The 56,113-nt window shown below is 56.1% G+C and carries 59 protein-coding genes and 1 pseudogene (2 of these 60 running past the window's edge); 24 read left to right on the forward strand and 36 right to left on the reverse strand.

What is annotated here, in order from left to right:
* The 11 genes and pseudogenes from lpdA to mdh all read right to left on the reverse strand — a co-directional run.
* Positions 1–622, reverse strand: partial view of a dihydrolipoyl dehydrogenase gene (gene lpdA, locus ACR0EO_RS17525; RefSeq protein WP_480691960.1) — the 5' portion only. Its footprint begins 767 nt before the window's first position; the window shows 622 of its 1,389 coding nt (coding positions 1–622); its start codon is at positions 620–622; its stop codon lies beyond the left edge, outside the window.
* A gap of 73 nt (positions 623–695) precedes the next feature.
* Positions 696–965, reverse strand: coding sequence for a hypothetical protein (locus ACR0EO_RS17530; RefSeq protein WP_480691961.1), 270 nt, complete (start codon positions 963–965; stop codon positions 696–698).
* Positions 966–967: 2 nt separating this feature from the next.
* The gene (gene odhB, locus ACR0EO_RS17535; RefSeq protein WP_480691963.1) at positions 968–2,479 is read right to left on the reverse strand and encodes a 2-oxoglutarate dehydrogenase complex dihydrolipoyllysine-residue succinyltransferase; all 1,512 of its coding nucleotides are present in this window, start codon (positions 2,477–2,479) and stop codon (positions 968–970) included.
* Between the two features lie 3 nt (positions 2,480–2,482).
* A complete protein-coding gene (locus ACR0EO_RS17540) occupies positions 2,483–5,440 on the reverse strand; it encodes a 2-oxoglutarate dehydrogenase E1 component (RefSeq protein WP_480691965.1) in 2,958 nt (985 codons plus the stop codon).
* The gene (locus tag ACR0EO_RS17545) at positions 5,437–5,979 is read right to left on the reverse strand and encodes a DUF805 domain-containing protein (RefSeq protein ID WP_480691967.1); all 543 of its coding nucleotides are present in this window, start codon (positions 5,977–5,979) and stop codon (positions 5,437–5,439) included. The genes ACR0EO_RS17540 and ACR0EO_RS17545 overlap by 4 nt, the downstream gene beginning before the upstream one ends.
* A gap of 10 nt (positions 5,980–5,989) precedes the next feature.
* Positions 5,990–6,382 carry a hypothetical protein gene (locus tag ACR0EO_RS17550; RefSeq protein ID WP_480691968.1) on the reverse strand — a complete coding sequence of 131 codons (393 nt, stop codon included), beginning with the start codon at positions 6,380–6,382 and terminating at the stop codon, positions 5,990–5,992.
* 48 nt (positions 6,383–6,430) lie between these two features.
* On the reverse strand, positions 6,431–7,312 hold the full coding sequence (sucD, locus tag ACR0EO_RS17555; protein ID WP_475207346.1) for a succinate--CoA ligase subunit alpha: 882 nt from the start codon (positions 7,310–7,312) through the stop codon (positions 6,431–6,433).
* A gap of 84 nt (positions 7,313–7,396) precedes the next feature.
* The gene (sucC, locus tag ACR0EO_RS17560) at positions 7,397–8,590 is read right to left on the reverse strand and encodes an ADP-forming succinate--CoA ligase subunit beta (protein WP_239338986.1); all 1,194 of its coding nucleotides are present in this window, start codon (positions 8,588–8,590) and stop codon (positions 7,397–7,399) included.
* 221 nt (positions 8,591–8,811) lie between these two features.
* Positions 8,812–9,783, reverse strand: coding sequence for a DUF1963 domain-containing protein (locus ACR0EO_RS17565; RefSeq protein ID WP_480691970.1), 972 nt, complete (start codon positions 9,781–9,783; stop codon positions 8,812–8,814).
* Between the two features lie 47 nt (positions 9,784–9,830).
* Positions 9,831–10,040, reverse strand: a pseudogene (locus ACR0EO_RS17570) (DUF1963 domain-containing protein); the annotation flags it as partial.
* 109 nt (positions 10,041–10,149) lie between these two features.
* Positions 10,150–11,112 (reverse strand): malate dehydrogenase, encoded by a 963-nt coding sequence (gene mdh / locus ACR0EO_RS17575; RefSeq protein WP_170327182.1) that lies wholly within the window; start codon positions 11,110–11,112, stop codon positions 10,150–10,152.
* Positions 11,113–11,273: 161 nt separating this feature from the next.
* On the opposite strand from mdh, the gene ACR0EO_RS17580 reads away from it, so the two are divergent.
* Positions 11,274–12,029, forward strand: coding sequence for a sulfite exporter TauE/SafE family protein (locus ACR0EO_RS17580; protein ID WP_480691972.1), 756 nt, complete (start codon positions 11,274–11,276; stop codon positions 12,027–12,029).
* Here the strand turns inward: ACR0EO_RS17580 and ACR0EO_RS17585 are convergent.
* Positions 12,026–12,325: a hypothetical protein gene (locus tag ACR0EO_RS17585; RefSeq protein WP_480691974.1), complete on the reverse strand. Its 300-nt coding sequence runs from the start codon at positions 12,323–12,325 to the stop codon at positions 12,026–12,028. The two genes, ACR0EO_RS17580 and ACR0EO_RS17585, sit on opposite strands and share 4 nt — an antisense overlap.
* A 168-nt stretch (positions 12,326–12,493) precedes the next feature.
* Here ACR0EO_RS17585 and ACR0EO_RS17590 point away from each other — a divergent pair, with 168 nt between their 5' ends.
* From ACR0EO_RS17590 to sdhA, 8 genes are all read left to right on the forward strand, one after another.
* On the forward strand, positions 12,494–13,351 hold the full coding sequence (locus ACR0EO_RS17590) for an HpcH/HpaI aldolase/citrate lyase family protein (protein ID WP_480691976.1): 858 nt from the start codon (positions 12,494–12,496) through the stop codon (positions 13,349–13,351).
* A gap of 6 nt (positions 13,352–13,357) precedes the next feature.
* Positions 13,358–13,912 (forward strand): NnrU family protein, encoded by a 555-nt coding sequence (locus tag ACR0EO_RS17595; RefSeq protein ID WP_480691978.1) that lies wholly within the window; start codon positions 13,358–13,360, stop codon positions 13,910–13,912.
* Positions 13,913–13,924: 12 nt separating this feature from the next.
* Entirely contained in the window at positions 13,925–14,131 is a 207-nt protein-coding gene (locus tag ACR0EO_RS17600) for a DUF1737 domain-containing protein (RefSeq protein ID WP_480691980.1), read from the forward strand.
* Positions 14,131–15,159, forward strand: a complete 1,029-nt coding sequence (locus ACR0EO_RS17605; RefSeq protein ID WP_480691982.1) for a MaoC family dehydratase — start codon at positions 14,131–14,133, stop codon at positions 15,157–15,159. Before ACR0EO_RS17600 ends, ACR0EO_RS17605 begins: the two co-directional genes overlap by 1 nt.
* A 57-nt stretch (positions 15,160–15,216) precedes the next feature.
* A complete protein-coding gene (locus ACR0EO_RS17610) occupies positions 15,217–15,879 on the forward strand; it encodes a DUF1194 domain-containing protein (RefSeq protein WP_480691984.1) in 663 nt (220 codons plus the stop codon).
* 198 nt (positions 15,880–16,077) lie between these two features.
* The gene (gene sdhC, locus ACR0EO_RS17615) at positions 16,078–16,464 is read left to right on the forward strand and encodes a succinate dehydrogenase, cytochrome b556 subunit (RefSeq protein ID WP_480691986.1); all 387 of its coding nucleotides are present in this window, start codon (positions 16,078–16,080) and stop codon (positions 16,462–16,464) included.
* Between the two features lie 12 nt (positions 16,465–16,476).
* Positions 16,477–16,848, forward strand: coding sequence for a succinate dehydrogenase, hydrophobic membrane anchor protein (sdhD, locus tag ACR0EO_RS17620; RefSeq protein WP_480691988.1), 372 nt, complete (start codon positions 16,477–16,479; stop codon positions 16,846–16,848).
* An 18-nt stretch (positions 16,849–16,866) separates the two neighbouring features.
* Entirely contained in the window at positions 16,867–18,672 is a 1,806-nt protein-coding gene (gene sdhA, locus ACR0EO_RS17625) for a succinate dehydrogenase flavoprotein subunit (protein ID WP_480691989.1), read from the forward strand.
* A gap of 93 nt (positions 18,673–18,765) precedes the next feature.
* On the opposite strand, the gene ACR0EO_RS17630 is transcribed toward sdhA, so the two are convergent.
* On the reverse strand, positions 18,766–19,644 hold the full coding sequence (locus tag ACR0EO_RS17630; RefSeq protein ID WP_480691991.1) for a hypothetical protein: 879 nt from the start codon (positions 19,642–19,644) through the stop codon (positions 18,766–18,768).
* Between the two features lie 99 nt (positions 19,645–19,743).
* Here ACR0EO_RS17630 and ACR0EO_RS17635 point away from each other — a divergent pair, with 99 nt between their 5' ends.
* From ACR0EO_RS17635 to ACR0EO_RS17645, 3 genes are all read left to right on the forward strand, one after another.
* Entirely contained in the window at positions 19,744–20,451 is a 708-nt protein-coding gene (locus tag ACR0EO_RS17635) for a class I SAM-dependent methyltransferase (RefSeq protein ID WP_480691993.1), read from the forward strand.
* Between the two features lie 88 nt (positions 20,452–20,539).
* A complete protein-coding gene (locus tag ACR0EO_RS17640; RefSeq protein ID WP_480691995.1) occupies positions 20,540–21,319 on the forward strand; it encodes a succinate dehydrogenase iron-sulfur subunit in 780 nt (259 codons plus the stop codon).
* 113 nt (positions 21,320–21,432) lie between these two features.
* Positions 21,433–21,603, forward strand: a complete 171-nt coding sequence (locus tag ACR0EO_RS17645) for a hypothetical protein (protein ID WP_480691997.1) — start codon at positions 21,433–21,435, stop codon at positions 21,601–21,603.
* Between the two features lie 275 nt (positions 21,604–21,878).
* Here the strand turns inward: ACR0EO_RS17645 and deoD are convergent, their stop codons facing one another.
* From deoD to ACR0EO_RS17660, 3 genes are all read right to left on the reverse strand, one after another.
* Positions 21,879–22,592: a purine-nucleoside phosphorylase gene (gene deoD / locus ACR0EO_RS17650; protein ID WP_480691999.1), complete on the reverse strand. Its 714-nt coding sequence runs from the start codon at positions 22,590–22,592 to the stop codon at positions 21,879–21,881.
* A 16-nt stretch (positions 22,593–22,608) separates the two neighbouring features.
* Complete coding sequence (locus ACR0EO_RS17655; RefSeq protein ID WP_480692226.1) at positions 22,609–22,926, reverse strand: H-NS histone family protein; 318 nt, start codon at positions 22,924–22,926, stop codon at positions 22,609–22,611.
* A 125-nt stretch (positions 22,927–23,051) separates the two neighbouring features.
* A complete protein-coding gene (locus ACR0EO_RS17660; RefSeq protein WP_480692001.1) occupies positions 23,052–25,019 on the reverse strand; it encodes a protein meaA in 1,968 nt (655 codons plus the stop codon).
* Between the two features lie 144 nt (positions 25,020–25,163).
* On the opposite strand from ACR0EO_RS17660, the gene ACR0EO_RS17665 reads away from it, so the two are divergent.
* From ACR0EO_RS17665 to ACR0EO_RS17695, 7 genes are all read left to right on the forward strand, one after another.
* The gene (locus ACR0EO_RS17665) at positions 25,164–26,552 is read left to right on the forward strand and encodes a 1-acyl-sn-glycerol-3-phosphate acyltransferase (RefSeq protein ID WP_480692003.1); all 1,389 of its coding nucleotides are present in this window, start codon (positions 25,164–25,166) and stop codon (positions 26,550–26,552) included.
* A 111-nt stretch (positions 26,553–26,663) separates the two neighbouring features.
* A complete protein-coding gene (ccrA, locus tag ACR0EO_RS17670; RefSeq protein WP_480692004.1) occupies positions 26,664–27,950 on the forward strand; it encodes a crotonyl-CoA carboxylase/reductase in 1,287 nt (428 codons plus the stop codon).
* A gap of 205 nt (positions 27,951–28,155) precedes the next feature.
* Positions 28,156–28,374 carry a hypothetical protein gene (locus ACR0EO_RS17675; RefSeq protein ID WP_480692006.1) on the forward strand — a complete coding sequence of 73 codons (219 nt, stop codon included), beginning with the start codon at positions 28,156–28,158 and terminating at the stop codon, positions 28,372–28,374.
* A complete protein-coding gene (locus tag ACR0EO_RS17680) occupies positions 28,313–29,032 on the forward strand; it encodes a helix-turn-helix transcriptional regulator (protein ID WP_480692008.1) in 720 nt (239 codons plus the stop codon). Before ACR0EO_RS17675 ends, ACR0EO_RS17680 begins: the two co-directional genes overlap by 62 nt.
* An 84-nt stretch (positions 29,033–29,116) precedes the next feature.
* A complete protein-coding gene (locus tag ACR0EO_RS17685) occupies positions 29,117–29,755 on the forward strand; it encodes an acyl-homoserine-lactone synthase (RefSeq protein WP_480692009.1) in 639 nt (212 codons plus the stop codon).
* Between the two features lie 60 nt (positions 29,756–29,815).
* Complete coding sequence (locus ACR0EO_RS17690; protein ID WP_480692011.1) at positions 29,816–31,348, forward strand: ATP-dependent DNA helicase; 1,533 nt, start codon at positions 29,816–29,818, stop codon at positions 31,346–31,348.
* Entirely contained in the window at positions 31,345–32,073 is a 729-nt protein-coding gene (locus tag ACR0EO_RS17695) for an SDR family oxidoreductase (protein ID WP_480692013.1), read from the forward strand. The genes ACR0EO_RS17690 and ACR0EO_RS17695 overlap by 4 nt, the downstream gene beginning before the upstream one ends.
* 3 nt (positions 32,074–32,076) lie before the next feature.
* Here ACR0EO_RS17695 and ACR0EO_RS17700 read toward each other — a convergent pair whose 3' ends face one another.
* The 13 genes from ACR0EO_RS17700 to trpS form a co-directional block, all read right to left on the reverse strand.
* Positions 32,077–32,844, reverse strand: a complete 768-nt coding sequence (locus ACR0EO_RS17700) for a TIGR02186 family protein (protein WP_480692015.1) — start codon at positions 32,842–32,844, stop codon at positions 32,077–32,079.
* Positions 32,845–32,846: 2 nt separating this feature from the next.
* A complete protein-coding gene (locus tag ACR0EO_RS17705) occupies positions 32,847–33,767 on the reverse strand; it encodes a sulfite exporter TauE/SafE family protein (RefSeq protein WP_480692017.1) in 921 nt (306 codons plus the stop codon).
* 347 nt (positions 33,768–34,114) lie between these two features.
* On the reverse strand, positions 34,115–35,083 hold the full coding sequence (locus ACR0EO_RS17710; protein WP_480692019.1) for an ABC transporter permease: 969 nt from the start codon (positions 35,081–35,083) through the stop codon (positions 34,115–34,117).
* A complete protein-coding gene (locus ACR0EO_RS17715; protein ID WP_480692021.1) occupies positions 35,083–36,177 on the reverse strand; it encodes an ABC transporter permease in 1,095 nt (364 codons plus the stop codon). The genes ACR0EO_RS17710 and ACR0EO_RS17715 overlap by 1 nt, the downstream gene beginning before the upstream one ends.
* A 1-nt stretch (position 36,178) precedes the next feature.
* Positions 36,179–37,708: an ABC transporter ATP-binding protein gene (locus ACR0EO_RS17720; RefSeq protein ID WP_480692023.1), complete on the reverse strand. Its 1,530-nt coding sequence runs from the start codon at positions 37,706–37,708 to the stop codon at positions 36,179–36,181.
* A gap of 85 nt (positions 37,709–37,793) precedes the next feature.
* Positions 37,794–38,792: a BMP family lipoprotein gene (locus tag ACR0EO_RS17725; protein WP_480692025.1), complete on the reverse strand. Its 999-nt coding sequence runs from the start codon at positions 38,790–38,792 to the stop codon at positions 37,794–37,796.
* A gap of 158 nt (positions 38,793–38,950) precedes the next feature.
* Positions 38,951–39,364: a GNAT family N-acetyltransferase gene (locus ACR0EO_RS17730; protein WP_480692027.1), complete on the reverse strand. Its 414-nt coding sequence runs from the start codon at positions 39,362–39,364 to the stop codon at positions 38,951–38,953.
* The gene (gene tsaB, locus ACR0EO_RS17735) at positions 39,361–39,945 is read right to left on the reverse strand and encodes a tRNA (adenosine(37)-N6)-threonylcarbamoyltransferase complex dimerization subunit type 1 TsaB (protein WP_480692029.1); all 585 of its coding nucleotides are present in this window, start codon (positions 39,943–39,945) and stop codon (positions 39,361–39,363) included. The genes ACR0EO_RS17730 and tsaB overlap by 4 nt, the downstream gene beginning before the upstream one ends.
* The gene (locus ACR0EO_RS17740; RefSeq protein WP_480692031.1) at positions 39,935–40,498 is read right to left on the reverse strand and encodes a NifU family protein; all 564 of its coding nucleotides are present in this window, start codon (positions 40,496–40,498) and stop codon (positions 39,935–39,937) included. Before ACR0EO_RS17740 ends, tsaB begins: the two co-directional genes overlap by 11 nt.
* Before the next feature lie 69 nt (positions 40,499–40,567).
* Positions 40,568–41,161, reverse strand: coding sequence for a DsbA family protein (locus ACR0EO_RS17745; protein WP_480692032.1), 594 nt, complete (start codon positions 41,159–41,161; stop codon positions 40,568–40,570).
* 8 nt (positions 41,162–41,169) lie between these two features.
* Positions 41,170–41,625 (reverse strand): universal stress protein, encoded by a 456-nt coding sequence (locus ACR0EO_RS17750; RefSeq protein ID WP_170387562.1) that lies wholly within the window; start codon positions 41,623–41,625, stop codon positions 41,170–41,172.
* Positions 41,626–41,690: 65 nt separating this feature from the next.
* On the reverse strand, positions 41,691–42,554 hold the full coding sequence (locus ACR0EO_RS17755) for a branched-chain amino acid aminotransferase (protein WP_480692034.1): 864 nt from the start codon (positions 42,552–42,554) through the stop codon (positions 41,691–41,693).
* A gap of 59 nt (positions 42,555–42,613) precedes the next feature.
* Entirely contained in the window at positions 42,614–43,642 is a 1,029-nt protein-coding gene (trpS, locus tag ACR0EO_RS17760; protein ID WP_480692036.1) for a tryptophan--tRNA ligase, read from the reverse strand.
* A gap of 86 nt (positions 43,643–43,728) precedes the next feature.
* On the opposite strand from trpS, the gene ACR0EO_RS17765 reads away from it, so the two are divergent.
* Positions 43,729–44,415, forward strand: a complete 687-nt coding sequence (locus ACR0EO_RS17765) for a rhomboid family intramembrane serine protease (protein WP_480692038.1) — start codon at positions 43,729–43,731, stop codon at positions 44,413–44,415.
* Here ACR0EO_RS17765 and murJ read toward each other — a convergent pair whose 3' ends face one another.
* Genes murJ through ACR0EO_RS17780 form a run of 3 tightly spaced genes read right to left on the reverse strand, consistent with a single transcriptional unit; the run spans position 44,416 to position 49,905 of the window.
* Positions 44,416–45,957: a murein biosynthesis integral membrane protein MurJ gene (gene murJ / locus ACR0EO_RS17770; protein WP_480692039.1), complete on the reverse strand. Its 1,542-nt coding sequence runs from the start codon at positions 45,955–45,957 to the stop codon at positions 44,416–44,418.
* Positions 45,954–48,773 (reverse strand): [protein-PII] uridylyltransferase, encoded by a 2,820-nt coding sequence (locus ACR0EO_RS17775; protein WP_480692042.1) that lies wholly within the window; start codon positions 48,771–48,773, stop codon positions 45,954–45,956. The genes murJ and ACR0EO_RS17775 overlap by 4 nt, the downstream gene beginning before the upstream one ends.
* Positions 48,733–49,905 carry a penicillin-binding protein activator gene (locus ACR0EO_RS17780; protein ID WP_480692044.1) on the reverse strand — a complete coding sequence of 391 codons (1,173 nt, stop codon included), beginning with the start codon at positions 49,903–49,905 and terminating at the stop codon, positions 48,733–48,735. The genes ACR0EO_RS17775 and ACR0EO_RS17780 overlap by 41 nt, the downstream gene beginning before the upstream one ends.
* Positions 49,906–49,993: 88 nt before the next feature.
* Here ACR0EO_RS17780 and rsmI point away from each other — a divergent pair, with 88 nt between their 5' ends.
* The 3 genes from rsmI to gshB all read left to right on the forward strand — a co-directional run bounded on the left by rsmI (position 49,994) and on the right by gshB (position 52,218).
* A complete protein-coding gene (gene rsmI / locus ACR0EO_RS17785) occupies positions 49,994–50,851 on the forward strand; it encodes a 16S rRNA (cytidine(1402)-2'-O)-methyltransferase (protein ID WP_480692046.1) in 858 nt (285 codons plus the stop codon).
* 1 nt (position 50,852) lies between these two features.
* Entirely contained in the window at positions 50,853–51,224 is a 372-nt protein-coding gene (locus ACR0EO_RS17790) for a YraN family protein (protein WP_480692048.1), read from the forward strand.
* Positions 51,225–51,285: 61 nt separating this feature from the next.
* A complete protein-coding gene (gene gshB / locus ACR0EO_RS17795) occupies positions 51,286–52,218 on the forward strand; it encodes a glutathione synthase (RefSeq protein ID WP_480692050.1) in 933 nt (310 codons plus the stop codon).
* Here gshB and ACR0EO_RS17800 read toward each other — a convergent pair.
* Genes ACR0EO_RS17800 through cobU form a run of 4 tightly spaced genes read right to left on the reverse strand, consistent with a single transcriptional unit; the run spans position 52,215 to position 55,813 of the window.
* Positions 52,215–53,729 (reverse strand): YifB family Mg chelatase-like AAA ATPase, encoded by a 1,515-nt coding sequence (locus ACR0EO_RS17800; protein WP_480692052.1) that lies wholly within the window; start codon positions 53,727–53,729, stop codon positions 52,215–52,217. The genes gshB and ACR0EO_RS17800 overlap by 4 nt on opposite strands.
* Before the next feature lie 45 nt (positions 53,730–53,774).
* Entirely contained in the window at positions 53,775–54,659 is an 885-nt protein-coding gene (locus ACR0EO_RS17805) for a glutathione S-transferase N-terminal domain-containing protein (RefSeq protein ID WP_480692054.1), read from the reverse strand.
* A 57-nt stretch (positions 54,660–54,716) separates the two neighbouring features.
* Entirely contained in the window at positions 54,717–55,295 is a 579-nt protein-coding gene (locus ACR0EO_RS17810; protein ID WP_480692056.1) for a histidine phosphatase family protein, read from the reverse strand.
* Positions 55,292–55,813 (reverse strand): bifunctional adenosylcobinamide kinase/adenosylcobinamide-phosphate guanylyltransferase, encoded by a 522-nt coding sequence (cobU, locus tag ACR0EO_RS17815; protein ID WP_480692058.1) that lies wholly within the window; start codon positions 55,811–55,813, stop codon positions 55,292–55,294. Before cobU ends, ACR0EO_RS17810 begins: the two co-directional genes overlap by 4 nt.
* A gap of 100 nt (positions 55,814–55,913) precedes the next feature.
* On the opposite strand from cobU, the gene ACR0EO_RS17820 reads away from it, so the two are divergent.
* Positions 55,914–56,113, forward strand: the 5' portion of a protein-coding gene (locus ACR0EO_RS17820; protein WP_480692060.1) for an RNA polymerase factor sigma-32. It continues 679 nt past the right edge of the window; only the first 200 of its 879 coding nucleotides appear in the window; its start codon is at positions 55,914–55,916; its stop codon lies beyond the right edge, outside the window.

A 56,113-nucleotide genomic window follows, 5' to 3' on the forward strand; every position in this document is an offset into this window, starting at 1 on the left:
TACCCGGCGTAATCACGTCCAGGAATTCAATAACCGTAACTTCTGCCCCAAGACGCTGATAAACCGAACCCAGTTCCAGGCCGATAACACCAGCGCCGATGACAACCATTTTCTTGGGGATCTTGCCGAGTTCCAGCGCCCCGGTCGAAGTGACGACGACCTTTTCATCGACTTCAACACCGGGCAGGGAGGATGGCTCGGACCCAGAAGCAATGATGATGTTCTTGGCGCTGTGGATCTCATCACCTACTTTGACCTGTCCGGCAGCAGGGATTGAACCCCAGCCTTTCAGCCAATCGATCTTGTTCTTTTTGAACAGGAACTCGATGCCCTTGGTGTTTCCTTCGATCACTTCGTCCTTGTAGGCCTGCATCTGTTTCCAATCGACCGAAGGCGATTTTCCCTTCAGGCCCATCTTGGCAAAGTTATGCTCGGCTTCATGGAGCTGATGAGAGGCGTGCAGCAAGGCTTTGGATGGGATGCAGCCCACGTTAAGGCAAGTGCCGCCCAGCGTCTCACGCCCTTCGACAACGGCGGTTTTCAGGCCCAGCTGGGCGCAGCGGATGGCGCAGACATAGCCGCCGGGGCCAGCTCCGATTACGATGACGTCATAGTTTGCCATTATACTCTCCTAAATCGACCGGTTGGCCCGGTGCAGGCGTGATCCACTCTGCGCGGATCATGCCGTGTGTGGTTCAAACAGGTTCCAGCAGCTTGATCGTGATATGCGCGATGCCGCCTCTTTCGTGGTGCATCGCCAACTCCTCTGAGCCGAAGAAAGCCCGGGCCTTGTCCAAATTCGTCACCTCAAACATAGCGATGGCATGGTCGGCTTGGTCGGGGTCGCGCCAGACATGCAGGTCGCGGATACCCGCGGCCTTGCGCATCGGTTGGTCTTCGCGAAACACTTTCAGCCAGGCATCGAAATCGGCCACATCGGCCTGCCACAATACATGAGTAGCCATGATTACAGATCCATCAGCAGGCGGCGCGGATCCTCCAGCGCCTCTTTTACGCGAACAAGGAACGTCACCGCGCCTTTGCCGTCAACGATCCGGTGATCGTAGGACAAAGCCAGGTACATCATCGGGCGGATCTTGATCTCACCATTGATGACCATCGGGCGGTCCTGAATCTTGTGCATACCCAGAATACCCGACTGCGGGGGGTTCAGGATCGGCGAAGACATCAGCGAGCCGTATACACCACCATTCGAGATGGTGAAGGTGCCGCCCTGCATTTCAGCCATCGACAGCTTGCCGTCGCGGGCGCGTTTGCCCTTTTCGGCAATGGCTTTCTCAATCGCTGCAAAAGACATGCTGTCGGCATCGCGGATGACCGGAACAACCAGACCCTGGGGCGTACCAGCGGCAACGCCCATATGGACGAAGTTCTTATAGACGATGTCGTTGCCGTCGATCTCGGCGTTCACTTCGGGCACTTCTTTCAGCGCGTGGCAGCAGGCTTTGGTAAAGAAGGACATAAAGCCCAGACGCACGCCGTGCTTCTTCTCGAACTGGTCTTTATATTGGTTACGCAGAGCCATCACCTCAGTCATGTCCACCTCGTTGAAGGTGGTCAGGATTGCAGCGGTGTTCTGCGCGTCCTTCAGGCGCTTGGCGATGGTCTGGCGCAGGCGGGTCATGCGCACACGTTCCTCGCGCGATGCGTCCTCAGCGGCGACAGGCGCGCGTGGTGCAGGCGCCGAGGGAGCAGGTGCCGCCGCAGGCGCCGGAGCCGCCGCAGTTGCGATCGCTTTGGCCACATCTTCTTTCATGATCCGTCCATCACGACCGGAGCCGGTGACCTGATCCGCCGACAAGCCTGCCTCGGCCATCGCTTTTTCAGCGGACGGTGCATTTGCCACGTCCTTGCCAGAAGCGGCTGCTGCGGCCGGAGCCGCCGTTGGTGCTGCCGGAGCTGCCGCAGCACCAGCTGCCGAACCCGAGATCACCGCCAGTTTGGCTGTTGCATCAACAGTCGCGCCTTCCGGAGCGACGATTTCAGCCAGCACACCCGCCGCAGGGGCTGGAACCTCAACTGAAACCTTGTCGGTTTCAAGTTCACAAAGCATCTCGTCTTGCGCTACGGCGTCGCCAACCTGTTTGAACCAAGTGGAAACGGTAGCCTCGGTCACGGACTCACCCAGTGTGGGAACCATGACGTCTACGCTGCCACCTGATGCTGCTGGAGCTGCAGCAGCGGCCGGAGCCTTAGCCGCAGGGGCAGGCGCCGCGCCTTCACCGGCGGCGATGGTCGCCAACAGAGCGTCCACACCTACAGTTTCACCTTCGGCGGCAACAATCTCACCCATTACGCCAGCGGCAGGAGAAGGCACTTCGACGGTGACCTTGTCGGTTTCAAGCTCACACAGCATCTCATCCACAGCGACGGCATCGCCGGGTTTTTTGAACCAGGTTGCAACAGTGGCTTCGGTGACCGACTCGCCAAGCGTGGGAACACGAACTTCAGTGGACATCGTTTACTTTCCTTCAATGCTCAGCGCTTCGTTTACCAGCGCTTCTTGTTGGGCTTTGTGTTGGCTGGCCAGACCCGTTGCGGGTGAGGCCGAAGTGGCGCGACCGACGTAGCGTGGCCGTGTGTGCTTGGCACCGATGCGGGTCAGGACCCACTCGATATTTGGCTCGATAAAGCTCCAGGCGCCCTGGTTCTTGGGTTCTTCTTGACACCAGACGATCTCGGCCCCTTTGAAGCGTTCGAGTTCGTTGATCAGCGAGTGTGCGGGGAACGGATAGTATTGTTCGATCCGCATCAGATAGACATCTTCGATGCCACGTGCGTCACGTTCTTCCAGCAGGTCGTAGTAGACCTTGCCCGAGCACATAACAACCCGCTTGATCTTGTCGTCCTTGACCAGCTTGGTTTCCGAGTTACCCTGCTGCGCATCGTCCCACAGAACACGGTGGAAGCTAGAGCCGGTGGTGAACTCTTCGGCCTTGCTAACGGCCAGTTTGTGGCGCAGCAGCGACTTGGGGGTCACCAGGATCAGCGGCTTACGGAACGTCCGGTGCAGCTGACGACGTAGGATGTGGAAGTAGTTCGCAGGCGTTGTACAGTTCGCCACGATCCAGTTGTCCTGACCGCACATCTGCAGGAACCGCTCCAGACGCGCAGACGAGTGTTCGGGGCCTTGCCCTTCGAAACCGTGCGGCAGCAGGCAAACCAGACCGGACATCCGCAGCCATTTGCTTTCGCCCGAGCTGATGAACTGGTCGAACATGATCTGCGCACCGTTGGCAAAGTCACCGAACTGGGCTTCCCACAGGGTCAACGCGTTTGGTTCGGCCAGCGAGTAGCCATACTCAAAGCCCAAAACCGCATATTCGGACAGCATCGAGTCAATGACTTCGTATTTTGACTGGCCTTCGCGAATGTTGTTCAGCGGGTAGTAGCGTTCTTCGGTTTCCTGATGGACAAAACCTGAGTGGCGTTGGCTGAACGTTCCGCGTGTCGCATCCTGACCGGACAGGCGCACAGGATAGCCTTCGGTCAACAAAGAGCCGAAAGCCAGTGCTTCACCGGTTGCCCAGTCAAAACCTTTACCACTGTCGAACATCTGCTTTTTGTGATCCAACAAACGGGCGACAGTTTTGTGGACTGCAATATCCGCTGGTGCATGCGTCAGGGCATTGCCGACATCGGCCAGAGTTTCAGGAGCGATTGCGGTGTCACCCCGAACGTACTCTTCTTTGTTTTTGTCCAGATGCGACCAGCGCCCATCCAGCCAGTCGGCCTTGTTGGGCTTGTAGTCTTTTCCGGCGTCAAACTCATCGTTCAGATGGGCCTGGAAGGCGGCTTTCATGTCCTCGATCTCGCCCTCGGGGATCAGGCCGTCTTTGACCAGACGCTCGGTGTACAGGGACAGCGTGGTCTTATGCGTCTTGATCTTCTTGTACATGATCGGGTTGGTGAACATGGGCTCATCGCCCTCGTTGTGACCAAACCGACGGTAGCAGAAGATGTCGATGACCACGTCCTTGTGGAACTTCTGACGGAACTCTGTCGCGACCTTGGCAGCGTGAACCACGGCCTCGGGGTCGTCGCCGTTCACGTGGAAGATCGGCGCTTCAACCATCAGCGCGATATCGGTCGGATACGGGCTGGAGCGCGAGAAGTGCGGCGCAGTCGTAAAGCCGATCTGGTTGTTCACGACGATATGCATTGTGCCGCCGGTCTTGTGACCGCGCAGACCCGATAGGCCAAAGCCTTCGGCCACAACGCCCTGGCCAGCAAAAGCCGCGTCACCGTGCAACAGGATGCCCATCACTGCGGTCCGATCAGTATCCTTCAACTGATCTTGCTTCGCGCGGACCTTACCCAGAACCACAGGGTTCACCGCCTCAAGGTGAGAAGGGTTCGCAGTCAGCGACAGATGAACGCTGTTGCCATCGAACTCACGGTCGCTGGACGCGCCGAGGTGGTATTTCACGTCGCCCGACCCATCAACATCTTCGGGCTTAAAGCTGCCGCCCTGGAATTCGTTGAAGATCGCGCGGTAGGGTTTGCGCATCACATTGGCGAGAATGTTCAGGCGGCCACGGTGCGGCATCCCGATGACGATATCTTTGATCCCCAGAGCACCGCCGCGCTTGATGATCTGTTCCATCGCGGGGATCAGGGCTTCACCACCGTCCAGACCGAACCGCTTGGTGCCCATGTATTTGACGTGCAGGAATTTCTCGAAACCCTCGGCTTCGACCATCTTGTTCAGGATCGCTTTACGGCCTTCCTTGGTAAAGGCGATTTCCTTGCCGTAACCCTCGATCCGTTCTTTAAGCCACGCAGCCTGTTCGGGATCCGAGATGTGCATGTATTGCAGCGCAAAAGTGCCGCAATAGGTCCGCTTAACGATCTCGACGATCTGACGCATGCTGGCCATCTGCAAACCCAGCACGTTGTCGATAAAGATCGGGCGGTCCATGTCAGCTTCGGTAAAGCCGTATGTTTTTGGGTCCAGCTCGGGGTGTGTGCTGGCGGCACGCATACCCAGCGGGTCCAGATTGGCGGCCAGGTGACCCCGGATACGATAGGCCCGGATCAGCATTAGCGCCCGCAGGCTGTCCAACACCGCGCGTTTGATCTGGTCGTCACTGACCTGAACGCCCTTGTCCACAGCCTTGTCCTTGATTTTCTTACCCGCCGCCTTGGCGTCGATTTCAGCCCATTCGCCGGTTAGCGCGCCAGTCAGATCATCGGCTGGCATCGGAGGCCAATCGGTGCGTGCCCAAGATGGCCCTTCGGCCTCTTTCTGGACGTCCGGTGTGGCGTCACCCATCGCCTTGAAGAACTCGGCCCAGGCGGCATCCACCGCGCCGGGGTTCTTTGTGTACTGGGCGTATAACTGCTCCAGATACTCGGCATTGTGCCCTTGCATAAAGCTTGAGGCATGAAAGGCGGAGTTGGGCGAGTGTTCGGTCATGATGTTACCTCATGTGGGTTGGGACCGTATTGATTGGTGCCTGGCTGGCTGGGGCGGGTCAGCCACCACAGGACCAGGAGCGGCGACACAAAGAGAACAAGCAGTGTCGGAATGACGATCAGCAAGGTGGCTCGGGTAAACAAGATGTCCAAATTGCCGCCATGCTGGAAACTGGATGCAAGGCCGATGCCAAAGACCAGAACGGCCGCGGCCCCGAGGATCAGGAGGATCGGCAACAGAGCGTATAGCCCGCTGCGCCCGGTATCATGCATCCGCCGCCACGCGACAGCCAGATGTGGAAAAAACACGATCAGGCTGACGATGCTTTGCACCGGCTGCGAGGACGTCGCGGTGACGGATTTCACCTCATCGCTCTGGCTGACCGAGACTTGCGTGAAGAACTGCCAGTCAATGATCCCGGCGATAAAGCTCCAGATCACGATGAACAGGAAAAAGAACCAGTATTCGGGCCGTGAAGCACGACCCGAGAAGGTGAAGAACTTGGTGAAACAGGTGCGGATGGCGTCGGAGAAGGTCATATCTGGTCACTCACCCCACTATTCCACCACAGGAAAAAGATACGATTAGAGAGTTCCGTTTACCTCGGTTGGCAGTGAAAACAGCGCTGTCGCTGCCGACCAATCCGCAAACATAACCCACGCGGTTCACGATCACATCTTTGGTGGAGTCTTTACTTGCTCGAAAGCGAAAGTGGTACTTCTGGCTTCTGGACAATTTGAGCTCGGAAAACCCTCTTTTTTTGGCGATGTAGTGAGTCTCGCAAGTCTTGTCCCGGATGAATTGTCCCTCGCTTGTCCAGCCGATAAGAACGCTACAATCTTTTGCTTCGGCTTGCCCTGATGCTGAGAATGCAAGAGTTGCCGCCGAAAGCAGCGACCAAAGATTCGTCAAAGGCGAGAAGGGCGGGCGTTTTTCGCCCACCCTCTTTCCGGGCGCAGCCCTCAGAGCGTATGCCCGGCAAGCGATCACTTACCCAATCGCTTCCAGCACAGCCTCACCCAGTTGGGCGGGGCTTTCAGCCACAACGATACCGGCCGAGCGCATGGCTTCGATCTTGTCCTCGGCTCCGCCTTTGCCGCCAGCGACAATCGCGCCGGCGTGGCCCATACGGCGGCCCGGAGGGGCTGTGCGGCCTGCGATGAAACCGGCGGTCGGCTTCTTGCGGCCCTTCTTGGCTTCATCCGCCAGGAACTGTGCGGCTTCCTCTTCGGCTGAACCTCCGATCTCACCGATCATGATGATCGAGTGGGTCTCGTCATCCGCCAGGAACCATTCCAGCACGTCGATATGTTCGGTGCCTTTGATCGGGTCGCCGCCGATGCCGACGCAGGTGGACTGGCCCAGACCCACGTCAGTGGTCTGTTTGACAGCCTCATAAGTGAGGGTGCCGGAACGAGACACAACGCCGACCGAGCCGCGCTTGTGGATGTGGCCGGGCATGATGCCGATCTTGCAGGCATCCGGCGTGATGACACCGGGGCAGTTCGGGCCGATCAGGCGCGATTTTGACCCTTCTAGCGCGCGCTTTACCTTCATCATGTCCAGAACCGGAATGCCTTCGGTGATGCAGACGATCACTTCCATCTCGGCATCAATCGCTTCGAGGATCGAGTCAGCTGCGAAGGGCGGTGGCACATAGATCACCGAGGCATTGGCTTCGGTCACATGCTTGGCCTCGTGGACCGAGTTGAACACGGGCAGGTCAAGATGAGTCATCCCGCCTTTGCCGGGGGTCACGCCGCCGACCATCTTGGTGCCATAAGCAATGGCCTGTTCAGAGTGGAATGTGCCCTGCGAGCCGGTGAAGCCCTGACAGATCACTTTGGTATTTTCGTCGATGAGGACTGCCATTTGGCGTTCTCCTATTTTAGGCGGGCCTCGGCCTGCCAGAATTCTTCGGAAAGGCGAGCCAGAGCCCACCCCACGGAATTGGGATTAGCCTTTCACGGCCTTCACGATCTTTTCGGCACCGTCTTTCAGGTTGTCTGCCGCGATCACGTCCAGGCCAGAGGTGTTGATGATCTCTTTGCCTTTCTCGACGTTCGTGCCTTCCAGACGCACGACCAGCGGAACCTGCAGGCCGACCTCTTTCACCGCAGCGACAACGCCCTCGGCGATGACGTCACAGCGCATGATGCCGCCGAAGATGTTGACCAGAATGCCTTTGACCTGCGGGTCCGAGGTGATGATCTTGAACGCTTCGGTCACTTTCTCCTTGGTGGCGCCACCGCCAACGTCGAGGAAGTTGGCGGGCTCGGCACCATACAGCTTGATGATGTCCATAGTAGCCATCGCCAGACCGGCACCGTTCACCATACAACCGATCTCACCGTCCAGCGCGATGTAATTCAGGTCGTACTTAGAGGCTTCCAGTTCTTTGGGGTCTTCCTCGGTGGTGTCGCGCAGTTCGGCGATATCGGGGTGGCGGTAAACCGCGTTACCGTCAAAACCAACCTTGGCGTCCAGCACTTTGAGGTCACCGCTATCCGAGACGATCAGCGGGTTGATCTCGAGCATCTCCATGTCCTTCTCGACGAAGGCTGCATAAAGTTGGCTCATCAGTTTGACACACTGCTTAACCTGCGCGCCCTCAAGACCCAGCGAAAAGGCGATGCGGCGGCCGTGATAGGGCTGGTAACCGGTGGCCGGATCAACCGAGAAAGAAAGAATTTTCTCAGGAGTAGCAGCCGCCACTTCTTCGATGTCCATGCCGCCTTCGGTCGAGCAGACAAACGAGATGCGGCTTGTCTGGCGGTCAACCAGCAGGGCCAGATACAGTTCACGCTCGATGCCCGAACCGGCTTCGATGTAGATGCGGTTAACCTGCTTGCCAGCGGGGCCGGTCTGGTGGGTCACCAGTGTGCGGCCCAGCATTTTTTTGGCTTCTTCAGCGGCTTCTTCAACCGACTTGGTCAGACGCACACCGCCTTTTTCTCCGGCGTCGGCCTCTTTGAAGCTGCCTTTGCCGCGTCCACCTGCGTGGATTTGTGCTTTGACAACCCACAGGGGGCCATCCAGTTCACCGGCTGCGGTTTTGGCTTCCTCGGCGCGCAGAACCGCGCGACCTTCGGAGACCGGGGCGCCATAGCTGCGAAGAAGAGCTTTGGCCTGATATTCGTGAATGTTCATCGAAATTGTCCCGTCTGACTACGATTACACCGTTATAGAGGTGTGTATGGGGCATTTATAAAGGGTTTTTTTATGCCAATGCGGTTTTTAGCGAAGATTTTTAGTATTTGTGATCACAGCTTTTTGGGGTGTGATCACAAACCTGCAAATCGGTTTCTTTAACAGGGCGAGATGGGCCCGATGCGGTTAGCAATAATGCGAATCTAATGGTCAGAATGACGTTAATGGCATTCGAACATGAATTCGACCCGGGTCCATTTCCGGGCTTCCAAATGCTCAGGTCTGATCCACCACGTCATGATACCAACGTCACCGGGCCAAAGCGATCCGAAACTGTCATACGTAAGTTGCAACAGCAAAATTTGGTCAAGGCGCTCACAGACACCGGCTTGGACTATTCTGCCTAGGCCAAACATCTGGTGGCGTTCTGGATCGCCACCCGGGACTAGTTCGTGATTGTTGATGTGTTCACGCACAGGTGCGGGAAGGGCCGTCCATGCCTCATCCGAACCAGTTGCCGCATATTTTAGGGTGTCGCGAGCAAGGTTTTCGGCACCGCGCAGCCCAACGGAATAGAGACTACGCGTCTCAGGGGCGAACCTCTCGAACTCTCTGTCTAGCCGCTCGGTTGATCTCCAGAGGCGTTGCCGGCCCTGATCATCCAGTTTGGACCAATCTGTTTCCGCCTGCGCCCACGCCCACGAATCGAAAACAAATTCGCGAAAGGGGCTGTACCCTGTGATACAGCGTAACGGTGCACGACGGATCCACTCCCGATGCGCGCGTGACTTCAAATTGTTCGGTAAGATTTGCCGCAACAAGGTCTCGCGGAAGGCGGATAATTCCCGCATGAGGTGGCCTGCAAGTATCTTGACGCTGGCATGCCAGACAAGCCCCGTGGCCCTAAGTTCAGCATCAGGCGCGAAGCTGTTTTCGATCAAGACGTCCAGAAGACTTGGTTCGAGGTGTCCAGAGTCCGGAGTGTTCGACACCGCAAAAACGATGCCGTCTTCGTCTTCATCGGTCTCTTCTTCGTAGGGGGCGGATTGAAACACCACGGGCCAGCGCGGCAGACTATGGGCCACGTGAAGTGGCTTGTCGTGATTGAGAAGGCTTCGACCGTAGTAATCCCCGAAAGCGTGTGGAGTTCGCTCAGGAGGGTGCCTGAGTGAACCTGCGGTCTCCAGAAACACGACACTGCCATCCTGATTCTTGTCGGTATCGCAGAAAATAGCAGCAATCCGTTTTGCGGCAGCCCTGTGTCGGGGCGCAAAGCGGCAATAGATTTTAGGTCAATCTGGGCGCAGAAGTTAAGGGGAATAGCGCCAGCCGTCCGAGGCCAAGGGTGTTCGCCCAGCATCGGCTGACCGCCGATATAGCTGTCGGATTCATTCCAGTTCGAAGAACAACGGGGCGCTCGAGAAACAATTATGGGGTCAATTTTTTGCAAGCTAATTCTCGCTTAGGTCGTAGCGAGAACGCTAGACAACTTCGCGCAAACGAAAAGAGCGCCCGGAAGGGCGCTCTGGAAACGTTGCATTTTTTCAACGAATTGCGTCTTAGGCCAGCGAGCTGTCGATACCTTTGCACGCTTCGATCAGGCCTTTTACGGCGTTGACCGAGTTGTCGAAGCCAGCTTGCTCTTCTTCGTTCAGCTTGATGTCGACGACACGTTCGATGCCGCCCGCACCGATTACGGTGGGAACGCCGACATACATGCCTTCAACACCCAGTTCACCGTCACAATAGGCGGCGCAAGGCAGAACGCGCTTCTGGTCTTTCAGGTAGGCTTCGGCCATTTCGATCGCTGATGTTGCCGGAGCGTAGAACGCCGAACCGGTTTTCAGCAGGCCAACGATCTCGGCACCACCGTCACGGGTACGCTGAACGATGGCGTCCAGTTTCTCCTGAGTGGTCCAGCCCATTTCGACCAGATCAGGCAGCGGGATACCGGCAACGGTCGAGTAGCGAACCGACGGCACCATGGTGTCGCCGTGGCCGCCCAGAACAAACGCGGTCACGTCGCGCATCGACACGTTGAACTCTTCCGACAGGAAGTGCGCAAAACGGCCCGAGTCCAGAACACCCGCCATGCCGCAGACTTTGTTGTGCGGCAGGCCTGAGAATTCGCGCAGAGCCCAAACCATCGCGTCCAGCGGGTTGGTGATGCAGATGACGAATGCGTCGGGTGCATTGGCGGCGATGCCTTCTCCAACCGACTTCATTACTTTCAGGTTGATGCCCAGCAGATCATCGCGGCTCATGCCCGGTTTGCGTGGAACACCGGCGGTCACAATGCAGACGTCTGCGCCAGCGATGTCCTCATAGGACTGCGTGCCCTTGAGTTTAGCGTCAAAACCTTCGGACGGGCCGGATTCAGCGATGTCCAGCGCTTTGCCTTCCGGGGTGCCTTCGGCGATGTCGAACAGGACGACGTCACCAAGTTCTTTCATTGCTGCGAGGTGGGCGAGCGTGCCGCCGATCTGACCTGCGCCGATCAGCGCGATCTTGGGTCTGGCCATTTGGAATATCTCCGGTCGGTTTTGAAATCGCGGTTTTGCTAGTCGTAAAAGCGACGCCGCGCAAGTCTTCTGCGGCGCGGCATGCAACCGCATACAGTTTGCGTTGCCTTGTGTGATTGCGCTAAAGGGCCAATGAGACAAGCCTAAACGCGGTACGCCACATGTTCGAATTGAACCTTATGTTTTTTGCTGTGGCGATCCCTGCGGTCATCTTTGCGGGGATTTCGAAGGGTGGGTTTGGCTCGGGCGTGGCCTTTGCGTCGTCTTCGATTCTGGCCTTGATCCTAACACCTGGACAGGCTTTGGCGCTGATGCTGCCGATCCTCATGGTGATTGATGTGGCAACCCTTGGGCCCTACTGGAAACGCTGGAGCTGGCCAGATTCCCGCCTTTTGATTCTTGGGGCTGTTCCGGGCGTTGCAGTGGGCGCTTGGCTTTACCGCGCCACAGATGACGACCTTCTGCGTCTTTTGATTGGGGGAATTTCCGTCGGGTTTGTGATCTGGCACATAGCTCAGAGCAAAGGGTTGATCCACGGTTTTGCCAATCGTTTGCCCCCGCCCGCCGGGCTTTTTGCGGGTCTAGTTGCGGGCTTCACCAGCTTTGTCAGCCACGCGGGTGGGCCGCCTGCTGCCGTCTATTTGTTGTCTCAGCGTCTCTCAAAGACCGAGTTCCAGGCCAGCACGGTTCTGGTCTTTTGGGTCATTAATGCTGCAAAATTCGTTCCGTATGCCTTTCTGGGCCTGTTCACTTGGCACACGGCCTTGGCGGATCTGCTGCTGGCCCCTTTTGCCGTCCTTGGCGCCTGGTTGGGCGTCCGAGCACATTTCATGCTGTCCGAGCGCCTCTTCTTTGGAATCGCGTATGTGCTGTTGACCATTACAGGCAGCAAGCTGATCTGGGACGCGCTGATCTAAACGTTGGGAGCCAAAGGCTCGGCAAGCATCTCAAACGCCTGACCAGTCGCGATCAAGCAGGTTGTACCGTCGGGTAGTGTCACTGTTATGGTCCAGCCGCCTGTCTGACTCGATGCATATAGCTCCATCACAGCCCCTTGACGCACGACCCCCATGCTTTGTCGCGTTTCGCCATAGGTTTCGGCCAAACGTTTCACCACGTCTTCCCGAGGTGCGCACGAGCGGGCCTGAGCCTGTTGCGCGGCAAGAACCATGATTCCAAGACCCATCGTCATCTTGATAAGCGTATCTTTCATCATTCACCCCTTTGTTTCCATCTGCGTTCAAGGTGAGGTCAGCGAACAGAAATCTGGTTAAAGCCCCGAGCGTTGCGTCACGCATGCTGCATTGCGGCAATTTTCCTCTTGAACTTTCCGATAAAAAATGGCCCATTCCGCGCAACATTCTTACAAAGGGAGAGGCCAATGGACCCCCGTCAGCGCCCCTATCGTTCCGTACTCTATATTCCCGGCTCGCGTGACCGGGCGCTGGATAAGGCTCGAACCTTGCCGGTGGATGCTATCATCTTCGACCTCGAAGATGCGGTTTCCGCCGATGAAAAGGCTAATGCACGCGAAACGCTTAAGGCTGCCCTGGCAACGGGGGGTTACGGTTCGCGGGTCAAGATCGTGCGCATCAATGGGCTGGATACTGAATGGGGCAAGGCGGACGCAGAGGCCGTGCGCGAAATGGATGCCGATGTCGTTCTGTTGCCCAAGGTGAATTCCGCCGCTGACGTTGATGCCTTGGCGGCGATCACAGGTGACATGCCCATCTGGGCGATGATGGAAACGCCGCGCGGTATGCTAAATGCAACCGAGATCGCAGCCCACCCGTTGATGGCCGGATTTGTGATGGGAACCAACGATCTGGCTAAAGAACTACAGACTCGCTTCCGCTCGGATCGTCTTCCGATGATGACTTCATTGGGGCTGTGTTTGCTGGCCGCAAAGGCCGAAGGTCTGATCATCGTCGACGGCGTCTATAATGCGTTTAAAGACGGCGAAGGTCTGGCTGCCGAATGCGAACAGGGCCGCGACATGGGTTTTGATGGCAAGACGCTGATCCACCCGGCACAAGTGGATATCACTAATGAAGCTTATGCCCCGTCGGATACGGAGATTGACTTGGCCCGTCGCCAGATTGCAGCCTTTGAAGAGGTTGAGTCTCAAGGGCAGGGTGTTGCAGTGGTCGATGGTAAAATCGTTGAAAACCTGCATGTTGTAACTGCCCGTGAAATTCTGGCAAAAGCGGAGGCGATTTCAGCTTTGCAAGCGGGGTAAGCCAGCATGGGCTTTGTTCTTCTAATCCTTGGGGTGGCGCTTTGGTGGGCCGCCCACCTTTTCAAACGTGTGATGCCGGCGCAGCGTGCGGCGATGGGCGACGGTGGCAAGGGCGCGGTAGCGCTGGCTCTGGTAGCGGCGATTTTGCTGATGATCTTCGGCTATCGCATGACCGATTTTGTGTATGTTTGGGCGCCGCCGACCTTCCTGATCCACGTCAATAACCTGTTGGTGTTGATCGCGATCTTCATGATGAGCCCCGCAGGCACCAAGGGCCGTCTGTTGAACAAGCTACGTCACCCGATGCTGGGCGGTTTCAAGCTGTGGGCCTTCGCACATCTGCTGGTGAATGGCGATCTTGCCTCGATCATCCTGTTCGGAGGGTTGCTGGCTTGGGCTGTGGTCGAGGTCATCGTGATCAACAAATCGGAACCCGACTGGACGCCCGGCGAACCCGGCACCTACGGCAAGGATGCGATGTTCTTCGTCGCCTCGATCGTGCTGCTGGGCGTGATTGGCTATATCCACGGGCTGGTCGGTCCGTCCCCATTCCCGTCGTAAGGATCGGATAAGATGTCAAAACTCTATCGTCTTTTGACCGAGGAAGACACATCAGCCTTCTGTCACAAGATCTCAGAAGCACTGGCCAAAGGGTGGGAGCTGTATGGCGACCCATCCTATGCCTATGACGCGGGCAACGGCGTGATGCGTTGTGCGCAGGCCGTGACCAAAGAGGTCGAGGCCGACTATTCCCCCGAAATGAAACTGGGACAGCAATAATGGCAAAGACAAATCCGGGCCGCTTTTTTGAGGATTATTCTGTTGGGCAAGTGCTGCATCACGCAGTACCGCGCACTGTAACTGATGGTGAGCGTGCGTTGTATCACGCTCTCTATCCAGCGCGTCATGCACTCTATTCCTCGGATGAGTTCGCCCGGGTTTGTGGCCTGCCACAAAGCCCGATTGACGATCTTGCGGCGTTCCACGTGGTGTTCGGTAAAACAGTCCCCGATATCTCACTGAACGCGGTCGCCAACCTCGGGTACGCCGAAGGGCGGTGGCTGAAGCCTGTCTATTCCGGCGATACGCTGCGCTCTGAGTCCGAGGTGATCGGGGTCAAGCAGAATTCGAACGGCAAGACCGGCGTGGTCTGGGTTCGCACACGCGGTCTGAACCAACGCGATGAAGTGGTTATCGAGTATGTGCGTTGGGTGATGGTGCGTAAGTCGGACATCGACGCCCCTGCGCCCAAGACGGTTGTGCCCGAATTGAAAAAGGTGCTCGATCCGAGCGATCTGGTAGTGCCTGAGGGGCTCGATTTCTCAAACTATAGCTTTGTTCAATCTGGTGAATCGCATCGCTGGGGCGATTACGAGATCGGAGAAACTATCGACCATGTCGATGGTGTCACCGTAGAAGAGGCCGAACATATGCTCGCCACGCGCCTATGGCAAAACACGGCCAAGGTGCATTTTGACCTGACCTTCCGCCCAGATGGTCGGTTGATTTATGGTGGTCACGTGATCTCGATGGCGCGCGCTTTGTCGTTCAATGGGCTGGCCAATGCTCAGATGATCGTCGGCCTCAATGGTGGGGCCCATGCCAACCCGTGCTTCTCGGGCGACACGATTAAGGCTTGGTCCGAGGTGTTGGATAAAGCTGAAACCGGCGTGCCGGGTGTGGGTGCTATCCGACTACGGCTGGTTGCAACCAAAGGCGGCGAGCCATTTGAATTGAAAAACGCGGATGGAAAATACCTGTCCAACGTTCTCTTGGATCTGGACTACTGGGCTTTGATGCCAATCTGAAACAATGACCCACATTCATTTGAACGCAGCGCGCGACATCCATGTTAGGCTGCGTTCATGGTCTTGTGTCGCTCACTCGCTGCTTTTCTCTGTCTAACGCCGCCTGCTGCGGCGTGTGACCTTGCTTTGGCTTTGGCGGTGGACGTGTCCGGTTCCGTCGACTCGACCGAGTATAGGATTCAGATGGATGGGCTGGCTGCCGGACTGCGTGATCCAATCGTGTCCGAAGCCCTTTTGCGCGGACAAGCGCGTTTGATGTTGGTTCAGTGGACGGGTGCTTCTCGTCAAAAGGTCACGATACCTTGGACCAACATCGATAGTTTCGAGGCATTGGATAAGTTTGCGGATCGGGTGGCCAACGATCCCAGGGTTTGGCGCAACTTCTCAACCGCAATTGGTGAGGCATTGGAAATGACGGTGTCGAGTTTTGACGCCGTTTCCGAGTGTAAGCGTCATCTCATAGATATCTCCGGCGATGGCGTATCTAATGAAGGTATAGAGCCTTCGGAACTGCATGCGACATTGCGTAAGCAGGGCGTGACGGTGAATGCAATTGCGATTGAGGAAAGTGAGCCGGATCTGACCGCTTACTTCTTTGAAAACGTTATCGTGGGCGAAGGTGCTTTTGTTGTTTCCGCCACGGGTTTTGCCGATTACCCTGAGCGAATCCGCAAGAAACTGCTGCGAGAAGTTACCCAGCAAACCGCTGAGTTGGAGTAACGACTTCAGAGATTCGTCCTCAAGGCGCTAACATCAGAACGGAATAAATTTATTTGTGATCACGACATTATTTTGTGTGATCACATTTGTGGAATATCCGTGTTTTTGCGCCAATTATCGGCTTTTTTGCATCTGCAGCACGTGACAGAAGGCCAAAAAAAGGTAAAACCTTCGGAAGCCAACCGAAAAGGAGCCGCCATGGCCGATGTTAATCGGGGCAATCGCCCGTTATCGCCGCACCTGTCGATCTATCGTCCTCAGCTGACCTCGGTCACATCCATCCTGACGCGCATCACCGGGAACGCCATGATTGTGGCAGCCCTTCTGATTGTATGGTGGTTTCTGGCCGCTGCGACTTCGCCTGAGGCCTTCGCGCGTGCGAATTGGTGGCTGACCTCGGTTCTAGGTGATCTCGTGATGACCTTGTCGCTTTGGGGAATTTGGTACCATACCCTTGCTGGCGTTCGGCATCTGATCTGGGACAGTGCGATTGGTCTGGACATTCCCACAGCGACTAAGCTGGGTTGGGCAGTTGTGATCGGTTCGGTTGTCCTGACCCTACTTACCCTGCTTGTTGTCGCCTAAAGGAGGTCTGATATGCGTTATCTGACAGATCGCAAACGCGCCGCGGGCCTGGGATCGGCCAAAGCTGGAACGGCACATTTCTGGCGAATGAAGGTCAGCTCGGTGGCTTTGCTGATCCTCGTTCCGTTGTTCATCTTCACGTTTGGCCCGGTGTTGGGGCAGCCCTATGATGTGGTGCTGGATTATTATTCTCGCCCATTCCCGGCCATCGTTGCAGCGCTGACGCTTGTGATCGGCTTCAAACACTTTGCTGAAGGTGCTCAGGTGATGCTTGAGGACTATGTCCACGGCACCATGGAAAAAGTGCTGATCATCCTGACCATCTGCTTGTCTTACGGCGCGGCTGCCGCTGGCGTTTTCGCCATCGCACGCATTGCCCTTTAATTCCCGGAGCTGAAACAAATGGCTGCATACGAATACGAAACACACGAATATGACGTGGTCGTTGTCGGTGCCGGTGGGGCGGGTCTGCGCGCTACTCTGGGCATGGCTGAACAAGGGCTGCGCACCGCTTGTGTGACCAAGGTTTTCCCGACGCGTTCGCACACCGTGGCCGCACAGGGTGGCATTGCCGCGTCTCTGTCCAACATGGGTCCTGATCACTGGCAGTGGCACATGTATGACACTGTTAAAGGCTCGGACTGGCTGGGTGATACCGATGCGATGGAATATCTCGCTCGCGAAGCTCCTAAGGCTGTATATGAGTTGGAGCACTACGGCGTTCCCTTCAGCCGAACTGAAGAAGGCAAAATCTATCAGCGCCCGTTCGGCGGTCACACCACCGAATTCGGCGAAGGCCCAGCGGTGCAGCGGACCTGTGCGGCTGCTGACCGGACCGGTCACGCGATTCTGCACACGCTCTATGGTCAATCGCTGAAGAATAACGCTGAATTTTATATCGAGTACTTCGCTATCGATCTGGTCATGTCGGACGATGGTCAATGCCAAGGTGTTGTCTGCTGGAAGCTGGACGACGGTACAATGCACGTCTTCAACGCCAAGATGGTTGTGCTGGCGACTGGCGGTTACGGCCGCGCTTATTTCAGCGCGACTTCGGCCCACACTTGCACCGGCGACGGTGGTGGCATGGTGGCCCGTGCGGGTCTGGCACTTCAGGATATGGAATTCGTCCAGTTCCACCCAACCGGCATCTATGGCTCGGGCTGCCTGATCACCGAAGGTGCGCGCGGTGAGGGTGGTTACCTGACTAACTCTGAAGGCGAACGGTTTATGGAGCGTTATGCGCCCCAGTACAAAGACTTGGCGCCGCGTGACTACGTCTCGCGATCGATGACCATGGAAATCCGCGAAGGCCGTGGCCATGGTGAAAATGGTGATCACATTCACCTGAACCTCAGCCACCTGCCGGCTGAGGCTCTGGCAGAACGTCTTCCGGGTATCTCGGAATCTGCGCGCGTTTTTGCAGGTGTTGATGTTACCAAAGAGCCGATCCCGGTTCTGCCGACCGTTCACTACAACATGGGCGGTATTCCGACGAACTATTGGGGTGAGGTTCTGAACCCAACCGCCGAAGACCCGACCGCTGTCGTGCCGGGCTTGATGGCTGTGGGTGAGGCTGGGTGTGCTTCGGTCCACGGGGCGAACCGTTTGGGATCCAACTCTCTGATTGACCTTGTTGTGTTCGGTCGAGCCGCAGCGATCCGCGCGGGCAAAGTTGTTGATGCCGATGCTCCGAACCCAGTGCTGAACCAAGCCTCGGTCGATAAGGCCTTCGACCGGTTTGACGCTATACGCAACGCGAGTGGATCAATCCCAACCGCCGATCTGCGCCTAGAGATGCAGAAGACCATGCAAGCTGATGCGGCTGTGTTCCGTACTGCGAAAACCATGGCCGAAGGCGTCGAAAAGATGACCGCGATTGCCGCCAAGATGGACGACCTGAAAGTCACCGACCGCTCTTTGGTTTGGAACAGTGACCTGATGGAGTCTCTGGAGCTCACCAACCTGATGCCGAGTGCTTTGGCAACTATCGTTGGGGCAGAGGCACGTAAGGAATCTCGTGGCGCGCATGCGCATGAGGATTTCTCAGAACGCGACGACGAAAACTGGCGCGTTCACACTGTTTCGCGGGTTGAGGGTAATAAGGTTGATCTCAGCTATCGCCCTGTGATTGTCGATCCGCTGACAAACGAAGATGAAGGCGGCATTAGCCTTAAAAAGATCGCACCCAAGGCGCGGACATTCTAATCAAACGCCGCGCCTTTAATTCGCGCTTAAAAAGAAAAACCCACGCGATTTCATGTCAATCGCGTGGGTTTTTTTAGTCTGATCCCAACCTATTCAAAACAATCCTTTGAATCGCTCCGGCAATTGAAACAGCTCCGCCGACGCATGCACTTTGTGCTTGGTAAATGTAATGCCATTTTCGGTGATCAGGTTTTTGCTTTGTTCAATACTCGCAAGATAGCCAGAGCGATCCTCGGTCAAAGGGCCTGCGATTGGCATTTTGTGTAGGCTCGCAACCATGTCTTCAATGCCTTGATCCGATCCTCTCCAGGCACGGGCCGGCGTATTGTTTTTTCCCTTCGGAGCTTTGGTTGTTTTGCGCCGACGAACCGCGCGTGATCTAAACAGAGGGATGTCAAAATACCTCAGGTGAAACGCGACCAGATTGGTGTCGAAAAGGATGTCTTCGCTATAGGCAAAGTGGCCGCCTCGTCTCCACGAAATGGGTGCTTTTACCATACTTGGTTTGCCAAAACTTGTATTTACACGCACCAGCCCACGTTGATCCAAAACGCCTTTTTCAGGGTCAAAACCATCGGGTTCCTGATCTTCTCGGTGAATGATTTCAAGTCCGTAAGACGCAGTCACGTCGGCTTCGCGAGTCAGGATATAGGTGCTGATGTCCGTTCCGACCTTGGGGTCCAGCGTGATGATTTCATCAACGTCAGTGTAGAGGGCGGAGTCATGCATGACGGTCAAAGAACTCACGAAGTGGCTCAACATACGCCAGCGATCGTTTTCCATATGACGATACGGCGGTGGTCTGTGCATCTCAATCACATTGCAACCCCGCGCCATGCGTCGAAGTCTGCGATTGTTGCCGTGGACGATGACGTACATGCATTTTTTGTCTACATGTTGGGACCAGTACTGAACCCAAATCGGCAAGAACTCGTAGTCATCATAGACCATGGTCACGACTGCAAGTGACATGTAACTGCTCCGCTTTTTTGTTGGTTTCGAGTTGCCGATAATGCCTGTCAAAGTAGTATACAGTTTTGATAGAACAGCCACAATTCAGGGTGTGCGGATATGGACGCGGGCAAGTTATATAAAGGTCTTCACAAAGGCCATATCCGCCAGGAAGAGCCTCGCGTTCACTCGGCGCAGAGAATTTTCGGTTTATGTGACAGATTCCTGGACGCGAAGTCGGTCATCGATGTCGGATGCGGAGTTGGGTATTTGTTGTCCGAGTTTGAAAACCATGACCGTGAGGTCTGTGGTGTTGAAGGTGACTGGCTAGAAGACTCGGCCATCAAGTTTTCTGCTGACGCCTTGGTTCGGGCGGATCTGGAACGCCCATTCTCTTTGGATCGCAGGTTTGATCTTTGCGTTAGCACCGAAGTCGCAGAACATCTTGAACCCGCTCGCGCCGAAAGTTTTGTCGCGGACCTGACGCGTTTGTCTGATTGTGTCCTGTTTTCGGCGGCCATTGCAGGACAGGGGGGCACGGGACACAAGAATGAACAATGGCAGGATTACTGGGCTAACCTGTTCGATGTACAAGGTTATGATTTCTACGATGCATTCCGGCCCAACCTGTGGACAGACGCGGTGGTAATGGACTGGTTCAAACAGAATCTTATGCTGTTCGTCAAAAAGGGAACGAAGACCAGGCCCGAACTTACCGAGTATGCAAGCTCGGCCGATGCTGCAAGAATGATCGTTCCGAAGTATCACAACAAGATTGTCAGGCGAACTACCCGTCAATTGCGCAAACTTCGAAGAGAAAAGTCGTGAATACCACGGTATACGATTGAATGTCGCATTGTATTCCTGCGGTTTTTAGGGCAAGTTGCGCGCAAGTAGACCAAGGAATTTCAGGCACATGGTTCAACTGACCCTTCCCAAAAATTCCCGTATCACTACGGGCAAAACTTGGCCCAAGCCAGATGGCGCCAGCAATGTACGTAAATTCCAGATTTACCGCTGGAATCCCGAAGATGGGCAAAACCCTCGGGTGGATACCTATTATGTGGATATGGACAGCTGCGGTCCGATGGTTCTGGACGCGCTCATCAAGATCAAGAATGAGATTGATCCGACCCTGACGTTCCGGCGGTCTTGCCGCGAAGGTATTTGCGGGTCATGCGCAATGAATATCGACGGCATCAACACGCTGGCCTGTATCTACGGAATGGACGAGATCAAGGGGGACGTCAAAATCTACCCACTGCCGCACATGCCCGTGGTCAAAGACCTTATCCCCGATCTGACGCACTTCTATGCTCAGCACGCCAGTATCATGCCGTGGTTGGAAACTAAGACAAACCGTCCTGCGAAAGAATGGAAGCAATCCATCGAAGATCGCAAGAAACTGGATGGTCTTTATGAATGTGTGATGTGCGCCAGTTGCTCGACCTCTTGCCCGAGCTATTGGTGGAATGGCGACCGGTATCTTGGACCCGCAGCTCTGCTTCATGCATATCGCTGGATTATCGATAGCCGGGACGAAGCCACAGGTGAGCGTCTGGATGAATTGGAAGATCCGTTCAAACTGTATCGCTGCCACACGATCATGAACTGTGCCAAGACCTGTCCAAAAGGTCTGAACCCGGCCAAGGCGATCGCTGAAATCAAAAAGATGATGGTCGAGCGCTCGGTCTAAAATTAGCTATGCGAAAGACGTGTTTTGCCTTGCATTGATTGCATGGCGAGGATGCGAATTTGTGTAATGCAGCCTTCCCTGTTCGGGGCTAAGTTTCGAGCAGGGAGGAGTGATTGAACCGAAACGGAATCGCTCCGATGCAGACACAAAACACTGAAATAAAACCAAAAGCAGCTGAGGCGCTGGAACTTCTGGAACAGGCTTGGGCCTACTACACCCCAGAAGCTCATCAGGTTGAAACACAGCGTGAACCGGAATTGTTCGAGTACGCGAACGCGGCCTGATCTAAACACACCTGACTTGCAAAATCGGAACAGAACGGGCAATGCACAAGCATGCCCGTTTTGTTACTTCTTTTGGCCGCAGGGGTGTTTGCCTACTTGTTTTGGCGGTCGCGCACGTCTTCTTTGACCCGGGATTGCCGCTGGCGGCAGCATCGAAAAGAGGGCCTTTGGATCTGTGCGTTTTGCGGTGCGCAACAGGAAGGTGATGATAGTCCGACCGATTGCCTGAAGGGAAATTCCAAGTAGAGCAGGGCGAACTATCGCCCTGTCAGGTGTTATACCGAATCTGGAAACGCGGACTGCAGTGCAATTTCCACCATGTCACCAAAGCTGCTCTCGCGTTCAGCAGAGGGTAGGGCCTCTCCGGTTAAAAGATGGTCGGAAACAGTGAGAACAGCCAGGGCCCGACACTTGTGGCGCGCGGCCAGTATGTAGAGCTCTGCAGCTTCCATCTCGACCCCTAGAATGCCATGCCGAACCATCTGTTCGTTCAGATCAGGGCGCTCATCATAGAAAACGTCCGACGAATAGATGCCGCCGATATGGGTTGGTGTACCCTTGGCTGCTGCTGCCGTCGCTGCCGCCTGTAGCAGACCCCAATCAGCACATGGGGCAAAGTTCAGTTCTTTCATGATGCCGCGTGACGGGGTGCTGAGTGTTGTCGACGTCATGGCAAGAATGACGTCGCGCACATTGATGTCGTCCTGCATTCCGCCGCACGAACCGATACGGATCAGAGTCTTGGCACCATAGTCGCGGATCAGCTCATTCACATAAATCGACAGGGATGGCATACCCATACCGCTGCCTTGGATTGAGACAGGATTTCCGCGCCATTTGCCAGTAAACCCCAGCATACCGCGCACGTTATTGACCAGTTTGACATCTTCCAAAAACGTTTCCGCGGCCCATTTCGCGCGATAGGGGTCGCCGGGTAATAGAACGGTTTCGGCGATTTCGCCTTTTTGGGCACCAATATGAATTGTCATTTCAATCCAATTCCCATCAGATTTCTAAATCAGATATATCCGCACCGGCTTTTAGGGCATCGTGGACCCATTGAGGTTTACGGCCCCGCCCCGACCAAGTCTGTTCAGGATTGGATGGGTTTTTATATTTTGCCTGTGATTTCTGTATCTTGCCAGATCCGTTGCCGCCGGTGGCCAATTCCGAAAGCGAGAATCCGAATTCAGCGGCAGCTTTTTCAGCGGCCTTCAGCGCTTCTTTTCTTTCGCGTTTTTCGGCGGTTTTCAGCGCCTTTTCTATTTGGTCGCGCAAATCCAACAGCTCTTTGCGCGACATTTTATCTAGGCTGATCGCCATCGGTATTCTCCATTCCGTAAATCGCCACGAGTGGGCGCAATAACCCACCGTAATTCTTAAAGCGGTTTTTATCTATCCCTTTAGTGAAAGGGATAGATGCGGAATGTTCCGAAGTAATGCGATTGTTATTGAGCGGCCATGTTTTGTGGATCTACCAGAGTAACAATGTCGCCCATTATGGAATTTAGCTCGAAGTTCTTGGGCGTATAGATTTTCGCCACACCCATTGCTGTGAGCTTCGCCGCATCTTCATCCGGGATAATTCCCCCGACAACCACGGGGACATTGTCCAACCCTGCTTCGCTCAAGCGCGCCATAACATCCTCGACCAGAGGGATATGGCTGCCGGACAGGATCGACAAGCCGATCACGTGGGCTTTGTCTTCAATTGCAGCAGATACGATTTCCTCAGGCGTCAGGCGGATGCCTTCATAGCTTATATCCATGCCGCAATCCCGGGCGCGGAACGCGATCTGCTCGGCTCCGTTGGAGTGGCCGTCCAAACCTGGTTTGCCGACCAGAAACTTCAGTCGGCGACCTAACTTGTCGCTTACGGTATCCACTGCCGCCCGCAAGTCATCCAACCCTTCGGTTTTGTTCGAAACCGAGCCTGAAACGCCGGTCGGGCCGCGATATGTGCCGTAAACCTTACGCATTTCCTCGGCCCATTCTCCGGTGGTGACACCGGCCTTGGCGGCGGCAATCGAAGGCTCCATAACGTTGGTTCCGGATTGGGCCGCTGCGCGGAGCGCGGCCAGAGCGACAGCAACAGCGGCATCGTCACGCTCAGCTCGCCACTCATTCAGGCGGTTGATCTGTTCCTGCTCGACGGCCGGGTCGACGACCATTATGCCGCCGTCCTCGGTCTGCAGTGGGGATGGCTCGCCTTCGATCCATTTATTTACGCCAACAACGACGGTCTCGTTGCGTTCGATACGGTTCAGTCGCTCGGCATTGGAATCGACCAGGCGAGATTTCATGTATTCAATCGAAGCGACGGCGCCGCCCATCGAATCCAAATTGCTCAGCTCTGCCCGAGCGCCTTCCTTTAGTTCTTCGACTTTGGCATCGACTGCGGGGTTGCCGTCGAACAGATCGCCGTATTCCAGCAGGTCGGTCTCGTAAGCCAAAATCTGTTGCATCCGCATCGACCATTGCTGATCCCACGGGCGGGGCAGGCCAAGGGCTTCGTTCCATGCAGGCAACTGAACCGCACGAGCGCGAGCCTTTTTCGAAAGTGTTACGGCCAGCATCTCGATCAAGATGCGGTACACGTTGTTTTCCGGTTGCTGCTCGGTCAAACCCAGCGAGTTCACCTGAACGCCATAGCGGAAACGGCGGAACTTGGGGTCTTCGACTCCGTAGCGGTCTTTAAGAATTTCATCCCAAAGATCAACGAAGGCACGCATTTTGCACATTTCGGTAACAAAGCGGATACCGGCGTTCACAAAGAAGGAAATCCGGCCACAGAGTGCTGGAAAATCTTCAGCAGGGACGCGCGGGCGCAGTTCGTCCAACACGGCGATGGCAGTGGCCAACGCGTAGGCCAGCTCTTGCTCGGGTGTCGCGCCGGCCTCTTGCAGGTGATAGGAACACACGTTCATCGGGTTCCATTTTGGCACGTTGGTGTAGCAGTACTCGGCTACGTCCGCGATCATCTTAAGCGATGGCTTCGGCGGGCACACGTAAGTGCCGCGGCTTAGATATTCCTTGATCAGGTCGTTCTGAACCGTGCCCTGCAGTTTAGAGACATCGGCACCCTGTTCCTCGGCCACCGCGATATACAGCGCCAGCAGCCACGGTGCTGTCGCGTTGATCGTCATCGAGGTGTTCATCTGCTCAAGCGGGATTTGGTCGAACAGAACTCGCATGTCGCCCAGATGGCTGATCGGAACGCCCACTTTGCCAACCTCGCCCCGCGCAAGCGTATGGTCGCTGTCATAACCGGTCTGAGTCGGCAAATCGAAGGCCACGGACAGGCCTGTCTGACCCTTCGCCAGGTTCCCGCGATACAACGCGTTCGACGCTTTGGCGGTGGAATGACCGGCATAGGTTCGGATGAGCCAAGGGCGATCTTTCTGCGTCTGCGTCATAGCTGGGCCTCGTGAGTTGTGTGGGCAACAAAATTACGTTCTTGGGTTCTAAAGCGCAATTTTCGGGATATGTCAATTCGCTGCGTCGCGGCATATGTGGTTCTTCAGATTGTAGGTGCCACAGTTTGGTGGCAGGGTGCCGCTATGACTCAGACCGTGGAACTTCCGCTTTGGCTTTTTTTGCTGATCCTGCTGTTTGCCGCGGTCACGTTGGCTTCGCATTTTCTGTTTCCGTCCGTCCGGTGGTTTTTCCGCCGTCGGCTTGAGCGTGCTGTAAAACGCGTGAACAAACGCCTACAACGGCCGATCCAGCCGTTCAAACTTGCACGGCGTCACGATATGATTCAGCGGCTCATCTACGATCCTCAGGTGGGTCTTGCAGTCCAAGCCCACGCGCAGGAAGAAGGTGTTCCTGAGGCGGTCGCCTTTGAACAGGCCCGGCGTTATGCGCGTGAAATCGTCCCGTCTTTTTCTGCGGTAGCTTATTTCAGTATCGCCATTCGCCTGACCCGCATGCTGAGCAATGCGTTTTACAACGTTCGGCTTAGTTACATGGATGAAAAGGCCATCGAGGGCATCGACCCAGACGCGACGGTTGTGTTCGTAATGAACCACCGCAGTAACATGGACTATGTCTTGGTCACCTACCTGGCGGCGCAGCAATCGGCGCTGTCTTATGCCGTGGGAGAATGGGCGAGGGTCTGGCCGCTTAGCCGCCTTATCAGGGCGATGGGCGCGTACTTTATCCGCCGCAAGTCAGGGAGCGAACTGTATCGCCAAGTGTTGGCTTGCTACGTGCGCCACGCGACCGAAGCGGGTGTTACGCAGGCGATGTTTCCCGAAGGTGGCCTTAGTCTGACAGGAGCGTTGGGCCGGCCAAAGCTCGGGTTGCTCAAGTACATCATTGATGCCACTCGCCCCGATGGGCGTGATGTTGTGTTTGTTCCGGTTGCCCTGAACTATGACCGCGTATTGGAAGATACCATCCTGACCAAGGCCGCATTGGGCAATGAACGCAGGTTTCGCGCCAGGATCGGAGTGATTGCATGGTGGATACTCAAGCAGATCGGCCGGCGACTGGTCGGGCGATATCAACGATTCGGCGTTGCTTCGGTGCGGTACGGTCTGCCGGTTTCGCTGAATGCGTTCCGCGAAGGCCGTGAAGCAAACCTGATGACGGATCTCGCGCGCGATCTGATGGATGGGATTGGCAAAGCGATTCCGCTAGTTCCCGGACCTGCTGCCTGTTGGTTAGTGCGCGAGCAGGGGGAGATCCCTGAAGACACCGCAATAGCCTTGATCGACCAACTCATGCGACGCAACGGAACTTCTGTACCGTTGGAGCGATCCGCGATTGAGGCCGCTATCCGCCAGTTAGTCGATCGGCGCATCCTGAAACTGGACGCGGGGAAATTATCCTCGTCTGATCAAAGGGTTGACTTACTAAAGTACTACGCGGCTTCGGCACCTTTGGACGCTGAACGGGTTCTCGCTGCGTCTGCAAAGGAAATTTCTGCATCTGCTGGGTCATAAAATTACAAAATGAACTCAAAATATGTTGCAATATTTCTCGTTGGCCAATATCTCATCCATTAGGACACGCGATTCTGCATCGCGGCAATGGTTAAAATAAAGGAGGCCAATATGGCTCTGGACACCGACAACGGCATCGCGTCGTACGAGGCACCGGAAAAAGACCTCTATGAGATGGGCGAAATCCCTCCGATGGGGTACGTGCCAAAACAAATGTACGCATGGGCGATCCGCAAAGAGCGTCATGGCGAACCGGACACAGCGATGCAGCTGGAAGTGGTCGATGTCCCCAAGCTGGACAGCCACGAGGTGCTGGTTCTGGTGATGGCAGCTGGCGTTAACTACAACGGCGTCTGGGCGTCGCTGGGTAAACCGATCAGCCCTTTTGACGGCCATGGTCAACCTTTCCACATTGCGGGTTCTGATGCGTCGGGTATCGTTTGGGCCGTAGGTGACAAGGTCAAGCGTTGGAAAGTCGGTGACGAAGTTGTGATCCACTGCAATCAGGATGACGGCGACGACGAAGCCTGTAACGGTGGCGACCCGATGTATTCGGATTCGCAGCGCATCTGGGGATATGAGACCCCCGATGGCTCGTTCGCGCAGTTCACCAATGTTCAGGCTCAACAGCTGATGCCGCGCCCCAAGCATCTGACTTGGGAAGAAAGCGCATGCTACACGCTGACGCTGGCAACTGCTTACCGTATGCTTTTCGGTCACGAACCTCATGATCTGAAACCGGGTCAGAACGTTCTGGTCTGGGGTGCGTCGGGCGGTCTGGGGTCCTATGCGATCCAGCTGATTAACACTGCGGGTGCAAACGCGATCGGTGTTATCTCGGACGAAAGCAAGCGTGACTTTGTAATGGGTCTGGGCGCCAAGGGCGTTCTGAACCGCAAAGATTTCAACTGCTGGGGGCAGCTGCCGACAGTGAACACGCCGGAATATGCCGAGTGGTTCAAAGAGGCCCGCAAATTCGGCAAGGCAATCTGGGACATCACCGGCAAAGGCGTGAACGTCGATATGGTGTTCGAACACCCCGGCGAAAGCACTTTCCCGGTCTCGACCTTCGTCGTGAAAAAAGGCGGTATGGTTGTGATCTGTGCCGGAACGACTGGATACAACCTGACCTTCGACGTGCGTTACATGTGGATGCACCAGAAACGCCTGCAGGGTTCGCACTTTGCGCATCTCAAACAGGCGTCTGCAGCGAACCAGCTAATGGTCGAGCGCCGTCTCGATCCTTGCATGTCCGAAGTATTTTCCTGGAGCGAACTGCCCGAGGCGCACATGAAGATGATGCGGAATGAGCATAAGCCCGGCAACATGTCTGTTCTGGTTCAAGCACCTCGGACTGGCATGCGTACACTGGAAGAAGTGTTGGACGCTCGCGGTTAACAGTTCGAAAGCAAAATGACGCACCCGCGATTCGGCCAGCCGACTCGCGGGTGTTTGCGTTTCTGGATGTAAATTGTTTTTTTACAATAGCTTGATGGGGTGCGCCTCGCTATTTTGGGGGAGTAGAAAGCAGTGAATAGCCAGAAAAAAGATGCACATGCTATGGTTGTGTTAACCCTTCGTTAACCGTTTCGGAGAGACTTTGATGGCGCAAAATGAGTGGATTTTGGACGTTTTGTCGGATCTTAACGCCTTCGCGGTTGAGAACGGTCTGATCGCGCTTGCCGAGCAGTTGGATGATACCAAACTGATCGCCGCAGCCGAGATTGCGTCCATGAAGACTGAGGTATGGGCGCCCGCGGATGGGAATAAAACTCGATATGAGCCGGGTCCTGGAGGACTTGGAAAACACCAGCACGCTTGAAGAATTAAGTGCCGTTGCAGTCCGGCTGCGGGACAGGCTGCAGATTGAGCACCTAATTTACCACTGGGTTGATGGTGCTGGTGACCAATACGGTTATACCACCTATCCGGACGCATGGGCGGAACGGTATCGCGAACTGAACTACCATCGTATTGATCCGGTTATTCTTGGGTGTTTCCAACGTTTCCATCCGGTTGATTGGAAAACGCTGGACTGGTCTAGCAAAGTAGCAAAGGCCTTTTTGCAGGACGCACAGAGTCATGGAGTTGGCAATCAGGGGTACTCGATCCCGATCCGAGGCCCCAACGGGCAATTCGCTTTATTCACCGTGAACCATTCCTGCGACGATGACGCTTGGAAAGCTTTCATCGAGCGCCACGGTCGAGAGTTGATCCTGATTGCCCATTATTTCAATCGCAAGGCGCTTGAATTTGAACGTAACCGGCAACCCGATGCGCCGCGCAGTCTGTCACCACGTGAAGTTGATGCGATGACCTTGCTGGCGCTGGGTTACAGCCGGGCTCAGGTCGCGCATTCGCTGTCCATTTCCGAGCACACCCTGCGGGTCTATATCGAAAGCGCGCGCGCTAAGCTTGGTGCACAGAATACAACGCACGCTATCGCTACGGCGCTGAGCAGAGGATTAATAGTGGTTTAAGAGGCGCGCGTCCCTCGAACCGGAAATTAACCATGACTTCGTACCCCCTTCGTTCTTGCACAGGACGACAAGGGGAAGAATGTCATGTTGCGCTATTTGTTTGCCGACGAATTGCATAAGTTTCCAAAGCTGGTGGACGGCATGTTCCGAGATCGCGCGGATCAGTTCAAAACCAGACTGGGCTGGGATGTCCAAGTTAACGAAAACGGAGAAGAGAGGGATCAGTACGATGATCTGAACCCGCTCTACGTCATCTGGGAAGAAGAGGATGGCAGCCATGGCGGCTCCATGCGTGTTCTGCCAACTACGGGTTCTGTTATGATTAATGAGGTCTTTGGTCATCTGACCGGTGGCAAGCCCGTCTGCAGTCCCCTGATATGGGAAGTCACCCGTTTCTGTCTTTCGCGCACCGCCAGTCCGCACACCGCAGGGGCGATCATGCTTAGCGGCGGTGAGATCATGGAGGGATTTGGTCTGACGCATATTGCCGGTGTCTTTGACGCCCGTATGATTCGGATCTATCGCCTAATTGGATCGTCCCCCGTGGTTTTGGGGTCTCAAGGACAGGGTCGAGATCAAATTTCGGTTGGGCTGTGGCCCTATTCAGCTGAGGATTGTAACCGCGTGGCTGAACGCGCCGGTATCCCGCGGGAACTGTCGCGCCTGTGGTTTAAGACTGCGTTTGGAACCGGACGTCAGCACCGGTTCGCCCTGTCTGCTTGAGAGGCGTAAAACCTTAATCCCTCTCTGGTTATAGCTGGCTCGGCCCTGTAGGGTCGCGCCATGTCTATGCCCCCCGTGACCTTCTCTGACGATCAGGCAGCCGCGTATGACAGCATCGCAGAGATGCTGAGATCCGCAGGTGTTGACCTGGATGACGATGCCCTGTTGAAACTGCCGGGTGCGGGAAAATCCGGCGTGATGGCAGTCATTGGTAAGGCAGGGTCGGGCAAGACTCTGCTACTGGCAGAGCTTTACAAAGCCCTGGCCGAGACGGGCGTTCAAATCGTCTCGGGGGATTTCGAAAGCCGCAAAGCGCGGGAAAAACGTAGCTTGGCTATTCTTGCGCCCACCAACAAGGCGGCCAGCGTTTTGCGTTTGCGCGGCGTGCCGGCCACGACCATTCACCGCATCCTTTACACGCCGGTTTACGACCCCGAGTACGAACGTATCGCAGAGTGGTTGGCGGGCAACGACGAACGACCAGAAATCGAAGGATTGACTGACGAGGCGCTGGATCGTGCTGCGGCTTTCTACGAGAACAACAAGTCCATCCCCGGCGCGTTGGCTGCGGCTGGGTTGCGCGGGTCGGACTTTATCACTGGCTGGAAGCGTCGGGACGAACCCTTGGATATCGGGTTCGTGGATGAAGCCTCAATGCTGGATGATCGGCAATTCGAAGACCTGCAGGAGATTTTTCCAACTCTTCTTTTGTTTGGTGATCCCGCGCAGTTGGCCCCGGTCAATCAGTCTGGCAGCATGGTGTTTGAAGCTTTGCCTGAGCCGCGCAAACAGATTCTGCACCGTGTTCATCGGCAGGATGCGGATAACCCAATTCTTGACCTTGCCCATGCCCTGGCTGACCCGCAGATGGGGTTCGAGGATTTCGAACGTTTAGTCGAACAAACCGCTCGGACAGATGATCGCGTGGTTTGGGGGCAAAGGGTCGAAGTGGATTTGATGGCCCGAAGCCCGGTTCTGGTCTGGCGAAACGCTACACGTATCCGCCTGATCCAAGCCTTTCGGAACGTTCATGGCGCGCCGGATACAGAGCTCTTGGAAGGTGAACCGCTGATCTGCGACGGTATCGAGCTTCCACTGAAGCATCGCAAGAAGAGACTGGATCTTGAGGCACGTGGACTGATCAAGGGGGCGCAGGTCATCTATCTGGGGCCGGGACGTAAGCCTGGATTCTCGCGCTTGCACGTCATGGGTGCCGAAGATCCGCAAGTCAGTGCTGCATCCATTGTTAAAATCGAGAAGCCAGACGAAGAAGAACCCTTTATTCCATATGCGGCCCGCATGGGCGCGACCTTTCTGCACGGGGCGGCAGTGACCATTCATAAGGCGCAGGGCTCGCAATGGGACACCGTCCAGGTCTTTGCCCCGGACATTTACGCCGCTGCGAGAATGGGCCGAACCGAAGCAGGGCAACCTTTATGGAAAAGGCTGGCCTATGTGGCTATCACCCGCGCGCAAGAAAGGCTGATCTGGGTCGTTCGAAACCGTCTGGCGAAACCTACTTATCCGCTGCGTGTAGATGACCTGCGCGCTGTACCGGCAGCATCGCTGACACTGGAGGCCGAGGAAACATGAAATCCATAATCGTAACCGGCGCGAGCGCGGGCATTGGGCAGGCTGCAGCAGAGCTCTTCCTGGCCGAAGGTTGGACAGTAGGTTTGTTAGCTCGCAGTGCGGACAAGTTGCAAAAGATGGCGTTGGGCAACGAAAACGCGATTCCTCTGGTCGCAGATGTCACCGACGCGGATGCGGTGCAGGCGGCGTTCACTGAGTTTCAGGAAAAAGTGGGTCGTCTGGACGTACTGTTCAACAACGCCGGGATTTTCGCACCGGGTGGCACCATTGATGAGATCGCGCTGGAGGATTGGTACCAAAGCGTCAACGTTAACCTTAACGGTATGTTCCTAAGCGCGCGCGAAGCGTTCAAGACCATGCGTCACCAGTCCCCACAGGGCGGGCGCATTATAAATAACGGCTCGATTGCCGCCCATGTACCGCGTCCGAATTCAGTGCATTACTCGGCCACGAAGCATGCCATCACCGGCCTGACCCGCAGCCTGTCTTTGGACGGGAGGGACTTTGGCATCGCTTGCGGTCAGATCGATATCGGGAATGCTCGCACTCAAATGGTGCAGGGGCTAGTCGACAATGCTATTGCCGCTGGGCAAGAGCCTGATCCCACTATGGCCGTTGAAGATGCTGCACGCTCGGTGCTGCATATGGCTAACCTGCCCCCCGAAGCCAATGTTCAGTTCATGACCGTGATGGCCACGACGATGCCGTATATTGGCCGCGGGTAAAGGTTAATTCTCGCGTAGCAGCCTGAACGCGGTCGATGCGCCCCAACCGGCCGCAATCGCGATGACCAGAGACATCAGACCGTACCAGACCGGCTGCTGGCGGGACATGTTATAGAGGAACCGCTCTAGCCCCACCTTACGCACGTCGATTGTGGTTTCGAATTGCGAAACGATTGCTTTTCCGCGGGTCAGGAAGATACGCGCCACGTAATCACCTTCGGTCAGGTCGGCTGGCATATCGATCGAGGTTCTGAACAGGGTTTGCTCGTCCACAGCCACAGTGTTCTCGCGGATAGAGTAGAGGCCTTCGTCCTCGCGGATGCGAACAACGGCTTCTGCAAAGTCCTGTGCGCCTTCAACATCCATAGACGCACCAACTGACCTGATAGCGTTTTCAATCGAAATCTTGTGACGCAGGTCTTCGGTGTCTGAAAGAATTTCTTTGATCGGCGCGCTTGTCGCAACGGCGTAAAAGCTTGGGGCAAGGTCCACTAGAATGCTGTCTGTATTGACCCAGATACCCAGTTTGCGTGCCTTCCTTCGTACCACCACAGGGCTGGAAGGTCCGACAACCGACACGATCACCTCAAGCGGGGGGCCGTCCGGGATTGGCGTTTCACGTTTCACGGCACCAAAGATCAAGATCTCTGAGCCATCGAAATTTGCAGTGATGGCAACGCGGTCCTGACTCAGACCCAGCACGACCTGTTCATCTTCTGCCACGGCGGGCGTGCAAATTAGGATAAGCAGGGCAATCAGGCGTTTCAGCATGATCAGTGCCCCCCTTCAGCGCCGAGGGAGTACAACTCAGAAGGCTCAATCAACAAGTCCAAGGCCAGTTTCCCGCAGACCACCAAAACGAGAGCGGCCAGTAGGACCCGCAGTTGTTCGGCAGGCATTCGTGCACCGATCACGGTTCCGATCTGCGCCCCAATGACGCCGCCGACCAGTAGCAACACGGCCAGAACGATATCAACGGTGTAGTTCGTCGTGGCGTGCAGCATGGTGGTGAAGGCTGTCACGAAGATGATCTGAAACAGGGATGTTCCAACCACGACTTTGGTGGGCATGCCCAACAGATAGATCATCGCGGGCACCATGATGAATCCGCCGCCAACGCCCATAATTGCCGACAAAATGCCAACGCAAAGCCCAACCAGTACAGGCGGAATGACCGAGATATAAAGGCCCGAAGTGCGAAACCGCATCTTGAAGGGCATGGAGTGCACCCAGCCGCGCTGACGCCGTTTTGCGGGGCCTGCTGTGCCTTTCTTGGATTTTCGCAGAGCATTCAGGCTTTCGATGAACATCAGGCTGCCGACAACGCCAAGGAAAACGACGTAGCAAAGCGTAACCAACAGATCGACCTGGCCCAGGCTTTTGAGATAGTTGAAGATCACCACCCCAAGCGCAGCACCGATTAACCCCCCGGTTAACAGGACCGTGCCCATTTTCAGATCTACTGTTTTTCGTCGAAAATGTGCCAAAACACCTGAAAACGAAGAAGCTACGATTTGGTTGGCTTCGGTCGCGACGGCGACGGCAGGTGGAATGCCGATGAAGAACAGCAGAGGCGTCATCAGGAATCCGCCGCCCACTCCGAACATACCTGATAGGATGCCGACCATCCCCCCGAGCCCTAACAAAAGAAAGGCGTTTACGGATACTTCGGCGATAGGAAGGTAAATCTGCATGATCGACTAATAAATGAGGCCAGATGCATCACGCAACGTGACACTGTTGGTCTCAAGACAATGTGGTGTGGCTTGAGCACAGCGTACTGGAGCAAAATCCCGTTGCCGTGCGGTGACTAGATGTGGATCGCATCGCATTCCTTGCTGCGCTACGATCGCTTGATAGGGGTGAACGTGTTGAATTGGTTTAATTCCCAGCCGCCTCGGTGCCCTGAAAGGCTTTGGTCCGATCTCAGCTATGACAGGAAACACGCACATACCCCTTTAGAGCGGTTGCCGCATGCAAAATCAACTCTGCATGCGGCGCTGCAGCGAACAGGACCGACAGGAGTTCGAAACTGGACTTATCAACGTTCCTTCACATAGGGTTCGCCGCCAGCACGTGGTGGGATAGCTTTACCGACAAATCCGGCCAGAATAACCACGGTCAGAATATAGGGCAGAGCGTCCATAACCTGCACTGGGATGATCACGCCGCCCAAATCGATATTCTGGAACCGCAGCGCGATTGCCTGAAGCAGACCGAACAGCAAACAAGCCCACATCGCATGCCAGGGTCGCCACTTGGCAAAGATCAAAGCTGCAAGTGCGATGAACCCGCGCCCGGCTGTCATCTCTTTGACAAAACCAGCCTGAAGAGCCGTTGCTAGATACGCGCCTGCAATCCCGCATAGCACGCCACAGATGGCCACCGCGGCAAAGCGCAATCCGACGACGGAAACACCGGCGGTGTCCACAGCGGCTGGGTTTTCACCCACAGCGCGCAAACGCAAGCCGAACCGGGTGCGGTACAGAATCCACCACGTCAACGGAACCATCAAGAATGCCACATAGACCAAGATCGAATGGCCTGAGAGCAGTTCCGAGTAGATTGGCCCGATAATTGGAACTTCGCTTAGTGCGTCCGCGAACGGGAAATTGATTGGTTCAAAGCGCCCTCCTCCAAAAAGGGACGGGGTACGCCCGCCCTGCTGGAACCAGCTTTGAGCGATCAGAACAGTCAGACCCGACGCCAGAAAGTTAATCGCGACCCCGGAAATAAGCTGATTTCCCCGGAACGTGATAGAGGCCACCCCGTGAAGCGCGGACAGAACTAACGAAGCGCCGATCCCTGCAAGCAGGCCCAGCCAGACGGAACCCGTCACGGCTGCAACCGCCGCCGAGAAAAAGGCCGCCATCAGCATCTTGCCTTCCAGCCCGATGTCGAAAATGCCCGCTCGTTCCGAATAGAGCCCGGCCAGACAAGCCAACAAAAGCGGTGTGGCCAAACGGATCGTCGAATCGAGAACCTGGATGAGTGTTACGAAAAACTCCATCACTCGGCTCCTTTCCGCAGACCCATGAACAGCTTTTCAAGCGGCATCCTGACCATATTGTCCAGCGCTCCGGTAAACAGGATCACCAAAGCTTGGATGACGACGATCAGCTCACGTGGGATAGAGGTCCACAGCGCCAGTTCGGCACCACCCTGATAGAGGAACCCAAAAAGAAGAGCTGCAAGAAAAACGCCAAAGGGATGTGAACGCCCCATAAGCGCCACGGCAATGCCGATAAAGCCTGCGCCTTCGGTCGAGTTCAAGACGAGCCTTTCGGCCTCTCCCATGACGTTGTTGATGGCCATCAGACCGGCCAACGCGCCTGAAATCAACATGGCAATAATAGTGATGCGAACGGGCGAAATCCCCGCATATACGGCACCGGTTTCTGAATGACCGTAAGCGCGAATTTCATAGCCCAGTCTTGTGCGCCAGATGAGAGCCCACACCACAATGCAGGCCAGGATCGCCACAAAGAAAGAGATATTGGCAGGTGCGCCTCTGAACACGATATTTTCCGCGGTCGAGAACATTGACTGGAACGTCGGCAAATGCACCGCCTCAGGAAAGCGCGCTGTAGCTGGGTCTTGCGAGCCCTGTGGGCGCATCACGTTTACCAGCATATAGTTCAGGAAAGCCGCAGCGATGAAGTTGAACATAATCGTTGTAATAACGATATGGCTGCCGCGCTTGGCCTGTAGATAGGCAGGAATAGCGGCCCAAGCGGCCCCAAACAGCATTGAGCCTGCACAGGCGGCCAGCAGTGCAATGCTCCAATGCGGCCAATCAATGTAAAGGCACACCATCGCAACACCAAGCCCGCCCAGCATAGCTTGACCTTCACCACCGATGTTAAACAGCCGGGCATGGAACGCAACGGCCACCGCCAGCCCGGTGAACATGAAGTTGGTCGCGTAATATAGGGTATAGCCCCAGCCATAGGTGGAACCCAGCGCGCCGGTGACCATAAGGTTCACCGCCTCAATCGGGTTTTCCCCAATGGCGAGGATCACCAGCGCGGAAAGGATCGTGGCCAACAACAGGCTGATGATGGGGATCAGCACCACGTCGGCCCATTTGGGCATTTTTTCCATCTTACGCGGCCTCTCCCGCAACACCGGCCATCAGCAGGCCCAGCTCTTTTTCATCAGTTTCATGAGGCAGACGTTCGCCCATGATATGTCCGTCAAACATCACCGCGATCCGATCAGAGAGCGAGAAGATCTCCTCCAACTCAACTGAAACCAGCAGGATTGCTTTCCCCTGATCGCGCAGTGCGACGATTTGTTTGTGGATGAATTCGATCGCACCGATGTCCACACCGCGGGTCGGCTGTCCGACCAGCAGAAGGTCCGGGTTCCGCTCAATCTCGCGCGCTACGACGATTTTCTGTTGGTTGCCGCCAGAAAAGCTCTTTGCAGTCAGCCACCCATTGGGTGGGCGCACATCAAATTTCTCAATTTTACGTTCGGTATCGGCACGCAGGGCGGCATTGTCCATGAAGATGCCGCGCTTGTAAGCCGGGTCCCGGTGATAGCCAAAGGCTACGTTTTCCCACGCATGGAAGTCCATGATCAGGCCTTCTCGCTGACGGTCCTCGGGCACGTGGGCGATATGCTGTGCACGACGGGCCTGACCGTCAGACCCATGTCCGCTGAGCGCCAAAGGTTCACCATTCAGCTTGATTGAGCCCTGTCCGGGGCGCATGCCACCCAGAACTTCCAGCAATTCCGATTGACCATTGCCAGCAACGCCAGCGATGCCGACGATTTCACCCGCGCGCACGGTCAGATCGATGCCTTTGACACGCTCAACACCAGCAGAATCGAATACGCGCAGGTTTTCGACCTCAAGAATGGGTTTGCCCGGTTGTGCTGGGACTTTATCGACCTGCAACAGAACTTTCCGACCCACCATCAGCTCGGCCAGTTCTTCGGGGCTGGTCTCTGCCGTTTTGACTGTGGCTGTCATTTGTCCGCGCCGCATGACCGAAACGGTGTCTGTGTTTTCCATGATCTCACGCAGTTTGTGCGTAATCACGATTATCGTTTTCCCCTCGGCCCGCAGACGGTCAAGGATGCGGAATAGCTGATCTGCCTCAGCAGGGGTCAGCACGCCTGTAGGTTCGTCGAGGATCAGGATCTCGGCCTTGCGGTACAGAGCCTTAAGGATCTCGACACGCTGCTGCATGCCTACGCCGATCTCGTCGATACGCTTGTCGGGATCGACGAACAGCTCGTATTCTTCTTCCAGTTCTTTTAGCTCTTTTCGAGCTTTGGAAAGGGACGGGGCCAGTAGCCCGCCATCCTCGGCGCCCAGAACGATGTTTTCCAGAACGGTGAAATTCTCGACCAGTTTGAAGTGCTGAAACACCATCCCGATGCCAGCAGCAATTGCCGCCTGACTGTCAGGGATGTCGGTCTTGGATCCGTTGATCCAGATCTCACCTTTATCGGCCTTGTAGAAGCCGTAGAGAATGCTCATCAGCGTGGATTTGCCCGCACCGTTTTCACCGATGATCCCGTGGATCGTGCCGGGGGCGACGCTGATGGAAATGTCTTTGTTGGCCTGAACCGGCCCAAAGGCTTTGGAAATCCCTTTGAGCTCAATGGCGGGGACGGTCATGTCTTGTCCTCAATTGCCGAAGGGCCGCGTTACTATGCGCGGCAAAGTGGAGGCGAGGCGGAGGTTTCCCCCGCCCCGCACGATATCAGAACTGCAGTGCCGGGCAGCTGTCGTTCTCGTAATAGCTAACGACGCTCACGTTACCGTCGATGATGTCCTGACGGGCTTTGTCGATAGCAGCTTTCATGTCATCCGAGACCAGAGAAGCGTTGTTCTCGTCCATTGCGACGCCAACACCTTCTTCGGCAAGACCCATGGCAAACACGCCGGTTTCCAGGTTTTCGCCAGCGCTCATTGCGTCGTACACGGCGACGTCAACACGCTTGAGCATCGAGGTCAGAACTTTGCCCGGGTGCAGGTGGTTCTGGTTGCTGTCCACGCCGATCGACAGGATACCTTCGTCAGCCGCGGTTTGCAGAACACCAACGCCGGTGCCGCCAGCAGCAGCATAAACAACGTCAGCACCTTGGCTGATTTGCGCTTTGGTCAGCTCAGAGCCTTTTACCGGGTCGTTCCAAGCAGCCGGTGTTGTACCGGTCATGTTGGCAACCACAGTGATGTCAGGGTTAACGGCCTTGGCGCCTTGGGCATAGCCACAACCAAAGTGACGGATCAGCGGAATGTCCATGCCGCCGATGAAGCCAACGGTGCCCGACTCGGACGCCATAGCTGCCATCATGCCAACCAAGTAAGAGCCTTCGTGCTCAGCAAAACCAATCTGACGAACGTTCGGTGCTTCCAGCCAGTTTACATCGACCGCAACGAATTTGGTGTCAGGATAATCACCGGCCACGGCGGCCAGCGGGTCAGCCATTGCGAAACCCATTGTGATGATCGGGTTCAAGCCGGCTTCGGCAAAGCGGCGGAGAGCTTGCTCGCGCTGCGCTTCGGACTGAAGTTCGATCTCACGATAGGTGCCACCGGTTTCTTCGGCCCAACGTGTCGCACCAGAGTGCGCGGCTTCGTTGAACGACTTATCGAACTTGCCGCCAAGGTCAAAGATCAGGGCCGGCTCGGCCAGAGCTGCACCTGCAGTCAGTGCGACGGCGGCGGCAGCGCCCATCAAGGATTTCATCAGGGTCATTTCATACTCCCGTTTGTTATTGTCGTCGCAGCCAAGATAGCCGCGATTACCCACTGTGAGCGAGCATAACTGTTGTGATGGCGGGAATTAAGGGCGTTTGCAACAGGCGCGGTCAACAGATTTTTTACCAACTGGTCGAAAAAATGTAAGGTTATTTCTCAGACCAGACTGCATTCCATGACGATCGCGTCTGTTTTCTCCGCGTTTTTACGTGAATAATAGCCCTTTCGCAGCCCACACTGAGTGTAGCCGCACCGTTCATACAGAGCGATCGCAGGATAGTTGTCCGCTGCAACGTCCAGAAAAGCGCGGGTGGCGCCTAAATCTTGGGCTTTTGCATGCCATTCCAACATGCATTGCAGCGCCAAACCTTGCCGTTGAAGGCTTGGGTGGGTGGCGATTGTCAGCAGCTCAGCTTCATCTGCAATAACTTGGAACAGCGAAAAAGATTTTGCATTTCCAATAATATAAGTAAATCTATTTTTCAGAAGTTGAGCGAACTCCTGCTCGGACCACGGGCGTGATTGTGTGAAAGCCGCAGCGTGGGTTTGGGCAAGTTTTTGTGGGTTCATCCGTCCAGCAACACAGGTGGTGTGTCTTTCGAAGGGGCGGCATCAGCTGGCCGCACATATAGCGGTGCCGGAGGTGTAGTCACGCTGTGCCAGCGTTGCGCGGCCAGGTGGGCAATAGCGCGGACTTGGTCGTTTGGGTCGTCGTTTAGGATCAACCGCCCGAGTGATTCTGCATGTTCCTGGGCCATCAGCGCAGGATCTTGCCCGGGCAACGCAACGTAAACCTGTTCGCGCGGGGCGCGGATCGCGGGAATACCATCTCCTGTGTGGGCCAAAGCATCGAAACCTGAGACACCCACGGCAGGGATTCCAAGCCCCAGGGCCAACCCACGCGCGGCAGACACCGAAATACGGATGCCGGTGAAGTTTCCAGGCCCAACTCCGACCCCGATAGCTGACAAATCATGCCAGGTGCAGTTTGCTTCGGCCAGCACCTCTTCCAGCAGGGGCATCAGGCGTTCGGCTTGGCCACGTGACATGGGTTCCACACGAGACGTTAAGATAGTGTCTCCACGTAACAAAGCGGCCGCGCAATGCGCGGCCGATGTGTCAAACGCCAAGATGAGCGTGTCAGACGGCAACGGGTCGGACCTCGGTCACTTCTGGAATGTAGTGACGTAGCAAGTTCTCAATCCCCATTTTCAGTGTCAGGGTCGAAGACGGGCAGCCTGCGCAGGCCCCTTGCATGTGCAGGTAAACGATACCCCGATCAAACCCGTGGAAGGTGATGTCACCACCATCTTGAGCCACCGCCGGACGCACGCGGCTGTCCAGCAGATCCTTGATCTGGTTCACGATTTCAGCATCTTCGCCCGTATGCTCGGCGTGACCGGACGCACCGGTTGCATCAGCACCGATCACCGGTTGACCAGACTGATAGTGTTCCATCACAGCACCCAGGATGGCGGGCTTAATGTGGTCCCACTGAACGTCGTCCGATTTGGTGACGGTTACGAAATCATTGCCAAAGAAAACGCCGGTTACACCGTTTACCGCAAAGATACGCTTGGCCAGAGGCGATTTCTCTCCGGCTTCAGGTGTTGGAAAATCGGCGGTGCCCGCTTCCAGAACGGTTTGGCCGGGCAGAAATTTCAGCGTCGCCGGGTTCGGCGTGGATTCGGTCTGGATAAACATGGCGCAGCTCCATTTCAGTTGCATCTGATATGCGGGTCCGGGCCGGGGAAGTCAAGATTTGGAACGGTTCTAAATTTCAGTTGCCAGTTTCATTGCGTCATCCAATCGGTCGTCACCCCAAAACAGCTCATCGGCAACTAAGAAACTTGGGGCGCCAAACAGCCCTTTGGCTTGCGCGGTCTTTGTCTGTTCGATTAGCGCAGCCTTAATTTGAGGATCCTGTGTGGCGTTCAGTGCCTCAGCTGGCAGGCTCGCTTGGGCCAGGCAATCGATCAACACTTCGTCGTCCGATATGTTCAAGCCGTCCGCGAATTGGGCAGAATATACAGCGCGGACGAAAGCGGCCCTTTGAGGATGAGATTCAATCGACAGTGTCAGCCGCGATGCTTTCAGACCATTCTGGGGGAAGGGATCTGGTCGTGCGAAAGACAAATCCCGCTGCCCGGCCAAACGCTCCATATCGCGCCACATGTAACGCCCTTTGGCCGGATAGATGTTGAAAGGCGAGTTATCCCAGCCTTGTGCTGCAAATATCGGGCCCAGCAGAAAGGGTTGCCATTCAACGAGGATACCATTCTGAGCGGCCAGCTCTTCTATGCGCATCGCGCTGAGGTAAGAATAGGTCGATGCGAATTCGAACCAGAACTGGATGCTGCGGGACATGATCGGCCTCAGGTAATCTCTTCCAGTTTTTCCTTGCTCAGATCGCCGGGGACAATAGTGATCGGAATCGGAAGGCTGCCTGAATTTTTGGTCAACTGTGTCACCAATGGTCCAGGACCTTTCTTTTCAACACCCGCACCCAGCACTAGCACGCCAATTTCAGGGTCGGACTGAACATGCTCAATGATTTGGGCCACAGGTTCCCCTTCACGGATTGCAAGTTCAGGGTCGACACCTTGTTTGTCCCGCATCCACTTGGCAAAAACTTCATAATGGGCGTGGATACGCTCGCGCGCTTCTTCACGCATGACTTCAGCAACGCCGATCCAATGGTTGAACTCGTCCGGCGGGATGACCGATAGGATCGTGACGCCGCCGCCGGTATGGGCTGCACGCATGGCAGCAAAACGCATGGCGTTCAGGCATTCGCGGCTGTCATCCAGAACGACCAGGAATTTGCGCATAGGGTTTCCTCATTCATTTCAGGCGATCATGCCCGACCAAATGCACGCTGGCAACACGGTGATGACTACCGGATGCTTGCGGCCCAGTCCCAATAAAGCTCGCGGGCTCGACGCGCCACCGGGCCAACCTGATACTGTGTGTCTTCGAGGGCGGTGACCGGGGTGATCTTGCTCATATTGCCGGTCATGAAGACCTCGTCAGCGGAGTGGAAGTCGTCAAAGCTCAGGACGGTTTCGTGCACGGTCATCCCGTCAGCCCGCAGATTTTTGATATGGCGCGCACGCGTGATGCCGGCCAGAAAAGTACCGTTTGGAGTTGGTGTGAACACTTCGCCGTCGCGGACCATAAAGATATTGGCGGTGGCTGTTTCGGCCACGTGACCCAGGGCGTCGGCGACCAGCGCATTTGAAAAGCCCTTTGAACGTGCTTCACGTAGCATCCGCGCGTTGTTGGGATAGAGGCATCCGGCCTTGGCGTTCACGACCGAAGATTCCAGAACCGGACGGCGAAAACGCGTGTACCCAAGCGTGACCGAGGCGGTCTCCGAGGCCATTGGGATTTGCTCGAGGCAGATAGCAAAACCAGTGCTGTTTTCCTGCGGGATGATGGCGGTCGCGTCGCCATCGATTCCCCAATACATCGGGCGGATATAGACAGCGGCGTCGGGAGAGTAAGCTTCCAGCCCTTCGCGGACGATCTCGACCATTTGTTCGGTAGTCACGCTAGGGGTCAGCATCAGAGCTTCGGCGGATCGGTTCACACGGGCGCAATGCGCCTCGAGATCGGGTGCCATACCATCGAAGTACCGTGCGCCATCAAAAACCGAAGAGCCCAGCCATGCGCCGTGATCAGCCGCTCGCATAATCGGGGCGTCCCCGTCATGCCATTGACCTTCGAAATAGGTACGGATGTTCTTACCGACTGCCATAACGCCCTCCCAAGCTTTGCGGCAAACCTAGGAAGGCGTTCGGGGAAGGTCCAGAGCAATCAGGCCTGTTTTGCACCAACCATGCCCACGATTTCGTAGGTTTGCTGCAGGATCGGGGCCGCGATCGCCCGCGCTTTGTCAGCACCCTTAGCCAAAATCCGGTCAATCTCTGCCTCTTCGCCCATGAGACGGGCCATTTCAGTCGAAATCGGCGACAACTTCGAAACAGCCAGTTCAGCAAGCATCGGCTTGAACTCACCAAACTGTTTCCCACCCATTTCGGCCAGAACTTGGTCAACACTCTGGTCGTTTAACGCGGCAAAGATGTTCACCAGATTGCGCGCTTCGGGCCGGTCTTCGAGTCCTTCTGCCTCTGAGGGCAGGGCGTCCGGATCAGTTTTGGCCTTTCGGATCTTTTTGGCGATCGTGTCCGCATCGTCAGTCATGTTTATACGGCTCATGTCCGAGGGGTCGGACTTGGACATTTTCTTTGAACCATCACGCAGACTCATGACACGCGTCGCCGCCCCTTCGATCACAGGTTCTGTGATCGGAAAGAAATCGACACCGTAGTCGTGGTTGAACTTGATCGCGATGTCGCGGGTCAGTTCCAAGTGCTGTTTCTGGTCGTCTCCTACCGGAACATGCGTTGCGTGGTAGGTCAGAATGTCGGCGGCCATCAAAGACGGATAGGCGAACAGTCCAAGTGAGGCGTTCTGTTGGTTCTTGCCAGCCTTGTCCTTCCACTGGGTCATGCGCTGCATCCAACCCATGCGGGCGACGCAGTTAAAGATCCATGCCAGCTGCGCATGCTCGGGCACCTGACTTTGGTTGAACAGGATCGACTTTTCGGGGTCGAGACCTGCCGCAATAAAGCCCGCACACAACTCACGCGTCGAATGCGCCAGTTCTTTGGGGTCTTGCCAGACGGTGATCGCGTGTAGATCGACCATGCAATAGATGGTCTCCATATCCGGTTGCTGCATATCCACAAAACGCTTCAGTGCACCCAGGTAGTTGCCAAGATGCAGGTTTCCCGACGGCTGGATGCCGGAAAACACGCGCGGTGTGAACTTGGTCTCGGTCATCGAAGGGAACTCCCGTCTGGAAAAATCAGCCCCCGTCGCTTACCCATGAGGCCAAGGGACGTCAACAGCCGCGAAAGGCCAACCCAATGAGCAGTGAGCATTATACACCCGCCGTGAACCCTTTGCCGCCGGTTGTGGTGGCGCTGTCTTTGTTCATTATGGGAATCGAGCTGGCGTTCACACTTGGTACACGCGGTCTGATCGGCGGGCCGTCAGCAGTGGGTTGGCGGTTGGATGCGTTGCAGAGCTATTCGTTCTCTCCGGACATCTTCGACTGGATGGTCGAGAATGGGCGCTGGCCGCCTGAACATGTCATCAGGTTTGTCACCTACCCGTTTGTCTCGGGTTCATTCACACAGGCGATCTTTGTCTGTGTCTTCCTGCTAGCTATGGGCAAGATGGTGGCCGAGGTTTTTGGTGGGTTCCAAATGCTGGTGATCTTTGTGCTGTCCGGCGTCGGTGGAGCGCTGGCCTATGCTCTGCTGCTGGACCCTCGCTACCCTCTGGTCGGTGGATTTCCCCCGGTATATGGGCTGATCGGCGCGTTCACATGGCTGTTGTGGCGCAAACTGTCACTGGTCGGCGAAAATCAATCACGCGCGTTTGGTTTGATAGCGGCACTTATGGGTATACAGCTGGTTTTCGGCCTGTTGTTTGGCGGCACATCGGATTGGGTGGCCGATCTGGGTGGGTTTGCCACCGGTTTCGGCCTGTCATTCTTTCTCGCTCCGGGCGGATGGGCACGGATTGTCAGCCGAATTCGCCGAGATTGATCAAGATCGTCGCAGGGCCTTCTTGAATTCGGACACTTCGAACGCGCCAAACAGGTGGCCGAGGAAGAAGTATGAGGCCGCTGCAACCTTAATCAAAATGATCAGCGCCAGATAGCGCCAGCCGGGCAAGTCGAAGGTCCAGCCGAACAGGTGGATGGCTGCATACAAAACCGCACCCATCCCCAGCGAAGCCGCGACGATACGCCATGCCCTCCGTTTAAAGCGGGCGTCAAACCGGGCCTCTTCGCCCATGCGCCGTGCACCGATAATCAAAAGGCCAACCATGGCCCACCCTGCGGCCGAGGCCGCAATGGCGGGAGCAATCCAACCAACTAGTGGGTAAAGCCCAAAGGCAAGCCCCGCATTCACAACCATGGCTACGATCGCATAGTGGAATGGGGATCGCGTATCCTCGCGGGCAAAATACAAAGGTTGCAGCAGCTTTTGCAGCATGAAAGCAGGCAAACCGATGCCATAGATCGCCACTGCCAGCGCTGTGGCTGTTGTATCCTGAGCGCTGAACTGCCCCCTTTCGAACAACACTGAAACCATCGGAGTCGGCAGGATCACAAATGCCACAGTTGATGGGATCGTCAGTAACAGCGTAAATTCCCCTGCGCGGGAAAAAGCGTTCCGGGCTCCATCCTTGTCCCCCGCTCGTAGACGGCGTGAAAGGTCAGGCAGCAACACGATCCCAACGGCGATACCCACCACGCCCAAAGGCAGTTGATACAAACGATCTGCCGCAAACAACCAACTGACGGCCTTTTCTGTTTTCGATGCCACCAGTTGCCCGACCACCAGATTGACCTGGGTCACGCCCATAGCCAATGCAGCCGGTACAGCAATGCGAACCATGTGGCGCATTTCGGGGCTGAGTTTAGGAATGCCGGGGCGTATCCGAATCCCCGCGCGTTCGGTCGCGACCCAGACCAGCGCCAGTTGCGCGATGCCAGCCAATGGGATTACAGCTATCAGCCAGCGGATCACGTCACCGCCCATGGCTGCAGCAGTTATGAGGGCTGTGCAGGCAAAAATGTTCAATAAAACAGGCGCAGCAGCGGCAGCGGCAAAGCGGCCCGTGGCGTTTAGAACTCCGGAAAACAGCGCCGCCAGTGACATGAACAGGATGTAGGGGAACACCACGTAACCGTAGTCCACCGCCAGATCGAACCGTTCGTCGCCGTAGAAACCCTCAGCCGTTAACCAGACCAGCCCGGGCATGAAGACCATGGCCAGACCGACAAGGGCCAGTACAGCCACCGCCAGTAAATTGAATGCATCCTGGGCAAAACCTTCCGCGTTTTCTTCGCCTTCCAACCGTTTTGAGAACATTGGAACAAAGGCAGCGTTGAACGCGCCCTCGGCAAAGAAACGGCGAAACATGTTGGGCAGGCGAAAGGCCGCAACGAACGCATCCATAACTGGCCCCGGCCCGATATAGGCGGTCAACAGAATTTCTCGCAAAAAGCCTAGAATCCGGCTGGCCAGAGTCCAGAAGCCGACCGTGAACAGGCCTGAAAACAGCCGAATCTGCTTCATGAGGCCGCGCGCTCAGCGCCTTCGGTTATGGCTTTGCGCAGCTTCCCTTCCAGCGTGCGCTGTTTGCTTTCCGAATGGTATTTCAGTCCGAACATGTCCTTGACGTAAAAGGTATCCACGACTTGTTCGCCGTAGGTCGCGATCACTGCGTTTGCGATATAAACGTTGGCCGCTGCCAGGGTCCGGGTCAGGTCATACAAAAGGCCCGGCCTGTCGCGGGTATCGACCTCGATGATCGTGTAAATCTCAGACCCATCGTTGTCGAAGGTGATATGGGTCGGCACGTTGAAGGCGCGTTCGCGTTTCTTGATCTTGTCCCGCGATTTCAGTGCATCGCGGGCCACAACCTCACCTTTTAGTGTTTTGTGAATCATTTGGGTCAAACGCGGGAGACGGCTAGCCTCGAACGGGTGGCCTTCAGCGTCCTGAATCCAGAACGCATCGGTGACATAGCCGTCTTTGGTGGTGTAGCTGCGTGCGTCCACCACATTGGCCCCAACCAGTGCCAGAGCACCTGCGATCCGCGCAAAAATCCCCGGATGATCACCCATCGCGAAACAGGCCCGTGTGGCATCGCGGTCTTCATCGGGATGCAGTCGGATTTCCATTTCACCCGGGTCGCCGCTGTGTTCCAGCGTTCGCAGCATTTCGGCAAATTCTATGTGGGTCGAAATGTTCAGGCCCTGCCAATAAGGAGGATAGTGCCGTCCGGTTTCGACCTTGAGGTCAGATTTGGACCAGTCCGAAAGCTCAGCCCGTAGCGCCTTTTTCGCCTCGGTGCCCCGATTGGCGCGGTTCAGGTCTTCCATTCCGGTTTCCAGCGCGCGTTTGGTTTCGGCGTGTAGGGCGCGCAACAGGGTGGCTTTCCAGTTGTTCCACGTATGTGGTCCGACGCCGCGAATGTCACAAACTGTCAGCACCGTCAGCAGATCCAGTCGCTTGACCGTCTTTACGGCCTTGGCAAAGTCACGAACGGTGCGTGGGTCCGAGATGTCTCGTTTCTGCGCCATGTCCGACATTAGCAGGTGGTACCGTACAAGCCATTCCACGGTTTCCGAGTCCGCCTTGTTCAGGCCCAATCGCGGGGCAACTTTGCGTGCGATCTGAGCGCCAAGGATCGAGTGATCTTCGGGACGGCCCTTGGCGATGTCATGCAGAAGCAAGGCCACATAAAGAACCTTGCGATTAACTCCGCCCTTCAGAATGGACGAGGCCAGCGGCAGCGATTCCACCAGCTCTCCGCGTTCGATTTGGGCGAGGTTGACGATGCACTGAATGGTGTGCTCATCGACGGTATAGCTGTGATACATGTTGAACTGCATCATTGCCACGATGTGCTCGAACTCCGGTAGGAAGGCCGACAACACACCCAATTCGTTCATCCGCCGCAGAGCGCGTTCCGGGTTGCCGTGTTTCAGCATCAGATCAAGGAAGATGCGCTGCGCCTCTTTGTCTTCGCGCATCTCTTCATCGATCAGATGGAGGTTGGCGCTGACCAATCGCATCGCATCCGGATGGATCAACATGCCTGTGCGCAACCCTTCTTCGAACAGGCGCAACATGTTCAACTTGTCGGCCAGAAACGTGTCAGAATCAGCAACGTCCAAACGGCCATGTACGACCGCATAACCGGGTTTCAGTCGCGGACGGCGGCGAAAGATGCGCTCGAGCAAGGGCGCGCCCTTCATATGAGTGGCTTCCAACTTGGTCAGGAAAATGCGTGTCAGCTCGCCCACCCGCGTTGCCTCGCGGAAGTAGCGTTGCATGAAGACCTCGACGGCGCGGCGGCCCGCTCTGTCTTCGTATCCCATCCGATCGGCGACCTCGACCTGCATGTCAAACGTCAGCTGCTCGGTTGCGCGGCCAGTGACCAGATGCAAGTGAGAGCGCACGGCCCACAGGAAATCCTCGGCCTGTACAAAGGTGCTGAACTCGTCCGGCGTGAATAGACCAAGCGGCACCAGTTCGGCCACGTCCTGCACGCCGTATGTATATTTTGCGATCCAATAAAGTGATTGCAGGTCGCGTAGTCCGCCTTTGCCCTCTTTTACGTTGGGCTCGACCATATAGCGCTGGCCCTGCTTCTTGTGGCGTTCATCACGCTCCTGAAGCTTGGCTTCGATAAATTGACGCTCGCTGCCTTTGAACAGATCGGATCGCAGGCGAGTGTCCAACTCTGCTCCAAGGTCTTTATCGCCAGCCAGATAACGCTGCTCCAGCATGGCGGTGCGGATGGTAAAATCCTCGGTCCCAAGTCGAAGGCAATCTTTGATAGTACGCGAGGAATGACCGACCTTCAGGCGCAAGTCCCAAAGGATGTAGAGCATGGATTCGATCACACTCTCGGCCCAAGCGGTGATCTTGTATGGGGTCAGGAAAAGAAGATCGACATCGGACGACGGAGCCATTTCTCCGCGGCCGTAACCACCGACTGCCATTACCGCGATCTTTTCCCCCTGGGTCGGCGTCGCTAGCGGGTGCAGCGTTTCGCTTGAGACCTTCATGGCGGTACAGACCAGCCCGTCGGTCAGATAGGTGTAGGAATGCGTTAGCGGTCTAGCGTCAAAGGGGCGTTTAGCAAAAGCATCGGCTATGGCTTGACGTCCCGCTTTTTGGGCAGCACGCAGAACCCGCACGGTTTCATTCCGGCGGGCCGCGTTGTCGGAGGTGTTGTCGAAGGCTTCCGACAGCTGCGCCATAACGGCAGCGCTGTCGAAAATTTCATCGGCCGGGCAAATCAGCTCACCCTTGGGGGTCAGCGTCAGCACCGGTTGATCAGAAACCGGCGCCAGAGAAGCTTTGTGGGGCAGGGTCAATCACTACTACCTGTTTATTCTGGATCGTGGCCACAGCCAGACCGCGTTCATTCGTACCGTTCGAGCGCAGGCGGAAGATGCCACCAACGCCCTGGAAACCAGCGTTCTGCGTCAGCGCCGAAGCGGTCAGCGCGTCGGATTTGCCTTGGCTGACCAACGCAGCAATTGCTGCGATACCGTCATATGCCAAGCCACTGATCGGATGCGGTGCCTCGCCGTAAGTGTTGTTATAGCGTTGACGATAGGCCTGAGCCTTGGACGGATCCGGAAGAGCGAACCAGCCCCCCTGTACACCCGGCAACTCAAGTGTCTGTTGTGGGATGTCCCAGCGCGTCAAACCAATGAACTGAGTGGTCGACGGTGAAATGCCGGCTTCGGGAAGCAACTGGCTGTAAAGCGGCAATGCACCCGCCGTCGTCGCTGTCAAAAAGATCGAATCCGCCCCAGATGCATCTACGCTGGCTTTGATCGTCGGAACCGAATTGATGACGCCTTGTTGCGAACGGTCGTATCCAACAGTGCCAGCATTGTTGACCCGGCTGTTGCTAAGCGCGGTTGCAATGGCCGATTGCCCTAACTGACCTGCGGCGTCGTTGCTGTGAACAATAACCATTCCGTTTTTGCCCTGAGAGCCGGCAAAGCTGACAAGACGATTAGCTGTGTTTCCAAAGGTCGGGCCCAGTACGAAAACATTCCCGCCAGCAATGCTGGTGTTGTTCGAGAAAGAAAGAACGTTGACCTTGTTTTCCAGCACAGCCAGACCGGCGGAATTCGCAGCTTGCGCATAAACCGGACCCAAAATGACTTTTGCGCCGTCAGAAACGGCGCGTCGTGCGACCTCGGCGGCGGTATTGGAACTGCCACGTGTGTCGTAGATTCGTAGGTCGATCTTCACGTTTTGCAGATCGGCCATTGCCAGACGAGCCGCGTTTTCTAGGCTGCGGGCCAGTTCTGCGTCGCCGGGGCGGCCAGATCCAGCTGGGACCAACAAGGCCACCGGAACTGGCTTGGATGTGTTGATCGACGGCCCTCCGCCAATGGTACCGACATCACAAGCGGCCAAAAATGCGGCGGTTGCCAATACAGCGGCGGTGCGCGCCAGCTTGCGAACGGGCTTGCAAACGGTAAACATCTGAATGAAAACTCCCTGTCCCAGCGACTTGGTGTGCCGCCAATCTATTGGGTCGCGATAATAGACGTCACGCTGTGAGGGTCCAGCTTTGAATTTCCAAAAAGTCAGATTGGGCGCCGGCCTGTATTTTGTTGCCACTCCGATCGGAACGGCACGCGATATCACGCTCAGGGCGCTGGATGTGTTGGCATCGGCTGATGTAATTGCTGCCGAAGACACGCGTAGCTTGCGCCGATTGATGGAAATACACGGCGTCCCGCTAGAGGGACGGCGTATTTTGGCATATCATGACCACTCCGGCGCCGGAGCGCGCGGTAAAATTCTTGAGGCTCTGAACGAAGGTAAGTCGGTTGCCTACGCGTCCGAAGCTGGAATGCCGTTGATCGCAGACCCGGGGTATGACCTGGGGCGACAGGCCGCTGAGGCCGGTCACATCGTGACGTGTGCGCCCGGCCCTTCCGCGGCTTTGATGGCGCTGACGTTGGCGGGTTTGCCAACGGATGCGTTCTTTTTCGCCGGGTTTTTGCCCAACGCGTCCGGAGCCCGCCGCTCTCGGATTGAGGCACTGCGGGACATACCCGGGACACTGGTGTTCTACGAATCGCCGAAACGCGTGGCCGCCTGCCTATCGGATCTGGCTGAGGTTCTGGGAGAAAACCGCCCAGCCGCGATGTGCCGTGAGTTGACCAAAAAGTTTGAAGAAGTTCGGCGTGGGTCTTTGGGTGAACTTGCGGCGGATCTGCAAGGACAAACGGTCAAAGGTGAGATCGTCTTGCTTGTCGATCGCGGGCATTCGGAAACTGTTAACGAATCCGACGTAGAAGAAGCTTTGAAACGGGCTTTGGAAACTCATTCGGTAAGGGATGCGGCGGATCTGGTGTCGGAAATGTACAAACTTCCGCGCCGACCAATTTATCAAAAGGCTCTGAAACTGGGTAAGGGATGATATGACCACGCGATCCGTCCGAAGTTCGGTTTCCTATCACGCCGGACAGGCGGCGGAGCAGCAGGTTGCATCCGATTATGAGCGGCGCGGCTTTTCAATCGCGCATCGTCGTTGGCGCGGGGCCGGAGGAGAGATCGACCTGATTGCCCGAAACGCGGATGGTGTTGTTTTCATCGAGGTCAAGAAGAGTACGAGTTTTGAGATGGCCGCAGCGCGTATTAGCCTACGTCAGATGGATCGGATTTTCGCTTCGGCAGCTCAATTTCTAGAAGATGAACCCAACGGGCAACTGACAAATGCGCGGTTTGATGCGGCATTGGTGGATGCCTCAGGCGCTGTTCAAATCATCGAAAACGCCTTTGGACAGGCCTGACACCCATTGAACCCATGGCCGCACTGCGCCATGTATCTGGCGTGAAACTGAGGGACACGCCATGAAAATTGCCTTTCAGATGGACCCGATTGGGGCCGTGGATATCAACGCAGACAGCTCATTCCGACTAGCCGAAGAGGCGCAGTCGCGAGGGCACTCGCTGTTCTTCTACAGCCCGGACCAACTGGCTTATCAGGAGGGGAGGATCACCGCACGCGGTCATGATATGACGGTGCAGCGTGTAGCGGGCAATCCGGCCGAACTTGGTCCTGAGCGCGAGGTCGATCTGGCGGAATTCGACGTGGTTTGGCTCCGCCAAGACCCTCCGTTCGATATGCACTACATCACATCGACACACCTGTTGGATCGACTGAAGGGGCAAGCACTGGTGGTCAACGACCCGTTCTGGGTGCGGAATTACCCGGAAAAGCTGTTGGTCCTTGATTTCCCGGACCTGACGCCCCCAACGACCATCGCGCGCGATCTTCAGACCATCAAAGCGTTTAAGGAAAAGCATGGCGATATCATCCTTAAGCCGCTTTATGGCAATGGCGGTGCTGGAGTGTTCCGCTTGGATGCTAACGACCGCAACCTGACGTCTCTGCACGAGTTGTTCACAGGATTTTCGCGTGAGCCGCTGATCGTCCAGAAGTTCCTGCCCGACGTCAGCAATGGGGACAAGCGCGTGATCCTTGTGGATGGCGAAGCTGTGGGAGCGATTAACCGCGTCCCGGCCAAAGGAGAAACGCGCTCGAACATGCATGTTGGTGGACGTCCTGAAAAGATCGGCTTGTCTGAACGTGATCAAGAGATTTGCGCCGCGATTGGTCCCCTTTTAAAGGAAAAGGGTCAAATCTTCGTTGGGATCGATGTGATCGGGGATTACCTGACCGAGATCAACGTGACCTCGCCCACCGGCATTCAGGAGCTCGAACGGTTCGACGGCGTAAACATCGCCGAAAAAATCTGGCAGGCAATCGAATCCAAGCTTTAAGACGCTACCTTGGCGCTGATGCGAAAGCTCAGCGCCTCGGCAACGTGGGGGCGCCTGACATCGACGGCGCCATCAAGGTCGGCAATGGTTCGTGCCACGCGCAGAATGCGGTGAAAGGCACGGGCTGACAGGCCAAAACGCTCAGCTGCCCTTAGAAGCAACTCCCTACCTTCGGCGTCAGGGGCGGCAATTTCTTCTAGCTGGTTGCCTTCGACATCAGCGTTCTGGCGAACTGCCGGCGTATCGTGGAACCGTTCGGCCTGAACGGCGCGGGCTTGTCCGACACGCGCCGCAACGGTTACCGAACTGTCGCCAGAGGCAGGTAGGTCCAGGTCGGTAAATCCAACCGGCGGCACCTCAATCCGCAGATCAAAACGATCCATTAATGGGCCTGATATTCGACCCAGATAATCCTCACCGCACACCGGCGCGCGTGAACAAGCGCGGGCAGGATCGGTCAAGTACCCGCACCTGCAAGGATTGGCTGCGGCGACCAGCATAAAACGGCAAGGATATTTGACGTGCGCGTTTGCACGAGCCACCATGACCTCGCCCGTTTCAATAGGTTGGCGCAGGGTTTCCAGCACGGTTCGAGGAAACTCAGGGAGTTCATCCATAAACAATACACCGTTATGAGCGAGCGAGATTTCACCCGGTTTCGCACCTCTACCACCACCAACAATCGCAGCCATCGAGGCTGTGTGGTGCGGTTCGCGAAAAGGGCGGGAGCGGCTAATGCCGCCTTCATCCAACAGCCCGCACAACGACTGGATCATAGATGTTTCCAGTGCCTCGGTTGGGGTCAACGGCGGTAGAATACCGGGCAGGCGCGCTGCTAACATGGATTTTCCCGACCCCGGCGTTCCAATCATGATCAAGTGGTGACGTCCTGCAGCCGCAATTTCCAACGCTCGTTTGGCGCGCTCCTGGCCTTTTACATCACGCAAATCGCGGGCGCTGGGCGTAAGACTAACCTCGCCCGGTTGGGCCGCGGGTAACGGTGACTGGCCGGAAAAATGACGTACGACATCGCCTAGCGACCCGGCGCCGATCACCTGCGTGGCATCGACCCACGCGGCCTCAGCACTTGAAGCACGAGGGCAAAGCAAAGCGCGATCCTCGGCGGCGGCGGTCATTGCGGCGGGCAGGGCTCCGACCACAGGAACCAACGAGCCGTCCAATGACAGTTCGCCCAAGGACACTGCGCCTTCAACGGCATCTCGTGGGATAATCTCCAAAGCTGACAATAGTGCCACCGCGATGGGTAGGTCGAAATGGCTGCCCTCCTTAGGCAGGTCGGCAGGGGATAGGTTGATAGTGATGCGTTTCGACGGCAACGCGATGGCCATCGAACTCAGCGCACTGCGCACGCGGTCACGAGCTTCGGACACGGCTTTGTCTGGTAGGCCGACGATGGAAAAGGCGGGCAGGCCTGGCGAGACGGCGCATTGCACCTCGACCGGGCGTGCATCGACCCCTTGGAAAGCTACTGTGTGGGCGCGAGCAACCATGAACGACCTTTTTAGTTAACAGGTCGTTGCTGCCATGATCACCGTTTAAGAATCGTTAACGGTGCCTGCCATCTCAGCGAATTTAGGCCATGCGCCAGGGTCCGCGACAGTTTTGTCCCTGCAGAATTGGTTGCAGAAGCCCCATCGCTGCCCGTCTAGTTCAAGAACATGCGTAACCGTTTTTCCGGAGTACGGGCATGAGGCATTAACCGCCTCGCCTCCGTCAACAGATCGCGCAGCCGAGTGTCCGCCGATTGGCCATGCCTGAGAGGATAAGTCCAGCGCATAGGGAAATGGATCATAGGCCACGGTCATCCCCATAGCGCGCCACTGACGCACGGACGAATCTGACAACAATTCAAGACAATACGCTCGGTTAGCGTCAGAAACTGGCAACCCATACCCGATGATCCGCGCTGCAACCGGCGTGTAGAACACGTCCGCCAGGGAATAGTTGCCGAAGAGCGGTCCGGTTTTTGCACCGGATACCGACCGGGCATGGTCCCACAGGGTTTCTATTCGGCTTAGGTCAGTCTGCGTTTCAGGGGATGGGACAAACCCCTGCCAGCAGTGCTTCAGTTGCATCGGGCATTCACCGCGCAGTGCATTGAACCCAGCCACCATCTCGGCGCAAAGCCACCGTGCAGTTGCTCGCGCAGCGGCGTCCTCCGGCCACATTCCAGCCTCGGGGTGTTGTTCGGCCAGGGTCTCGGCCATAGCGAGGCTTTCACCCACAACTGTACCGTCAGGCAGGCGCAACGCGGGCACGAGACGAGCCGGGGCAAGGGCTTTCATATCTTCGGGCATCGTGCCGGAATAGAGGCCAATCATATGGCTTCGATAGGGAAGGCCGAACTTTTCCAGCATCAGCCAACCGCGCATGGACCAGCTGGAAAACAGGCGGTCTCCGATAAACAAATCATAGGTCATGCCCAAGGATGGCGTGGCAGAACTAATCAGTAAATCAGTGATTTGTGCGGGGTATGATCACGGACAGTGATTGATCTGCCCAACAGACCAGTAATCTCCATGGTGGGTTATGTCCGTGACCGAGAGATTGTCGATCCGGTGGCTGAACGCTTCTTGCGCGTTGACATTTAAGGCACGTTGGACCTGCGTCAGGATCACACCGAAGTGGGCGACCACGATCAAGTCGTGCCCGGTGTAATCGGCGATCAATTGGTCGATCACCGTATCGACGCGGGCACGCACTTCGTTCCAGCTTTCTCCCTCGGGGGGGCGCACCTCTCCGGGATTGTCCCAGTAAGCAAAAGCCAGTTCAGGGTCCTCGGCCTCGATCTCTTTGAAGCCGCGCAGTTCCCACGTACCAAAATGGATTTCGCGCAGGTCGGAGTGATGTGGCAATCGCTGACGCGTACCCTGAATGGCCGAAGCGGTATCTGCTGCACGGGATAGGTCGGACGAGATGACCAGAGCCTTGGTCGGCAAGTGATCGTGCAAACGCGAAATGGCCGCGTGATCACTGAGGTCTGCTGGCAGATCGGACCATCCAACCATGGTTTTAGCGTGGGTCGGCCCATGCCGGACAAGATGCAACCGGGTCATGGTAATTGTCCCTTTAGAACCAGAGGCAGACCAGCGGTCACTTGCACGACCAGATCTGCCTGTGCTGCCAAAGCAATGTTCAGGCGCCCCTGTGCCTCGCGAAATCGGCGGGACAAGGCGTTGTCGGGGACAATCCCGTGGCCAACCTCATTCGAAACAATGACAACGGGCGCACGGCACAAGCGAAGCGCATTCACAAGATCATTCTGGGCGTGGTCGAGGTTGTTTTCGGCCAACAGGTGATTGGTCAGCCACATGGTCGCGCAGTCGATCAGGCAAATATCTTCGGGGGTCAGATCTGACAGCGCGGGTCCTAAGTCAAAAGGAGCTTCGATCGTCGACCAGCCTTCTCCGCGTTGAACGATGTGGCGCTGAACCTTGTCGCGCATCTCGTCATCAAACACTTGTGATGTGGCAAGATAAATTTGTTTTTTGCCTGATGAAACAACTAGTTGCTCGGCGTAAGCCGACTTACCCGAGGCTGCGCCACCCAACACAAAGGTTAAATCCGGATACACTGTAATTACCTTTCTTGTGATCCACCCGGTTTTGTTCTGCGTATCGACCCTAGGTCGGCAAGGCAAGTCCGGCCCGCGCCTGTGAAAAGGGGAGATTTCAATGGCACTCGATAATGCGAACGATTTCTCGATGTCCCGGCAAGCGATGAAGGCCGAACTGCTGGACGCGGAAACAGAATTAAAACTGGCTTATGCTTGGCGCGACGATCGCGATGAGCAGGCCTTGCATCGGCTGATAACGGCTTATATGCGCCTGGCCATTTCAATGGCAGCCAAGTTCAAACGTTATGGCGCCCCGAT

This window comes from Ruegeria sp. BE9, from assembly GCF_056538765.1.

Coding starts and splice junctions, on each gene's coding strand:
- ACR0EO_RS17530 (WP_480691961.1), bottom strand. CDS start 965: ATGGCTACTCATGTATTGTGGCAGGCCGATGTGGCCGATTTCGATGCC.
- odhB (WP_480691963.1), bottom strand. CDS start 2,479: ATGTCCACTGAAGTTCGTGTTCCCACGCTTGGCGAGTCGGTCACCGAA.
- ACR0EO_RS17540 (WP_480691965.1), bottom strand. CDS start 5,440: ATGACCGAACACTCGCCCAACTCCGCCTTTCATGCCTCAAGCTTTATG.
- ACR0EO_RS17545 (WP_480691967.1), bottom strand. CDS start 5,979: ATGACCTTCTCCGACGCCATCCGCACCTGTTTCACCAAGTTCTTCACC.
- sucD (WP_475207346.1), bottom strand. CDS start 7,312: ATGGCAGTCCTCATCGACGAAAATACCAAAGTGATCTGTCAGGGCTTC.
- sucC (WP_239338986.1), bottom strand. CDS start 8,590: ATGAACATTCACGAATATCAGGCCAAAGCTCTTCTTCGCAGCTATGGC.
- mdh (WP_170327182.1), bottom strand. CDS start 11,112: ATGGCCAGACCCAAGATCGCGCTGATCGGCGCAGGTCAGATCGGCGGC.
- ACR0EO_RS17580 (WP_480691972.1), top strand. CDS start 11,274: ATGTTCGAATTGAACCTTATGTTTTTTGCTGTGGCGATCCCTGCGGTC.
- ACR0EO_RS17585 (WP_480691974.1), bottom strand. CDS start 12,325: ATGAAAGATACGCTTATCAAGATGACGATGGGTCTTGGAATCATGGTT.
- ACR0EO_RS17590 (WP_480691976.1), top strand. CDS start 12,494: ATGGACCCCCGTCAGCGCCCCTATCGTTCCGTACTCTATATTCCCGGC.
- ACR0EO_RS17595 (WP_480691978.1), top strand. CDS start 13,358: ATGGGCTTTGTTCTTCTAATCCTTGGGGTGGCGCTTTGGTGGGCCGCC.
- ACR0EO_RS17600 (WP_480691980.1), top strand. CDS start 13,925: ATGTCAAAACTCTATCGTCTTTTGACCGAGGAAGACACATCAGCCTTC.
- ACR0EO_RS17605 (WP_480691982.1), top strand. CDS start 14,131: ATGGCAAAGACAAATCCGGGCCGCTTTTTTGAGGATTATTCTGTTGGG.
- ACR0EO_RS17610 (WP_480691984.1), top strand. CDS start 15,217: ATGGTCTTGTGTCGCTCACTCGCTGCTTTTCTCTGTCTAACGCCGCCT.
- sdhC (WP_480691986.1), top strand. CDS start 16,078: ATGGCCGATGTTAATCGGGGCAATCGCCCGTTATCGCCGCACCTGTCG.
- sdhD (WP_480691988.1), top strand. CDS start 16,477: ATGCGTTATCTGACAGATCGCAAACGCGCCGCGGGCCTGGGATCGGCC.
- sdhA (WP_480691989.1), top strand. CDS start 16,867: ATGGCTGCATACGAATACGAAACACACGAATATGACGTGGTCGTTGTC.
- ACR0EO_RS17630 (WP_480691991.1), bottom strand. CDS start 19,644: ATGTCACTTGCAGTCGTGACCATGGTCTATGATGACTACGAGTTCTTG.
- ACR0EO_RS17635 (WP_480691993.1), top strand. CDS start 19,744: ATGGACGCGGGCAAGTTATATAAAGGTCTTCACAAAGGCCATATCCGC.
- ACR0EO_RS17640 (WP_480691995.1), top strand. CDS start 20,540: ATGGTTCAACTGACCCTTCCCAAAAATTCCCGTATCACTACGGGCAAA.
- deoD (WP_480691999.1), bottom strand. CDS start 22,592: ATGACAATTCATATTGGTGCCCAAAAAGGCGAAATCGCCGAAACCGTT.
- ACR0EO_RS17655 (WP_480692226.1), bottom strand. CDS start 22,926: ATGGCGATCAGCCTAGATAAAATGTCGCGCAAAGAGCTGTTGGATTTG.
- ACR0EO_RS17660 (WP_480692001.1), bottom strand. CDS start 25,019: ATGACGCAGACGCAGAAAGATCGCCCTTGGCTCATCCGAACCTATGCC.
- ACR0EO_RS17665 (WP_480692003.1), top strand. CDS start 25,164: ATGACTCAGACCGTGGAACTTCCGCTTTGGCTTTTTTTGCTGATCCTG.
- ccrA (WP_480692004.1), top strand. CDS start 26,664: ATGGCTCTGGACACCGACAACGGCATCGCGTCGTACGAGGCACCGGAA.
- ACR0EO_RS17675 (WP_480692006.1), top strand. CDS start 28,156: ATGGCGCAAAATGAGTGGATTTTGGACGTTTTGTCGGATCTTAACGCC.
- ACR0EO_RS17680 (WP_480692008.1), top strand. CDS start 28,313: ATGGGAATAAAACTCGATATGAGCCGGGTCCTGGAGGACTTGGAAAAC.
- ACR0EO_RS17685 (WP_480692009.1), top strand. CDS start 29,117: ATGTTGCGCTATTTGTTTGCCGACGAATTGCATAAGTTTCCAAAGCTG.
- ACR0EO_RS17690 (WP_480692011.1), top strand. CDS start 29,816: ATGTCTATGCCCCCCGTGACCTTCTCTGACGATCAGGCAGCCGCGTAT.
- ACR0EO_RS17695 (WP_480692013.1), top strand. CDS start 31,345: ATGAAATCCATAATCGTAACCGGCGCGAGCGCGGGCATTGGGCAGGCT.
- ACR0EO_RS17700 (WP_480692015.1), bottom strand. CDS start 32,844: ATGCTGAAACGCCTGATTGCCCTGCTTATCCTAATTTGCACGCCCGCC.
- ACR0EO_RS17705 (WP_480692017.1), bottom strand. CDS start 33,767: ATGCAGATTTACCTTCCTATCGCCGAAGTATCCGTAAACGCCTTTCTT.
- ACR0EO_RS17710 (WP_480692019.1), bottom strand. CDS start 35,083: ATGGAGTTTTTCGTAACACTCATCCAGGTTCTCGATTCGACGATCCGT.
- ACR0EO_RS17715 (WP_480692021.1), bottom strand. CDS start 36,177: ATGGAAAAAATGCCCAAATGGGCCGACGTGGTGCTGATCCCCATCATC.
- ACR0EO_RS17720 (WP_480692023.1), bottom strand. CDS start 37,708: ATGACCGTCCCCGCCATTGAGCTCAAAGGGATTTCCAAAGCCTTTGGG.
- ACR0EO_RS17725 (WP_480692025.1), bottom strand. CDS start 38,792: ATGACCCTGATGAAATCCTTGATGGGCGCTGCCGCCGCCGTCGCACTG.
- ACR0EO_RS17730 (WP_480692027.1), bottom strand. CDS start 39,364: ATGAACCCACAAAAACTTGCCCAAACCCACGCTGCGGCTTTCACACAA.
- ACR0EO_RS17740 (WP_480692031.1), bottom strand. CDS start 40,498: ATGTTTATCCAGACCGAATCCACGCCGAACCCGGCGACGCTGAAATTT.
- ACR0EO_RS17745 (WP_480692032.1), bottom strand. CDS start 41,161: ATGTCCCGCAGCATCCAGTTCTGGTTCGAATTCGCATCGACCTATTCT.
- ACR0EO_RS17750 (WP_170387562.1), bottom strand. CDS start 41,625: ATGCGCAAATTCCTGGTCGTTCTGGATGACAGCCGCGAATGCCTGAAC.
- ACR0EO_RS17755 (WP_480692034.1), bottom strand. CDS start 42,554: ATGGCAGTCGGTAAGAACATCCGTACCTATTTCGAAGGTCAATGGCAT.
- trpS (WP_480692036.1), bottom strand. CDS start 43,642: ATGACCGAGACCAAGTTCACACCGCGCGTGTTTTCCGGCATCCAGCCG.
- ACR0EO_RS17765 (WP_480692038.1), top strand. CDS start 43,729: ATGAGCAGTGAGCATTATACACCCGCCGTGAACCCTTTGCCGCCGGTT.
- murJ (WP_480692039.1), bottom strand. CDS start 45,957: ATGAAGCAGATTCGGCTGTTTTCAGGCCTGTTCACGGTCGGCTTCTGG.
- ACR0EO_RS17780 (WP_480692044.1), bottom strand. CDS start 49,905: ATGTTTACCGTTTGCAAGCCCGTTCGCAAGCTGGCGCGCACCGCCGCT.
- ACR0EO_RS17790 (WP_480692048.1), top strand. CDS start 50,853: ATGACCACGCGATCCGTCCGAAGTTCGGTTTCCTATCACGCCGGACAG.
- gshB (WP_480692050.1), top strand. CDS start 51,286: ATGAAAATTGCCTTTCAGATGGACCCGATTGGGGCCGTGGATATCAAC.
- ACR0EO_RS17800 (WP_480692052.1), bottom strand. CDS start 53,729: ATGGTTGCTCGCGCCCACACAGTAGCTTTCCAAGGGGTCGATGCACGC.
- ACR0EO_RS17805 (WP_480692054.1), bottom strand. CDS start 54,659: ATGACCTATGATTTGTTTATCGGAGACCGCCTGTTTTCCAGCTGGTCC.
- ACR0EO_RS17810 (WP_480692056.1), bottom strand. CDS start 55,295: ATGACCCGGTTGCATCTTGTCCGGCATGGGCCGACCCACGCTAAAACC.